The organism is Bacteroides sp. AF25-5LB (assembly GCF_003602965.1).
Lineage (GTDB): Bacteria > Bacteroidota > Bacteroidia > Bacteroidales > Bacteroidaceae > Bacteroides > Bacteroides uniformis.
Genome location: NZ_QTMC01000010.1, coordinates 118,297 through 173,314 on the forward strand (window position 1 = coordinate 118,297; position 55,018 = coordinate 173,314).

The window sequence follows — 55,018 nt, forward strand, 5'->3', positions numbered from 1 at the left end:
TATGTGATAGATGCCCGTATCAAGGGTGGCGAACGTCACATGATTATGTCCAACGAATACGACCGCGTATTTCCAATGGACATCTTCCCCGAATATCTGGTGAAAGCAATCATTGCAGGTGATATTGACCGTATGGAGGCTCTGGGTATCTACGAAGTAGCTCCTGAAGATTTCGCTCTCTGCGAATTCGTATGTTCTTCCAAAGTGGAAGTGCAGCGCATCGTACGTGCAGGACTCGATATGCTTCGTGCCGAAATGGCATAATCGGGGCGTATGGCAAATCGTAAATTGTAAATCGTAAAATCGTAAATATATTAATGAAAGCGTTAAGAAATTATCTCGACAAGATAAAGCCGAACTTTGAAGAAGGCGGCAAATTCCACGCATTTCGTTCGGTGTTCGACGGCTTCGAAACATTCTTGTTCGTGCCTAATGCCACTTCGAAATCGGGAACGCATATTCACGACTCCATTGACAGCAAACGCATCATGTCGATGGTGGTTATTGCGTTAGTACCGGCACTGCTGTTCGGTATGTATAACGTAGGTTACCAGCATTTCCATGCTACCGGTGCCACCGGCGGCTTCTGGGAAATGTTCATCTACGGTTTCTTGGCTGTATTGCCAAAAATCATTGTATCTTATGTAGTAGGTCTCGGCATTGAGTTCGTAGTGGCTCAGTGGAAGAAGGAGGAGATTCAGGAAGGCTTCCTGGTTTCCGGTATCTTGATTCCGATGATTGTTCCGGTAGACTGTCCGTTGTGGATTCTAGCGGTGGCTACTGCATTCTCTGTAATTTTTGCTAAGGAAGTATTCGGTGGTACGGGTATGAACGTGTTCAACGTAGCTTTGATTACCCGTGCATTCTTGTTCTTTGCTTATCCTACGAAGATGTCGGGTGATGCCGTTTGGGTATCGGGCGACAGCATCTTTGGTCTGGGGCAGTCGGTAGACGGACTGACGGTAGCTACTCCGCTGGGTGCAGCCGCTACCTCGGGCGCCGTTCCGGAATTCTCTTGGGACATGGTGACCGGCCTTATTCCGGGTTCTATCGGTGAGACAAGCGTAATTGCCATCGCTCTGGGTGCCATTTTGCTGTTGTGGACGGGCATTGCAAGCTGGAAGACGATGTTTTCCGTATTCGTAGGTGGCGCCTTCATGGCATGGGTATTCAATACAATCGGTCCCGACACCCCGATGGCACAGATGCCTTGGTACGAACACCTCGTGCTGGGTGGTTTCTGCTTCGGTGCCGTGTTCATGGCTACCGACCCCGTTACATCGGCACGTACAGAGACCGGTAAGTATATCTTCGGATTCCTGATTGGTGTCATGGCTATCATTATCCGTGTGCTCAACCCTGGTTATCCCGAAGGTATGATGCTTGCCATTCTGCTGATGAATATCTTCGCTCCGCTGATTGACTATTGTGTGGTACAGGGCAACATCAGCCGTCGCGAGAAACGTGCAATCAAGTCTAACAATTAATAAATACCGGAAAAGAAATGAATACCAATAGTAATAGTTATACTATCATTTATGCTTCGGTAATGGTTGTTATCGTTGCATTCCTGCTGGCATTTGTAAGTTCTTCCTTGCGCGAGACGCAGAACAAGAACGTGGAACTTGACACGAAGAAGCAGATTCTTGCTGCACTCAACATCAAGGACGTAAAGGATGCCGAAGCTGAATATAATAAATATGTAAAGGGCGATATGCTGATGAACGTTGACGGTACGCTGACTGAGAATACCGGTGCATTTGCTACCGCTTACGAGAAGGAAGCCAAAGAAAATAACCGTCTGCATGTATTCGTGGCAGAAGTTAAAGGCGAGAAGAAATATGTATTCCCCGTTTACGGTGCCGGTCTTTGGGGTGCTATCTGGGGATATGTTGCACTAAACAGCGACAAGGATACCGTTTACGGTGTTTACTTCTCCCATGCCAGTGAGACTCCGGGTCTGGGTGCCGAAATTGCAACTCCCCAGTTTCAGGGTGAATTCACTGGAAAGAAAACATTGGAGAACGGCGAGGTGGCCCTCGGTGTTGTGAAGAACGGCAAGGTAGAGAAACCTGACTATCAGGTTGACGGCATTTCCGGTGGTACCATCACTTCTGTTGGTGTGGATGCTATGTTGAAGGCTTGTCTGAGCAGCTACAAGAACTTTTTAACTAATAATAATGAGGAGGAATAAGAATATGGGACAATTGTTTTCAAAGAAGAATAAAGAAATATTCTCTACTCCGCTGGGACTGAACAATCCTGTTACCGTGCAGGTATTGGGTATCTGTTCTGCTTTGGCTGTTACTGCCAAGCTGGAGCCCGCCATTGTGATGGGGCTTTCAGTGACGGTGATTACGGCATTCTCCAATGTAGTGATTTCACTGCTGCGCAAGACGATACCCAACCGTATCCGTATCATCGTTCAGCTGGTGGTTGTTGCTGCGTTGGTAACTATTGTAAGTGAGATTCTGAAAGCTTTTGCTTACGACGTAAGTGTGCAGCTTTCTGTATATGTAGGTCTGATTATTACCAACTGTATCCTGATGGGACGCTTGGAAGCATTTGCCATGCAGAACGGTCCCTGGGAGTCTTTCCTTGACGGTGTGGGTAATGGTTTGGGATATGCCAAGATTCTGGTAATCGTAGCTTTCTTCCGCGAGCTTCTGGGTTCGGGAACGTTGCTCGGTTTCAACATCTTGAACTATGAACCTCTGCAGAAGTTGGGCTATGTGAACAACGGCTTGATGCTGATGCCGCCAATGGCATTGATTCTTTGCGCTTGCATCATCTGGTATCAGCGTGCACGTCACAAAGAATTGCAGGAAAAGCAGTAATAAATAAATGAAGAATGAAAAATGAAAGAATGAAAAATGGGCTGCTCTGCTGCAGTACAAGTTCTCATTGCTTTAATTCTTTAATTCTTTAATTCTTAATTTATCGAAGAGATATGGAACATTTAATAAGTTTATTCGTCCGCTCTATCTTTGTGGACAACATGATATTCGCGTTCTTCCTCGGTATGTGTTCTTACCTTGCCGTATCGAAGAATGTGAAGACTGCCGTAGGACTGGGTATCGCCGTAACTTTCGTGTTGGTAGTTACGCTTCCGGTCAACTATTTATTGCAGACAAAGGTGCTGGCTGCCAACGCAATCATTGAAGGCGTTGACCTCAGCTTCCTGAGCTTTATTCTTTTCATTGCTGTAATCGCAGCTATCGTTCAGTTGGTGGAAATGATTGTAGAGCGTTTCAGCCCTTCGCTGTATGCTTCACTCGGTATCTTCCTGCCGTTGATTGCTGTAAACTGTGCCATCATGGGTGCTTCTCTTTTCATGCAGCAGCGCATCACGCTGGGTGAGAGCGACCCGAAATTCATCGGTGGCATTGCTGATGCTGTCTCTTATGCGTTGGGCTCCGGTATCGGTTGGTTGCTGGCTATCGTAGGCTTGGCTGCCATCCGTGAAAAAATGGCCTATTCTGACGTTCCGGCTCCACTGAAAGGACTGGGCATCACGTTTATCACTGTAGGTCTGATGGCAATGGCATTTATGTGTTTCTCTGGTTTGAACATCTAAAAGAAAGGAATAAAACAATGGATATGAATATGATATTAGCAAGCATTGGAGTATTCCTCGTGGTTGTCATCCTGCTTGTTGTTATCCTGCTGGTTGCCAAGAATTTCTTGGTGCCTTCGGGTAATGTAAAACTGACTATCAATGGTGATAAGGAACTGGACGTAGCTTCCGGTTCTACATTGCTGAATACGCTGTCTGTAAACGGTGTGTTCCTTTCCTCCGCTTGTGGTGGTAAAGGTTCCTGCGGACAGTGCAAATGCCAGGTAATGGAAGGTGGGGGTGAAATCTTGCCTTCTGAGACTCCGCACTTCAGCCGTAAGCAAATACAAGATCACTGGCGTCTGGGTTGCCAGGTGAAGGTAAAAGGCGATATGGCTATCAAGGTTCCCGAAAGCGTACTGGGCGTGAAAGAGTGGGAGTGCGAGGTTATCTCCAACAAGAATGTGGCTACGTTCATCAAAGAGTTCATCGTTGCTTTGCCCAAAGGCGAGCACATGGATTTCGTTCCGGGTTCTTATGCGCAGATTAAGATTCCTAAATATTCGATGGATTATGATAAGGACATCGATAAGGAACTTATCGGTAAGGAATACTTGCCTGCATGGGAGAAATTCGGTCTGTTGGGCTTGAAGTGCCGCAATGACGAAGAAACCATCCGTGCTTACTCCATGGCCAACTATCCTGCTGAAGGCGACCGCATCATGCTGACGGTACGTATCGCTACGCCTCCGTTTAAGCCGAAAGACCAGGGACCGGGCTTCATGGATGTAATGCCGGGTATCGCTTCTTCTTATATCTTTACCCTGAAACCGGGTGATAAGGTGACTATGAGTGGTCCTTACGGAGACTTCCATCCGATATTCGACTCTAAGAAGGAGATGATGTGGATCGGTGGTGGTGCCGGTATGGCTCCGTTGCGTGCACAGATTATGCATATGACGAAGACACTGCACACTACAGATCGCGTGATGAATTACTTCTACGGTGCACGTGCATTGAATGAAGTGTTCTATCTGGAAGACTTCCTGCAGATTGAAAAGGATTTCCCCAACTTCAAGTTCCATCTTGCACTGGACCGTCCCGATCCGGCAGCCGATGCAGCGGGCGTGAAGTATACTCCGGGCTTCGTACACAACGTAATTTACGAGACTTACTTGAAAGACCACGAAGCTCCCGAAGACATCGAATACTACATGTGTGGTCCCGGCCCGATGTCGAAGGCTGTTGAGAAGATGCTCGACGACCTCGGCGTTCCGGCTCAGAACCTGATGTTCGACAACTTCGGCGGATAATCTTCCTTGTCCGTCTTGAGATAAAAAAACTCCGGCATGGCCTTCAGGGCTTTGCCGGAGTTTTTGGTTCGAGGCATTCCTCTCTAATGAAGATTCTTCGTAGCTTTTTCTTTATTCCTTGATATGAATCAGTGCATTGGCCAGAATGGCTGTTACTCCTCCGGTGGTAATTCCCGAAGAGAAGATATTTCTTAATGTTTCGGGAAGTTGGCATAATATTTCCGGAACAAGTTCTACGCTTAGTCCCAAAGAGAAACTGATAGCCATGACTAATGTTGCCTTACGGTTGATTTCTTGTGCAGCGATAATGCGTATGCCTGCCGCTGCCACTGTTCCGAACATAAGCAGGGTAGCGCCGCCCAATACCGGTTCCGGCATCAATGAAAATACCAGGCCTACGGCGGGGAAAAGCCCGAGTATTACCAGGAATCCTGCTATATAGTAACCTACATAACGGCTTGCCACTCCCGTCAGTTGTATCATCCCGTTGTTTTGGGCAAATACGGAGTTGGGAAAAGAGTTGAGCATACCTGCCAGCATGGAGTTGAAGCCGTCGGCAAGGATACCGCCCGAAGCGCGTTTTACGAATGTTTCTCCTTCCACCGGTTCGCCGGATATGAGCGAATTGGCTGTGATGTCACCGTATGCTTCGATAGCGGTAATCATGAAAATAAGTCCTAAGGCAATGATGGTTGAGATGCTGAAGTCCAATCCGTAACGGAACGGCATCGGGAGATTGAAACCGCCATAGCTTTGTATGGATGTAAAATCTACTATCCCCATGAACCATGCCACGATATAGCCTATAACCAATCCGATGACAATGGAACTCATCCTCATATACCGGTTGGAACTACGGTTGAAGGCAATGATGAGTAGCAACACCAGGGCCGCCAGTCCCACATGGCGCAGACTGCCGAAACTGCCGTCCGCTTGCGCTGCCGCACCGCCTCCGCAAGCAGTAATTCCCACTTTTATCAGACTCATTCCAATGAGAGTGACAACGATTCCCGAAATGAGGGGCGTAATGATTCTCTTGGTATATTTCAAAATCCGGCTGATGAACATTTCCACGGTAGATGCTGCGATGCAGGAACCGAAGATAAGCGGAAGCCCGCCCATCGTTCCGGCAGCAATAATGGGTCCGATAAAGGAAAAACTGGTTCCCTGGATGCAGAGTAACCCCGTACCCAATCCTCCGAACCTGCGGCACTGGATGAACGTTGAAATGCCCGAAGCGAACAATGCCATGGATACCAGATAACCGGTGGTTTCGGCATCGAGTTTCAGTGCTCCGGCAATAATGAGGGGAGGGGTGATGATGGCAACGAATATGGCAAGCAGGTGTTGCAGGGCGGCAAAGAATGCTTCCTTGAAAGGCGGCTTGTCATTCAGTCCGTATATCAGCCCGTTTTTTAACTTTTCTCCTTCTTGATTGTCCTCCATGTGTGCAGCGGTTTATCTGATTTTGATTTCACAATTATCCAGACTCTCGATGATGGCAAGTGATTCCACATGGATGCCTTGTTCGCGCAATTCGTCGCCACCATGCTGGAATGCCTTCTCGATGATGAATCCCATACCGGCCAGTTCGGCACCTGCCTGCTTCACAAGGTCAATCATGCCTTTGGCTGCATTGCCATTGGCCAGAAAGTCGTCAATGAACAGTACCTTGTCACCCGGACAAAGGAAGTCCTTGCTGACACAGACCTCGTACGAACGGTTCTTGGTGAAGGAAAATACGGTGGTGGTCAGCATGTTTTCCATGGTACTCGGTTTCTTCTTCTTGGCAAATACTACGGGCAGTTCCAGCAGATAACCTACCATGATGGCAGGGGCAATTCCGCTCGCCTCTACTGTAATGACCTTGTTGATGGAGGTGGAAGCGAACCGTCTGACAAATTCCACGCCGATGGATTTCATCAGGATGGGGTCCATTTGGTGATTAATGAAGTTGTCTACTTTCAGAATGCCTCCGGGGAAGCATTTTCCGTCTTTGAGAATGCGGTCTTTCAGAGTTTTCATGTTGGATGATGTTTTATTGAATGTTATCGTTTTCCTCTTCTGTTTCTTCTTGAATGGTGTCTTTGGGCAGCAATCTTGGAGAAATGCGTTTCTTGGGAGTGAGGCTCATACCTTTCAGCATTTCGGCCTGGCGCACTACGCTGCCGTTACCGTCCGAGAGCTGGTTGAAGGCTTTGTCGTAATCCCTTTGCAGGCTGGCCAGTCGGTCGCCGATACCGAGGAAGGTGTCGGTAAAGCCTGCAATCTTTTCATATAAGATGGTGCCGCGCTTGATGATGGCCTGCACATTCTTTACCTGGTTCTCCTTCTTCCAAAGGTCGAGCGAGAGGCGCAGGGCGCTAATCAGGTTGGTGGGGCTCATCAGTACCACCTTTTTGTTGTAGGCATATTCCCAGAGGTGGGCATCGCTTTGGATGGCGAGGAGGTAGGCACCTTCGGTGGGGATGAACATCATGACGAAATCCGGCGATTGGGCGTCATAATGCGAGTAGTCTTTATGGCTGAGCTCGTCGATGTGGGCGCGGACGGATTGCAGGTGTGCTTTCAGGAAGTGTGCCTGCTCCTCCTTGTTTTCGGCAGAGGTGTAGGCAGCATAGGCAGTCAGCGACACTTTGGAGTCGATAATCATTTCCCGTTCGTCGGGGTACTTCACGATGATGTCGGGCTGCATCTTCTGCCCGCTCTCCTCGTTGATGATGGCTTCGCCCCGTTCGTCTTTTAGAAACTCCTGGCGGAAGTAGTGTTCGCCTTCAATCAGTCCGGAGGCTTGCAACAGACGTTCCAGAATCATTTCGCCCCAGTTGCCTTGCATTTTGGAGTCTCCTTTCAGGGCACGGGTCAAGTTGTTGGCATCTTCGCTGAGGCGGTTGTTCAGCTCCACCAGTTCCTTGATGCGTTCTCCCAGCGAGAAACGTTCTTTGGCTTCGGTGCTGTATACTTGTTCCACCTTTTGGCGGAAGTCCTTCAGGTTATCACCCAGCGGACGGAGCAGATTGCCCAGGTGTTCGGCATTCAGCTTGGTAAAGTCTTCGGCTTTGCTTTGGAAGATACGGTTGGAGAGATTCTCGAACTCGATATTCATGCGCTTGTGCAATGCTTCGGCTTCTTCCTTCTGCAACTTCAATAATTCTATTTCCTTCTTTGTCCCGCTGATTTCGGCCTTCAATGCGGCAGACTTGCGCTCTGCCGCCAGATAGCCGACTACGGTTCCAATGATTATCCCTATAATCAGTAATAATATTTCCATAGATGTTTTGAAGTGTCCGCCTTATTGTGTCAATATTTCGTTTCCGTCTTCAGTAATCAGGATTTGGCTTTCCCATTGGGCAGAAGGCAGTCCGTCGTCTGTGCAGACGGTCCATCCGTCGGCTTCGTCGATAAAGACTTCGTAGCTTCCCATGTTAATCATCGGCTCGATGGTGAACGTCATGCCGGGTACTATCAGCATGCCCGTACCACGTTTACCGAAGTGTTCCACATCCGGTTCTTCGTGGAACTTGACGCCGCAGCCGTGTCCGCAGAGGTCGCGTACCACGCTGTATCCGTTCTTTTCCGCATGCTCCTGGATGGCGGCGCCTACGTCACCAAGGCGTGCCCAGGGCTGTGCGGTCCGTATGCCTATGTCACGGCATTCTTTGGTGACCTGTACCAGCCTCTGCATGTCGGGGCTGACTTCGCCAATCATGAACATGCGTGATGCGTCGGCAAAGTAACCTTTGTAAATGGTGGATACATCTACATTTACAATGTCACCGCTTTTCAAGAATTCCCTGGTGCTGGGAATGCCGTGGCACACTACATCGTTGATGCTGGTGCACACACTTTTGGGGAAGCCTTCGTACATGAAGGGGGCGGGGATGGCGTCGTGGTCTGTGGTGAAGCAATACACCATATGGTCAATTTCGGCTGTGGACATGCCTTCGCGAATGTTCTCGGAGAGATAGTCCAGCAGGGCTGTGTTGATTTTGGCGCTTGCGCGGATACCGGCCAACTGTTCCTCGGTACGGAGTGCGCTTCGCATCGGCAGTTTATATCCTTCTTTCTTATAATGTTGAATTTTGGCTTCTACTTCGTCGGAATAGTTTTTAGGAGTAAACCGGACTCCTTTCATGAACTTTTTCATTGTCTTTTCTTTTTTATGAGACTGCAAAAATACACAATAATGCAGGTGCTTGTACTATCAAGAGCCGAAAAAACATTCGTTTTCTTTATCCCGATACCGGCTTAGAGGGTATTCACCACTTCTATTTCGCTTCTTGAACTGTCTATTCTCCGTACTTGTATCTGGGTCTTTATGCGCTCTTTCAGTCCTTCCACGTGACTGATGATGCCTACCTTCTTGCCACCCATCCGGTGCAGTTTTTCCAATGTGTCCATAACGGTGTTCAGGTAGTCGCTGCTCAGTGTGCCGAAACCTTCGTCGATGAACAGTGTGTCTACCGAGAGGCTTTGGCGGCTGAGGGAAGAAAGCCCGAGGGCAAGCGACAGAGATACCAGGAAGCTTTCGCCGCCCGATAAGGTGCATGCCGGACGTGCCGAGCCTCCTTGATGGAAGTCGCGCAGCAGGATGGTGAGCGAACCGGCCTGGCACTCCAGTTCGTAGCGGTCGGTCAAGCGTTGCAGATAGAAATTGGCGCCTGCCAGCAGTTCTTTCAAGACGAAGCTCTGGGCTATGTTGCGGAAGTTCTTTCCCCGTTCGTCACCGAAGTGACGGCAGAGGCGGTCCCACTTCAGATACTCTTCGCGCAGCCGGTCGGCACGTTCCTTTTCTTCCTTTATCCGGTCGATGTTGCGGGTGTTTTCTTCCAGGCGTAACTTCTGCTGACCGATGGATTGGTTGCCGGCGGTTATCTTTTCTTCGAGATTCGCGATGAGTGCATCCAGGGTTTCGAGGTTTTCGTTTTCTTCTATTTCGGGCTTCCGGTTGATGTGCTCTTCCACTTGTCCGGTGGCCAGATGAAAGGCGGTCGATGCAGCTACTTCTTCCTCTTTAAGTGTCTGCAATGAGGCACGCAATGCTTCTATCCGGGAGCCGGACCAAGCGGATAGGACGGTGATACGCTCCTCGTCGAGAGTGGGGTTGGCGGCATAGAACCCGGTTAAATCCTTTTGCAGCCTTGCCATCTGGTCTGCGGTGGAGGATATGCTTTGTTTCAGTCCGCTTGCTTGTGTATTCAGATTATTCCAGGCAATCCCTAGGTCCTTGATTTCCATTTCCTGTGTTGCTGCAGGTGCGTTGCGCCAGTCGGGGAATGCGGCATCGATGCTTTCCTTGTTGATGTTTATCCCTTCCAGCTCTTTGTGGATAAGGGCAATGGCGGATTTCAGTTCTCTTTGTTTTTCCTGCGCCAGCCGGTAGTTGCGCGTAGCTTGCGTCAGGCGGTCAATAAAGGAGAGGGGGGAGTTCTCCCATTCCGTGTTCCATCCTTCCCAGAGGATGTGGGGAGTGACGCGGTCCATGGTGGCACGTATGTTCTCCTTTTCGTTGGCGGTGAGCGACTCGTAATTGACGATGTTGTTTTTCAGCTCATTCAGCACTCTGTCGGCAGAGTTGAAGGCTTGGCGTGCAGCGTCCACATGTTTTTGGCATTCGTCCTTTTGCCGTTGCAGAGTTATGATTTGTGCGCTGAGCATTTGAACTTCAGTGAGCTTTTCGTTCAGTTTGTCTGCTTCCAGCTTGTTCTCTTCCAGTAGCTTCTTCAGGGTTTCGCCGGTGGTTGTGGAGAGGCCGATGCCGTTGCATTGGGCGCATTTGGCTTGTGCGTCAGTACGGGCAAGGTTGTAGCTCCGGAGCGCTCTTGCTGTGGACTGACGGGCATTCTCTGCCAGCGTTCCGTAGGTCTTAGATTCTGTCCGGTTGTTGTTCAATGCCTGCTCGGCTTCCTTGTATTCTTTCTCTTTTGTTTCCAGGGAGGTGCGTATGGGAGCAAGGACAGACTGGAAATCTTCATCTTTGCAAAGCGATTTTATTTCTTGTCCGCACACGGGGCAAGTATCTCCGACGGCAAGCCGGGAGCGTGCTTCCTTTGCCCACTCTTCTACGGCTTCCTTTTGCTTATCGTAGAGGGTGCGGATGTCATCATAACTTGTTTTCCTGCTGTCGAATGCCGTTTGCAGGAGGACGTATTGTTTTTGGCACGCCTCCACTTTGGCGTTCAAAGCCTTTTCGTTTACCTTTGCCTCGTTCAGTGTCCTTTCCGTTTCAGCCAGTAAAGACAGGGCGCTCAAGGCTTGCAGCAGGTTCTCCCGTCCGGCATCGAGTTTGTTTTTCTTGTCTTGCAGGGCAGGGCGGTCCATGGTTTCAAGCTGCTTATTCCGGAGGTTTATTTCGTTTTGCAATGCATGGTTCTCTTGTTCTTTCCGGGTGAGGGCAGCTTCCTTGTCGGTACGCTCCTTGACTTTTACGGGTTGTTGCGCGGCAAGTCTTTCAAGGTGCGCGTTGTAGGTGTCGATGCGTGTTTGGGCATCGAGTGCGGATTTTAGGCCGGTAATGATGGATTGGCTTTGCTCGAACATGGGCAGTAAGGGCGAATGCTCTTGCAAGTACTTCTCGGCACGATGCAGCTTGTCTTCTTGCTCTTTCAGGAAACCGCATAGCCACTTGCTTCCTCCGTCCAGCCGGGCAAAGGATGCTCTTAACATTCCGGCTTGTGCATAGTTCTGTTGTTGTTGCTGTTGCTGCTGTTTCAAGGTAGAGAGCCAGTTGCGGGCATCGGCGGTGGCGTTCCATTCCTTAATCAGCAGTTCTTTCTGTTTGAATTCGTCCGATTGCAGTTGCGCTTGTTTCCCTTCCCACATCTTCTTTTGCTGTTCACGGGTGAGGAGGAGTTCGGAGTATTTCTTCAGCCAGTCCCGTTTTGCGAGGGCGGTGGTTTTCTGCTCATTGGCTTCCTTGACTCCGGCATTTTGCGTGGCTATGGCTTCCTTGATTGTGGCGACTTCTTCTTCTGCCAGGATGTGGATGCCTTCCAGCTTCCGGTTCTGGTTTTCGTATTCCGTCCGTCTTTCCTTGGTGGCGGCATATATTTCGGCACCTATTTCGGAGTAGATACTTGTACCGGTCAGCTTTTCCAGAATATCCGATTTTTCGCTTTCCTTGCTTTGCAGGAACTTGGTGAAGTCGCCTTGCGCCAGCATGGTGGTGCGGCAGAATTGTTCGAAGGTCAACCCCACTGCAGCTTGTATTTCTGCCTTTATCTCGTTCTTTTTGTTGAGCTGTATGCCGCTTTTCTTGTTTTCCAGTGTCCAGCGCACATCCTGCACGGCTCCTGAAATCTTGCGGTGTGCCCGTGCCACGTACCATCGGGCGGTGTAGGGCGTTTCGTTCGAGCCGGTAAACTCCAGCTCCGTCCATGCTTCACTGGTGTTACGGCGCATCAGTTGCCGGCTGTCGTTGATGGCAACGTCTTCCTTTTTGGCAGAGAAAGTCTGGTTGAGGTCTTTGTATTTTTCGTTCTCGGCATGGTCCATGCGGGGCGTTTCGTTGTAGAGTGCCAGGCAGATGGCGTCGAGAATGGTTGTCTTCCCTGCACCCGTCTCGCCGCAGATAAGGAAAAGGGATTCCTCGCTTAGCGGTCCGTTCTCAAAGTCGATGACGGCATCTTCTATGGAGGCAAGGTTCTTTATGGTCAGTTTCTGGAGTTTCATGTTCCGGACAAATGATTAGGAGTTGTTCTTGCTTTTCACTTTTTGCACGACAGTCTCCATCAGCTGGCAAAGTTCTGGGTCCATCTCTTCTCCTTCGGTTTCGCGGTAGTAGAGTCTGGCTATTTCCAGGGGAGACATTTCCTGCATCTCTTGGATGGAGATATGCTTGCTCTCGTCCGTGTCGGCTTGTCGCTCTCGGGTAGTCTTGATGTAGCAATATTTGCATGCCTTGCCTTTGGCGGCATTCGAGGCTTTTTCGTTGCAGTCGGGGGGCAGATAGCCTTTTGTCAGCACATTCAGACGGAGGTAGGCAGGTTTCTCTTCCGGATATTCTTCCAGCAATTTCAGGGCGTCTTCGAAAGGCGTCGGGTCATGGGGAAGCGTGACGAGGGGAATCGGATTTTCAATTTCCCTTGTACTGATTTGTGGTTCCACCCCTTTCTCCAACTCGATGATGGAGACGGAGTGCGGATAGGTTTCGTCGAAGCTGACGGGGAGGGGAGTGCCGCAATAGCGTGCGTGGTGATGACTGCCTTTGATGTCTTGAGGGCAATGGATGTGTCCGAGTGCCAGATAGTCGTATCCTTCTCCCATAGCGCTGAGGGGAACATACTCTATGCCGCCGATACTTTCGTCGTGCCCGCTACGGTCGCTGCCTTCAATAGAGAGATGGGCCATGAGGACGACGGGAAGCTGTGCCGTATTCCGTTTCTTCACTTCGTCCAGCAGTGCCTGGAAGAAGCGTGCCTGCCGTTGGTCGCGCGGTGTTTCAGTGTCCAGCAGGGGGAAGTTTTGCGGATAGACGTGGGGCACGGCAATGACGTAGCCTATTGCCTTTTTTTCATTGTTTATCTCGATGATGTGCTTGTCCAGATTCACTTCCTCGGCTGTACGTTCGATGTTTCCCACAACGTTCAAGCCGAAGTGCTGCCAGAGGTTGCTGTCTATCTCCAATTTGGAGCTGCTGTCGTGGTTTCCGGCGGTGACTACGATGGCCATTCCGGGGCAGGCTTGATGGATGTTCAGCATGGCGTCGGTGTACATCTTCTGCGTGGCGGCAGCGGGAGAGGAGTAGTGGTAGATATCTCCGCTTACCACCATGGCGTCGGGCTGCTCTTCGGTTACTATGCGGGTGAGTTGCCGTAGGAAGGATTGCTGCTCGGCGGTGCGGTCGTAGTTGTAGAGGGTGTGTCCCAGATGCCAGTCGCTGGTATGTAGTATTTTCATTGTTTTTGTTACTTCAATGGATGTGGGTTATGGTTTCCTTAGAATATAAATCTTGTGTGTTCCTCGTCCTTTGTAGTCGATGCCCGATTCGGGATTGGCTATCCATTCGCGCAACTCGCGGGAGGCGGCAGACTTCAATAAGCCGGTCAGTTGGCAATAGTCGGCTTGGGTCATGAAGCTGTTCTTTTCCAGGTATTTTTTTGCCCGTTCCAGCCGTTCCTGCGGAGAAAACACTTGTGAGGAGCGTTGGAATTTGTCGGTGGAACGTTTCAGGTGGCAATGGCGAGCGGTACGGTACAGTAGTTCCTTGTCCACCTTGAAATGTATGTCCTTCAGGCAGATGCTGACGGCGTTTCGCTTGGTGTCTCCTTCTTCGCCCGTCTCCCGTTCACGGTCTTGCCGCAGACCGAGGGCAGGGGTGAATACTCCTAAGTTGTCAATCTTCACGGAGTAACCTTGCCCCATTTGGTAGGCTATTTCGTCGGTGATGGCTTGCATCAGTCCGATGATGTCTCCTCGTGTGAAGGATGAGGCGTATGCTATCTTTTCGGTGATGGTTTCCAAGTTCACCTGCCCGTATAGTTTCATTCGTGGGTAGAGGATGCGTTTGCCGTCTTCTCCCGGCAGGTTCAGTTCCTGCATGTTGTATTCTGCCATGATGGTAGCGTTGTTATGAGGTTCGTTTGTTTATTGGGGCTTACAGAGTTTGTCCCAAGGTTGCGGATGTGTATGCCAAGGTTGGGGATTTCTATCCCAAGGCTTGGGATAGACAAACCAAGGGCGAAGGTAATTCTTTATCTCTATACTTGCAAACTTTACTATTAGTAGTTAGGAAGTTTTTTATTGGTAGTCGGGAAGTTTTTTGTTATAGGTTTGAGAGAGGAATTGAAAAAAACGTTATCTTTGTTACATAAGAGAAGTGCATGAATGATGAACAAAACTAAAATTAAGCGATATATGAAACATTATCCGGACTTATTATTGTTGTTTACCTTATTGTCCGTTACCACAATGATTAAAGCACAAATATCGATAAGACCTTATAGCGAATGGGAAGCAACCCAGTTTGTTGCAGTGAACGGACATCAGCCCGAAGACTATGTAACGCCAGATAATAATTGGGAAATACTATACAATTTACGGACTCCACGTACTCAAGCCGAACTTCGTGAAATGGGTATTAAATGCTCTGATAGCCAATTATTGTTATTGGAAGTAGGTGGACTTGTCAGTAAAACAAAAGGGAAATGGGAAACTACTATACCCATTCTCGACAAAGAACAGACCAATTCTCTAAGAAGCTTAAGTAAGGAGATTGCTGAATCCATGTATGTCAAAACAAAGGCAGACTTTATATCATTGGCACAAACTATCAGTGAAATGGGATTCAAGAACAATGTACTCTCACTTGTTTTTTCATACCTTCTGGATGGAAAAATGTGGACAAAGTTAGTCTTGTTTGAGGATGTTGACAATTATACAAGCTGGAGTGGCTGTTACTGGGTATTATACGAATCAAGAAATGGCTTTGCATGCGGTACGAATGGTTTCGGAGAACAGAATTTGATTTTGACTTACATCAATAGCGGCATTGCTCCTGACAACGACATTATGGACCATTGTGCTGATGAAATAGCACAATTTGGAAAAGTAACAGATGCCAAACTCGTTTCTCAGTTAAAACCTTATGGGCTGGTAGATGATAATGGAGATGTATTATTTCCTATTATAAAGAAACGGCAAGACCGCTTTCATCAAATAACTGAAAAATTGGTAAACTCTATCAGTGCGGAACTAAAGAATAATTGTGGCTCCTTAGCAAGCCAATATGGTATTGACAATGAAAAAGTGGCAATGGTGATGCTGTACCATGAAGTCATGTGGGATTTGGTAGATAATCTGATTCAAGATAGGATAATCTTCACTCCAGCTATTTTTAAAGATGAAGAATCGAATAAAGAACGATTGAATGAAGTCGTTTTCTTCATAGAAGGAGGATTAATGCAATAATAATTCGATAGAGGAAAGGACATTTGACTTTGAAGAGTTTTCTGTAAATGTATTTCAAGTGCATAGAAAATAGCCAATTAAAAATAAAGAATTATGTACGAATGGGTCAATGAAATGAACTGTGCCGTAACTGTATGCGACACAAAGGGAATCATCCTATATATGAACGAGAAAGCATGCCGTACGTTTGCCAAACACGGTGACTTGATAGGCAAGAATCTCTTTGATTGCCACAACCCGCAATCGCAAGCCAAGATACGCGAACTGCTGGAAACGGGGGGAGTGAATGCCTACACCATTGAGAAGAACGGCGTTAAGAAAATGATTTATCAGACAGCATGGAAGCAGGACGGAGTGGTCGGTGGTCTGGTGGAGATTTCGATGGAAATACCCGGAGAGATGCCACACTATATGAGAAAATAACAAAATGATATATGATATGAAAACACTTTCTAATTCAGAACTGACAATTAAAGTCTCCCCGCATGGGGCCGAGTTATGCAGTATCTTGCGTGATGGAAAAGAATATCTTTGGCAGGCAGACCCTGCTTTCTGGAAACGGCATTCTCCGGTGCTTTTTCCCATTGTAGGCAGCGTTTGGGAGAATGAATACCGCCACGAAGGTGCTTCCTATGCATTGACGCAACACGGTTTTGCCCGCGATATGGATTTTGAATTGATATTTGAACAGGAAGATGAGGTACGCTATCGACTGGTTGACAGTGAGGAAACACGCAAGAAATATCCTTTCCCGTTTTGCCTTGAGATAGGCTATCGGATAGAGGGAAAGAAGATTGAGGTGCTTTGGAAAGTCATCAATACCGGAACATGCGAAATGCACTTCCAGATAGGAGCCCATCCGGCTTTCTATTACCCGGACTATGATACGGAGACAACGGACCGTGGATATTTCGGCTTTGATAAGACGGAAGGTTTGCACTATATCCTTATCTCCGAGAAAGGATGTGCCGCTCCGGATAAGGAATATTTGCTTGAGTTGACAGATGGCCTGCTGCCTTTGGACATCCACTCCTTTGATAAAGATGCCCTGATTCTGGAAAACAGTCAAGTGAAAGAAGTTACATTATATAACAAGGAGAAGAAACCCTATCTCAGTCTGTATTTCGACACTCCGGTGGTGGGGTTGTGGTCGCCTCCGGCCAAGAATGCTCCGTTTGTCTGCATCGAGCCGTGGTACGGGCGTTGTGACCGTGCCCATTATAAGGATGAATATAAGGATAAGGACTGGATGCAGCACTTGGCGCCGGGAGAAGTCTTTAATGGTGGGTATACAATTGATATAAGATAAAAAATGAAGAAGGATACTGAAAATAATTCGGTATCCTTTTTATTTGGAGAATGCAATGTCATTATCTTTGCGCCCGGTAAAAAATATAGGTTGTTTTTTAAGGTATGAAGAAGAGTCTTATTGCATTGGCGTTCGGTACATTGGGGCTGGGGATTGCCGAATTTACGATGATGGGTATTTTGCCCTATGTGGCTACTGATTTGGGAATCAGCATTCCCGTGGCCGGTCATTTCATTTCTGCGTATGCGTTGGGTGTTTGTTTTGGTGCGCCCATGCTGCTCCTGGCCCGTAAACGCCCGTTGAAGCAGATTCTGCTGGTCTTGATGGCATTAATGATTGTGGGTAATATTTGTGCGTCTATGGCACCCAATTATTGGGTCTTGCTGTTGGGACGTTTTGTTTCCGGGCTTCCTCATGGCGCTTATTTTGGAGTAGCTTCCATTGTTGCGGGAAAATTGGCTGATAAAGGGAGAAGCTCGGAGGCGGTTTCAATTATGATAGCGGGAATGACTGTGGCCAATCTGTTTGGGGTGCCGTTGGGTACTTCGTTGAGCCATACACTGTCTTGGCGTGCCACGTTTCTGCTGGTAGGTGCCTGGGGATTGATAACATTGTACTACATTTGGCGTTGGGTACCGCAGGTCGAAGGACTGAAAGACACGGGATTTAAAGGACAGTTCCGTTTTTTGAAGAAGCCGGCGCCGTGGCTCATATTGGGAGCTACGGCTTTGGGTAACGGTGGCGTATTCTGCTGGTATAGCTACATCACCCCGTTGCTGACCGAGGTTTCCGGTTTTAGTGCGGACAGCATTACGGCACTGATGGTACTGGCAGGATTCGGAATGGTTGTCGGTAATCTGGTTAGTGGGCGCATGTCCGACCGGTACACTCCGGGGAAGGTCGGTACGGTGGTGCAAGGGATGATATGTGTTATTTTATTATTGATATTTTTACTCTCGCCCCATCCGTGGTGTTCGGCAATATTGATGACACTCTGTACGGCAGGTTTGTTTGCCGTCTCCAGTCCGGAGCAGGTGTTGATGATTCGTGTGGCCCCTGGAGGAGAAATGTTGGGAGGCGCTTGTGTGCAGATGGCCTTCAATTTGGGGAATGCTATCGGAGCCTATATCGGAGGTCTTGCCTTGAGTGGAGGATACCGTTATCCCGCATTGGCAGGCGTACCGTTTGCACTGATGGGATTTATTTTATTCCTTGTCTTCTACAAGAAATTCCAGGCTAAGTATTAAGTGTTTCATTTTTTTTGTGTATGTTTGTCCACAAGTATTAACTAAACTCGATAACTTATGAAGACTTTGAATTATGTGAAGATATTGCTGTTGTGTGTATTTACGATTGGACTGGCGTCTTGTGGGGATGATGTGTATTATACTATGCAGAATAGTGACGACAAATTGTGTGGAAAGACGTGGATAGAAGAATATCAGACGGAAAACAAAGATGGAGTTGAAGTGTTATGCAGTCATCAGCTGAAGTTTGCCAAGGCTGATAATTCTGGACAGGAAATCTGGGAGTATTATCGCGGAGGCGAGTCCCGTCCCTATGAAACGACTTCACGTACTTTTACTTGGAAATGGATGGACAAGTCTATGGAGGGGTTGACGCTGAATTACGGTGCGGGTGAAATCAAGTACTTTGATAATGTATGGGTGCGCGAACATTATTTATCCGGTAAGCTGGATGGAGTAGTTGTAATGATGGTAGATGCTAATTATAAATAAAGTATGGCTTATGAATAATATGCTGAAATACACAAAATTGTTATTGTTGTTTGTCTTTGTATTAGGATTGACATCATGTGATAGTGAGGAAGAAACGGAATATAATCTGCCCGGTGAATGGTATACATCTGAAGAAATAGATTTCGGGGCATATACTTGGGGTAGGGGGACGATTATGACCTTTAACGCGCGCAACCAAGGTACTATTGGTTCATATGGCGACCCGAATTATTTGCTTTTCAGATGGAATTGGGTTAGTGGGGCTTACAATCTGATGGAATTGGAATTCTATGATGATGGCAGCATGGCTTACATTGAAGGAGCCATGGCTGATTCTTATTCTTTCAGTGGTACTTGGTATAATAGCTGGAGGGAATATCAAGATAATATTCACGGACAGCCTTTTCGTATGCGTCGGCAATGACGACATGCTTATCAATAAAAAACGGAGCAAATCAATTGCTCCGTTTTTTATTGTATGTCAGCTTTTTACTTATTCTTCAAAACCAGCTTCTTGAACTCTCCCGGATAAGGTGTTTCAAACCGCATCAGCTCTCCCGTGACGGGATGATAGAAACAGAGTTTGAAAGCATGCAGGGCCAAGCGTCCGATAGGATTTACGTCTTCCAGTCCATAGCGTCCGTCGCCGATAATGGGATGCCCCAAATCCTGCATGTGTACACGTATCTGGTTTTTTCGTCCCGTTTCCAGGTTCAGTTCAACGAGAGAGTATCCATTGGCTCGTTTGATGGTACGGTAATGCGTAATGGATTCTTGTCCCCCGTCATCTGTCGGACTTGAATATACATACAGCTTGCGGTCTGTCAACCAAGAAACTACGGTTCCCGCATCTTTTTCCATCTCGCCAACTACTACGGCTACGTATCGCCGGTCTGTTACAATGTCGTGCCAGTTATCGCGTAGTGTACGTTGGGTCTTCTCGTCTTTGGCAAACATCATCAAGCCGGAGGTGTCACGGTCCAGGCGGTGCACGATGTGTACACGGTGCTGCTTGCCCGAGCGTTGCACGTATTCATTCAAGATGGTATAGGCGGTACGTTCCTTTTGCCGGTCAGTGTTGACGGACAGCAAACCCTGCATCTTCTCTATCACGATGATATAGGCATCTTCGTATACAATCTTCATCAGTTTATGGTTGAACTCTTTACGTCCCTTCTCACGGCTGATTTGTACTTTCATACCCGGTTTCAGGGGAAAATTGTATTGTGTAGTGATAACGCTGTCCACATATATAATGCGTTTGCTCAGCAATGATTTCAGCTTGGTGCGGCTGGCATCCGGCATTTTAGCTGCCAGAAACTCCATGAGCTCCATCGGTTCCTTCACCATGTAGTCCGTATATTGTGCACGGGCCCTTGCTGTAATTTTTTCTTTTGCCACGACTGGTTTTTATTTACGATTAGACAATTTACAATTTAGGATTGAAAACGACTTGGACTTTCAATCTTTTAATTCCAATAATACTACGTTTTCCACATGGTGGGTGTGCGGAAACATATCTACCGGTTGAACGGCCTTTACTTTATATTTCGCATCGAGCAGTTGCAGGTCGCGCGCCTGCGTAGCCGGATTACAACTGACATATACGATGCGTTTGGGCTCGGCAAACAGAATGACATCCACTACATCCTGGTGCATTCCGGCACGGGGAGGGTCGGTGATGATGACATCGGGACGGCCGTATTGGTTGATGAAGTCTTGTGTCAGCATGTCTTTCATATCTCCGGCAAAGAACAATGTATTTTTAATTCCGTTAATCTCGGCATTGACCTTGGCGTCTTCAATGGCTTCGGGCACATATTCTATGCCGATTACCTGGCGTGCGTGCTTGGATACGAAATTGGCAATGGTACCCGTGCCGGTATAAAGGTCATAAACAAGCTCGTTACCGGTCAGTCCGGCAAAGTTGCGCACTACTTTGTAGAGGTTGTAGGCTTGTTCGGAGTTGGTCTGATAGAAAGATTTGGGACCTACCTTGAAGCGCAGTCCCTCCATTTCCTCGAAGATGTGGTCTTTTCCCTTGAAGGTGTGTACCTCGAGGTCGGTGATGGTATCGTTGCACTTATTATTAATAATGTATAGCAGGGAAGTGATTTCGGGGAATGTATCTGCTATGTATTGCAGCATTTGCTTGAACAGAGCCATTTCCTCCTCTTTCTCTATCTTGCAGATGAGGATTACCATCAGTTCGCCGGTGGTAGAGGTACGCACAATCATATTGCGTAGCATTCCTTCGTGCGTGCGCAGGTTGATAAAGGAATAGTTGTGCTGGTAGGCATAGTCGCGTACTGCATTGCGGATGCGGTTGGATATATCGTCCTGCAGCCAGCACTTCTCTATGGCAAGCACTTTATCGAAAGCATTGGGAATATGGAAGCCTACGGCATTCATCTGTTCGTACACTACATTCTGCTGAACCTCTTCTGTCGTCAGCCAACGTTTGTTGGAAAAAGTGTACTCCAGTTTATTCCGGTAGAACTGAGTTTTTTCTGAACCTAATATCGGAGAGATTTCCGGCAATTCGATTTTGCCGATGCGGGTGAGGTTGTCCGTTACTTGTTTTTGCTTATACTTGATTTGCTCGGAATAGGGGAGAACCTGCCATTTACAACCGCCGCATACACCATAATGTTGGCAGAATGGAACTGCCCGTACTGCCGAATATTCATGGAATTTCACAGCCTCGGCTTCAGCATAATGATGCTTTTTTCTCTTAATTTGCAGGTCAACTACATCGCCGGGGACGACATATGGTACGAAAATCACCAAATCATTGACTTTTGCGATGGCTTTTCCTTCGGCAGCCACATCCGTAATTGTCACCTTCTCCAGTAGGGGAAGTTCTTTTCTCTTTCTTGCCACTTTTACACCAATCTAATAAATTCTTCGGCAAAAATAGACATTTTTTCGGGATTTCTCTCTATGAAATGAAATATTAAAGATTGCAATGTCGAAATTGCATTTTAGCATAAAGTTTTTTCTGAAAAAGTTTTCTAGTCTGCGAAATATACTTAGATTTGCGAACAGAAAAGAGAAAATCACTATCAAAAACTTTAAATTTATATTATGGACAAAAAAAGAGTTTATACCTTTGGTAACGGCCAGGCAGAAGGAAAGGCCGATATGAGAAACCTTTTGGGTGGGAAAGGTGCCAACCTTGCAGAAATGAACCTTATAGGAGTTCCGGTTCCTCCGGGCTTTACAATAACGACAGAAGTTTGTACGGAATATTATGAAATGGGGCAGGATAAAGTCGTTGCTCTGTTGAAGAACGAAGTTGAACAAGCCATTGCCCATGTGGAGACGCTGATGCGTTCCAAATTCGGTGATGTGGAGAATCCGTTGCTGGTTTCCGTTCGTTCGGGTGCACGCGCTTCCATGCCGGGCATGATGGACACTATCCTGAATCTTGGCTTGAATGACGAAGTGGTGGAAGGCCTGACGCGCAAGACAGGCAATGCACGCTTTGCATGGGACTCTTACCGTCGTTTCGTGCAGATGTATGGCGACGTGGTGCTGGGTATGAAGCCGGTGAACAAGGAAGATGTAGACCCGTTCGAGGCTATTATAGAAGATGTGAAACAGGCTAAAGGCGTGAAGCTGGACAACGAGCTTGAGGTGGAAGACCTTAAGGAACTCGTGAAGAAGTTCAAGGCTGCCGTAAAAGAACAAACAGGGAAAGACTTCCCGACTTGTGCTTACGAGCAGTTGTGGGGTGCCGTTTGTGCCGTATTCAACTCTTGGATGAACGAACGCGCCATCTTGTATCGTAAGATGGAAGGAATTCCTGACGAATGGGGTACTGCCGTAAGCGTTCAGGCTATGGTATTCGGTAATATGGGCGAGAGCTCTGCCACGGGTGTTTGCTTTAGCCGAGATGCTGCTACCGGTGAAGACCTTTTCAACGGTGAGTATTTGATTAATGCACAAGGCGAAGACGTGGTTGCCGGTATCCGTACTCCGCAACAGATTACAAAAATCGGTTCTCAACGTTGGGCTGAATTGGCCGGTGTAAGCGAAGAAGAACGTGTCAGCAAATATCCTTCCATGGAGGAGGCTATGCCGGAAATCTATAAGGAGTTGGATGCTTTGCAGACGAAGCTCGAAAATCACTACCGTGATATGCAGGATATGGAGTTCACTGTACAAGAGGGTAAACTCTGGTTCCTCCAGACCCGTAACGGTAAGCGTACCGGAGCCGCTATGGTGAAGATTGCCATGGATTTGCTCCATCAAGGTATGATTGACGAAAAGACTGCATTGATGCGTTGTGAGCCCAATAAGTTGGACGAACTGCTCCACCCGGTATTTGACAAGACAGCTCTGAAGCAAGCCAAGGTATTGACCCGTGGTCTTCCCGCTTCTCCGGGTGCCGCTACGGGACAAATCGTATTCTTTGCCGATGATGCTGCCGAATGGCATGCTGCCGGCAAGCGTGTGGTGATGGTACGTATTGAGACTTCTCCGGAAGATTTGGCAGGTATGACAGTTGCCGAAGGTATCCTGACTGCCCGCGGCGGTATGACTTCTCATGCGGCAGTGGTTGCTCGTGGTATGGGTAAGTGCTGTGTATCCGGTGCCGGTGCCTTGAACATAGACTACAAGGCGCGTACAGTGGAAGTGGATGGTGTACTGTTGAAAGAAGGTGACTATATCTCCTTGAACGGAAGCACCGGTGAAGTATATAAAGACAAGGTGGAAACAAAAGCGGCTGAGCTGTCCGGTGACTTTGCGGAATTGATGGATTTGGCAGACAAATATACGAAGCTGCAGGTTCGTACCAATGCGGATACTCCTCACGATGCAGAAGTGGCACGCAATTTTGGTGCGGTGGGTATCGGCCTTTGCCGTACGGAACACATGTTCTTCGAAGGCGAGAAGATTAAAGCCATGCGCGAGATGATTCTGGCAGAAAACGCCGAAGGACGTCGCAAGGCTTTGGCTAAGATTCTACCTTACCAGCAAGCTGACTTCAAGGGTATCTTCAAGGCAATGGCTGGTTGTCCGGTGACTGTACGTCTGCTCGACCCTCCTTTGCATGAGTTTGTTCCCCATGACTTGAAGGGACAGCAGGAAATGGCAGATACGATGGGTGTAAGCCTCCAGTATATCCAGCAACGTGTTGAGGCGCTTTGTGAGCATAATCCGATGTTGGGGCATCGTGGTTGCCGTTTGGGAAATACATATCCTGAAATTACGCAGATGCAGACGCGTGCTATCCTGGGCGCTGCTTTGGAATTGAAGAAAGAAGGCGTTGAAACCCATCCTGAAATCATGGTGCCTCTGACCGGCATCTTGTATGAGTTCAAGCAGCAGGAAGAAGTGATTCGTGCTGAGGCTGCCCAGTTATTTGAAGAAGTGGGTGACAGCATCGACTTCAAAGTAGGTACAATGATTGAGATTCCGCGTGCCGCCTTGACTGCCGACCGCATTGCTTCCTCTGCCGAGTTCTTCTCATTCGGTACGAACGACTTGACTCAGATGACATTTGGTTATTCACGCGACGATATCGCTTCCTTCCTCCCGATTTATCTGGAGAAGAAGATTCTGAAAGTAGACCCGTTCCAGGTACTCGACCAGAATGGTGTAGGACAGTTGGTGCGTATGGCTACTGAAAAGGGACGTGCTATCCGTCCGGACTTGAAGTGCGGTATTTGCGGCGAGCATGGAGGTGAACCTTCTTCTGTGAAGTTCTGCCATAGAGTCGGCTTGAATTATGTCAGCTGTTCTCCGTTCCGTGTGCCCATTGCACGCCTGGCTGCGGCGCAAGCGGCTGTTGAGGAATAATTCCAAATTGGCTTAATTAAAATAATAGGCTGTAACTCATTGAAATACATGAGTTACAGCCTATGTTGTTCTTATACGGTTCGTACACTTGACAATGGAAACCGCGCCAAATGTACGTACTCGTTTACTCACTGCTTACACTAAAATTGATGTTGCTTACACCTGCTTACATCATCAAAAAAGCCTATGGCAGCGTAAAATTAAAAGCTTATGACAACTACATTAAAAGCAATCGTAAGGAAGCCGAGAACAGACGGCCTTTATGCAGTGTACATTCGCATCGTACACAACAGAAAACCGGGTTACATCAAGACCAACAAGATTGTTGATGCGAATCATATCTCTAAAGAGAATGAACCGACCGACCCTGTCGTTAATGAGTATTGCTCAATGCTCGTTCGACAATACACAGACCGACTGAACAGAACCAACACTGCCCATAGCACAGAACGTTAGAACTCTTTAAATGTTAATTTTCAGTGCTTTCAACTCATGGTTTTGGGAGATTTTGTTTCGTGAGAATGCGCTATATTCATTACGATTGGAGATGAATGTCTATTATTACATTTGTGAGCGAATGGGCTAAAAAACTCGCCTTGGTCTTGTGGGGTTCCACTTGACCAAGGCGAGTTACTTATGCTATTAAAGTTCATCTTCTGCCTGGATGCGCTGTTTCCAAAGTTTTAATTCATTACGCATTGCATTTCTAATCTCTTTCAAAGGTTTGTTTGGAAACTCATGAATGATAAGATTATGAAGAAAGAGAAATACGGATATGAAATATTTGCTCACCAACCAATCAGTAGCCGATGGATGTAAAATGCTTACTGCTGGAATGCCAAAAAATGTGCCAACTTCCCATTTCAAGTTATCAAAGACTTGAACAGATTGGATAGCATCTGACTCAGACTCATCCATATTCTTTCTGAGCGTATCAAAAGCATTTGTTTCCATGAAAACAATCCTTTTTGGTTTGAGTATGTTTATTAGCTCTATAGTGCTTTTAATACCTTCAGCCAACAGCTCTTTCTTCAAGTTACTTACACCTTTAGATGACTCAAACGGAGAAAGATTTGTCCATACCACCTTCTTGTCATCATCAATCTGGCTGTCCGGGTATTTGGAACCATACCCAAGGAACAATCGTCCGTTGGCAAGAAAACGGGAATCTTTCAATTCCTTGTCGAACCGCTTGCTCCACCATTCTTTGTTTCCCTCCAAGTAACCATCAACTGTATGGGTAGAGGTACATTTCCCGTTTCCTTTGGGATTTATTCCTACTACCATCAGTTCAATGTCAGTTTCAATTACGTTGAGAGGTGATTGGGTATAATACGGAGTGTTATACTTCTGTGAGAGTTCATTAAATTTCGGTATCCACAGTTCACTCCATTCTTTCAGTAATTCTTGTTTGGTCTTTTCCATTGTATCAAGTTTTTAATCGGTTTCGTACATTTTCCATAAGTCTTTTGTCCACTTGTGCATTGGGCGGTGGCATAAGTGCCAAGCAACCACCGATTCAGCGTTCCGTTCTTCAAACTCTCCGGATTGGCAATGTAATAGCGAAAGCTATCCTTCCAGTTGCATTCAATCAGCACTCCTAACGACATAAGGATGTTACCTTTCCACCGGTCAAAGGTCTGTCTGGGGATTGGTTTGCCATTACTGGATCTTCATTGAGGAGCCATTTCTCGTTGAGCTCCTTCAAAGAAAGTCCCTTCTCTCCAGCGTGGGAAAGCGTATTGACCACCCAAATGTATTTTTCCAGGAAAGTCATCTTCCTTCTGTTTTACGCAGTCCACTTCCGTATTTCGCTTCAAACTCAGTAACCAGTTTCTGGAAGTTTTCGGGCAGATAGGTCATCGCTTTTTCACACATGTTCGCAGGCACCCCATAAAGAGCTTCAGCAATGGAACCGGTGATGCAGCCGATGGTATCGGAATCGCCACCGATACTGATGGCATTACGGACAGCATCTTCAAAATCCGTAGCCTGCAGCGCACATTGAATGGCTTGCGGAACGCTGTCCTGACAGATGCCGCCATTGCCTTCCCCATCAACTCCATTCCAGGAATAACGTTTTTGCAGTTCGGCAATGGTGAGCGGGAAACGATAGCCGAATTCCTGCTCCATACATTGCTGAATCTCATCTTTCGATGCTCCCTTACGGGCCAGGAAGATACACATGGCTGTAGCCTGTGCACCCTTGATGCCCTCCGGATGGTTATGCGTTCCTTCCGCTGAAACCTTGGCGGCATTCATGGTGTCATTTTTCGTATCGAATGCCCAACCCACCGGACCTACACGCATGGCCGATCCGTTGCCGCAGCTGTTGTATGCCGGAGCATATCCGGTTCTTGTCTTCTGGATGACCCAATTCTGGAAACAGTTTCCATATCCTCCCATCGGAGAGGGATAAGCTTCCGCATACCGGACATAGTAATCCGCCACCAGTGAAAGGCGTCCGGCCAGAATCGCATCCGCTGTAGCCAACGTCAGGATGCTGTCGTCTGTGTATTCCACGTAGCGACCGAAGAACTCAAAGTCCTTGGTTCGTATGTTACTGAACTCGTAGATACTGCCTACGATGTCCCCAATGATACTTCCAATCATATTCTTCCTGTTTTAGTGATTCTACTTACTCAAAGCTGTTGCCACCAGTAATGTCCGTAAATATACTCATTTTGTATCTCATACAGAGCCAACCGATGGACTTTAATGCAAAGTTACCACGATACTCCCTCAAAAAGTGAGACACTCTCTATGTTTTAGGTCATAAGTACCATGATATTTGCTGTTGATACTTTTATACGGCCGCATTTCCATACGCTTCCACACTTCTTTTTCACCTCTGTTCTGAGTCCATACGCAGTAATGCCCTTTTGCCCTTGAAGTCATTGTCTATAGAACATTGAAGTATGTATAGCCTTTGCAACCTTGGAATATGGGGACGGATGAACCATTAGTTCAAGGCAATAGCCCAGCTTGGCAACAAGTGATTTCTATACAGACGTATGCCGTTCCAAAGATGCAGAAAACTACGGATAAAGAAATTTGGAACACTTGATAATCAGGCTAATATTACCGAATATTTTTCCCAAGAATGATGTTGTGAATTTTTGCGTTTCGCCGTTTTTTGTGCTTCTTTGAGGTCTCTAAAGCTACCGGGAAGACATCGAACTGCGTTGCAGGATTTGTCAAGCAAGTTGTACTCTTGTCATTACAAAACGGAGTTTTGTCCTCACAAGAGTCACTTGCCGATTACTGCCGCAACGGAGCGATAAATCGCTGTTTCGCTATGCGAAATAGGTGTCCGGAGAACCCAGCTAACAAGTAATCAAAGGAAGTATGAAACAGAAAACCAAAGTATTCCAGTTACGGCTTATCCCGAGGAAGCCCAACTGTTGAAGGAAAAATCAGGCTCATTCCACTCTGTGAGCCACTATATCCTGTCTGCAGTGCAGGAATTTTCCAATGTGGATGTGAAGGAACGCATCGAGTTGATCCGAGAACTCGGAGAATTTTACCGAAAGAATCAGAACGAACTGTCCTGGGCAGGCGGAAACCTAAATCAGGTGGTCAAACGAGCCAATGAGCTGGTGGTAGCCTGGTTACTCGCACCCAGCTATAGCCAAGAGATTGTGCTTCCAACCATTCGGGAAACACAGGAAACGATGAACCGCATCAAACGGGATTTGGAATTGATTACACTCAAGTGTATAAAAAACAAAACACTGAAGTAATGTTTGTGCGGTATATACTTTAACCGTTGAACCCAACTAATCCGAATATTCAGATGATTGCAACCATTTTACCCGGAAGTTCGAACTTCCATGCCGTAGATTATAATGAACGGAAGGTGGCGAAAGGTGTAGCCCGGTTACTGGAGATAAAAAACTTCGGAGCACTCGGTGAAGTGCGCAAGCCAACCCCTGAAGAGCTGGCTCAGTTTCTCATGGAATATTCCTCCATGAATCCCAGAATCCAGAAAGCCCAGTTCCATGCAGCCATCTCCTGCAAGGGCTACGAGATGTCAGAAGCCCAGTTGCTTGATTTCGCGCACCAGTATCTTCAAGAAATGGGCTATGCCGAACCCGGACAACCCTGGCTCATTTATTCCCACAACGATACAGACAATGCACACCTACACATTGTTACTTCGAGAGTGGCGCCCGACGGTCGCAAGATACAGCATAACCATGAATGCAGACGCTCATTGACAAGATACTCGGTATGGACCGGCAGCAGAAAACAGACAAGGACATCGAGGCCGTCAAACAGTACAGCTTTTCTTCCTTCACCCAGTTCAAGGCCGTGATAGGAACCATGGGCTATGAAGTCTTTCAGAAAGACGGGAACGTCTTCGTCAAGCAAGGAGACAAAATCCAAAAGAAAATTCCTCTGGCAGAGATTGAAGCCCTGTTCAAGAAAGGCTATCAGGATAAGGCACGCAATCGCCAGTTGAGAGCCTACCTGAAGAAATACCGGGATGTATGCGCCAACAAGGAAGAACTGCAGAAGGAAATAAAGAAGAACTTCGGAGTGGATGTGGTTTTCTTCGGCAAGAAAGACAAGCCCTACGGCTATATGCTGATAGACCATGCCAACAAGACCGTCATTCATGGTGCCCGGGTCCTTGCCGTAGAAGAACTGCTCGACTTTGCTACCCCGAACAACGCTTTGACCGGATAGAAGCATTCATAGACCAGTTGCTGACCCTCAATCCTAAGGCCACGCAGGGAGAAATCTTCCAGAAATTCAAGAAACAGCATGCCTATATAAAGAAAGGTGTCATCTACTACGATGGCCAGAGCAGACCCTTGCCGCCTTTCATGGCCAAGGCCATAGACCGTAATAATCGCATCAGTTTCATTGAGAAATTCCGCCTGCAGAACGAAGCCGAAGTGGAAATGCTGTGCAAGGCATTCAAGGTGGACCGTCCGGACCTGGTGGACATTTCTACAGAACGTCCTCCCAAGTATGCTGATGCTGTGGACAAATTGCGTGATATATTCCAGAATCCCGAAGTGAAGTCCCCCCCGCAGCGCTATGTATCAAGAAGGTTTTGATGTGGAACGGGTGAAGAAGAAGCCCAAGAAGAATACACTCAATCCAATCAAAAGTTTACAGCGGAAGTCCCATCAAGGATTGGGTAAACTCCGGAAAGAAGGAGTCGGCAGTCACAGTGCTAACCGCGAATGGGAAGTTGGCAAGAAAACGAACTACGACGAGGTGGACGACGGACGCTCGTTGAAGATTTAGTATTGATGTTTAATGATTTAAGTTACAACAGAAAGTCAAATGGGGACTTTTAGTTGTAACTTTTTGGGCTAATTTTTCTCAGATTCCCTTGTTCCGAAGTCCATTCACCCCCCGGTTTTAGCAACCGAAAGCACATTGATGTTGTACATTTAGGTTTTCCCTGTTCCAGCATTTACTTTTGCTTGCGAATTTAATAAACGGAAAACAACATGATACAGACCCCGGTCATAGTCACCTTTGCCAACTACTTAGTGGCAAAAGGCGTCCGGGTGGTTATCATCGACTGCGACTTCCAACACTTGATCATGAAATGCCGCAAGGCAGACATCAAGAAGTATGAGAGGAACAACTACCCTATGAAGTCTGGTCATACGAACCCAACAACAAAGTGGATAGGACCTCGCTGGTGGAGAAACTGCACAATGACCCAGAGATAGATGTGGTACTCATCGACTCACCTGAGGAGGATGTAGACATATCGGACGAAGCACAGTCCTTCCGACCTCATAAGGTGAGCAGGGAGGAACCGAAGAAGGAAGAGGAAAAGAAAGAGGAATCCGAAGCACAATCGGATGCCGATGCTTCACAGGAAGGGAAAGAAGAATCCGACGATGAAAAGGAGCAATCAGACAACTCAGAAGAAACATCCAATGAAACTGAATTGGACACCGAACAGGACGAAACTTCTTCTCAATCTTCGGATGATGAAACGACCGAGGAACCTGCTAAAGAAGCAGAGTCTGAAAAACCTTCTGATGAACAAGCATCCGAAGAAAGCAACGATGATGCCTATGATGAAGAACACTCTGAAAGTAACGACCACCCCTTCTGCTCACCGAGCTACCGCGAAGCCATCATGACGGACGGCATCCTGGTGGATGACATCTTCAAAGTCATCGACCAGTTGGCTGAAACCGGTGAATGTGACCTGGGCACCATAATCTATCACTGCGAAAGCATGCGATATGGAGGATGTAAATTAAACTGTGTCAGCAAAGAAAAGAAATAAAATATTAACTTTGCTAACACTGTTTTTTGTATGAAAGAAGAATTTGATTTTGAGAGTATCAAGAACAAGGCTATTGAACAGCTGAAAGCAGGTAAGCCTTTGTTAGGTAAAGACGGTGCTTTTGCCCCTTTATTGGAAAACATTCTGAATGCAGCTCTGGAGGGTGAGATGGATGCATATCTTACAGAAGAAGAACGTCAGATGGGTAACCGCCGTAACGGGAAAATGCAAAAGTAGGTCCAGACTCCATTGGGTGAGGTAACCGTATCCACTCCCCGTGACCGTAATTCAAGTTTTGATCCACAATTTATTAAGAAGCGTGAGACCATTCTGGCAGAAGACGTTGCTGACCGTATAATTGGCCTGTATGCTCTTGGCAACAGCACACGTGAGATTAGTGACTGGATGGAAGAGAATCTTGGTAATCGTGTATCGGCAGATACAATCAGTTCCATTACAGACCGTGTACTTCCGGACATAAAGGCATGGAAATCACGTATGCTTGATTCTGTCTATCCTATAGTCTGGATGGATGCCATCCATTATAAAGTAACGGATGAACGTGGTTGTGCTGTTACACGTGCAATCTATAATGTGCTGGGTATTGACAGAGAAGGACATAAGGAGCTGCTCGGAATGTATATATCAAGAAATGAGGGAGCAAACTTCTGGCTCAGTGTTCTGACAGACCTTCAGAACCGTGGAGTTGAAGATATTCTTATAGCCTGTATAGACGGCTTGAGAGGTTTTCCTGAAGCAATCCAAAGCGTTTATCCCAATGCAGCCGTACAGCTTTGTGCTGTACATCAGATTCGTAATTCCGTCAAACATGTAGGCTCCAAAAATCAAAAGGAATTCCTGAAGGATTTGAAATGCGTTTATCAGGCTGTAAATAAAGAATCGGCAGAAAATGAACTTCTTAAGCTGGAAGAAAAATGGGGTGAACAGTATCCTATCGTTATCGGGTCCTGGCAAGACAATTGGGATAAGCTGTCCGAATATTTCCAGTACACTCCGGCTATTCGTAAGCTCATATATACAACAAATACTGTTGAAGGGTATCACCGTCAGATCCGTAAGGTAACAAAAAACAAAGGCGTGTTCCCGTCGGATACAGCCCTTGAAAAACTGGTTTATCTTGCATACCGTAATATACGGAAGAAGTGAACTATGCCACTTGCCAATTGGGCTACAATCTCACAGCAACTGGCCATAAAGTTTGGAGAACGATTTAAATTATTGTAATTTTACGCTCGTCGGGACGGGTGGTCCCGCCCCTTGGTGCTGGCCGTTCCCCGACCGATGAGTTTTCTAATAGGAAATAATGCGTGACACAGTTTATTTTACACTACCCTTATTTCATCGTTACTATTGATTTTATCCATTCTCTGAAAAGTGCTCTCATCTACCTCGTACTAATGCACTAAGCGGCTATTGTTATTTATCTTTAAAAGGCCAATCATATAAAACCCATTGTTGGTATAGATTTGTGTATGTCTGATACCAATCAACGGTTTTATAATTGTAAATTCCGATAGCGGGTTACTTTTTACTTACTTCTATTGTAAGTGTATCTCCCTGCTTGAAATCGTTATACCTTTTTCGGAATTTTATAGGTGCCCCTTCTTCCATACAATTTATTATTTCATCCAAATTCTCTCCTTTAAATGTTGCTCTATATGTATATTGTTTTATATCAAGGTCTTTCATGACAAATCGGACCTTATAGACTTGTTCTAGTCGATCAAGAATAGTTTCTAAAGAATCATCTCTAAATGCGATGATCCCATCTTTCCAGGCTATATATTTAAATGTATCGGTGGAAGTTATTTCCATACGTTTGGTGTTTCGCTGGTAGGTTAATTGTTGACCAGGAAGTAGGTGTTTTGTTTCTTTGCCTTGTGAAACAGATACTTTCCCAGATATTAATGTGATTTTTTGCTCCATGCTATGTGTAAAACTAGCAACGTTAAAGGCCGTACCAGTGGCTGTAATTTCCAATTCATCAGCTTGAATGATGAAAGGGTTATTTTTATCAGCGTGTACTTCAAAGTATGCCTCGCCACTCATGCATACCCTTCGTGTGTTATTTATAAATTGCGAAGGGTATTCCAATGTACTACCAGCATCTAACCAAACCTTCGAGCTGTCCGGCAAAATAATTTCCGAAATAGAACCGTAAGGTGTACTCGCTTTATAATAGGTCAGCGACTCTTCTTTCTTATTCATCATTAGGGTGAACAAGGTTATCAGAATAGGAAAAAAGAGAATAGCAGCTATTCGTTGAAAATAGAGTACTATTTGTTTGGGTGTGGAAACATTCGTTTTTCCTGGTTCGATTCCTGCTTTGACTTTTGTTTTGAGTAATGCCGACTGTATGTCAATGTTCATTTGACTAGTGGAAGGATCTGTCATTTCCCAAATATTTCTCATTTTTTGAAAAAAAATTCTATTTTCTTCCGAAAGACTAATCCATTCTTTTAGTTCAGTTATTTCCTCTAGCGATGCCTTTGTTTCTAAATATCTCAGAATAAGTTCAGCTATTCTATATTGATTCTCTTCTCTCATATTTTAATCTCGTTTCAAATTATCAATATTTCGGTAAATTTTTACCGAAATATTAAAAGTTAAATAATAGAACCGGCAAGAGTCGGTTCGAAAACATTAAAGAGGTCATTGAAATGTTGTCAAAAACGAATGGTTAAGCATGAAGAAATGTGCTGAAAAAAGTGAGCTAACATGCTGATAACAAAGGTAAAAGTGCTGCATGATTTGTTGATTTTTTAGTAAATTAAAAGTTAACTATTCATCTGGTTATGGCTAAAGAAACACTCCTTATGCAATACCAATCCGAGTGCCTGTCGGCTCTCAAATCAGTCGTGAATATACACAAACCTTTTGAAAAAACGTTCATGGACACCATGAAATTATTCATGGCCATCCCGGATCGTATAAATTTCCTCCAATTGGGCAGGTATGGATGTTTTTCGGAACAGACATACCGTAACCTTTTTGGGAATGAAACTTTCGACCGGTTTGCGTTCAACGCCTCTATCATCAGCAAGCATCTCATAGGCAAAAGAAAAGCCATCACCATCGATCCTTCCTATATCCCCAAGTCCGGTCATAAGACACCTTGGATTGGTCTTCTGGTCAGGCTGTGCCGGGGATTATAAGCGAAGATTGGAAATCATGGGCATCGGTGTCATTGACATCGACAACCATGAATGCATGACTTTAGGTTCCATTCAGACGTCGGATTGTAAGACCTTGGATAATATGGGTAAGAACCTAGTTGACTGGTATAGCAACTATCTTATCAGTAGAAAAGACGAGCTACAGAGCATATTCAGAACGGTGGTTGCAGACGCATTCTTTTCCAAGGAAACGTTCATAACGCCTATGTGTGAGAGTGATTTCCATGTCATCAGCCGCTTCAGGAATGACGTAGTCCTGTACTATCCAACATTGGAAAAGAAAACAGGAAAACCTGGCCATCCCAAGTGGTTTGACGGCAGGATTGACTTTGCCAATCTAGATCTGACCCGGTGCAAGGAATACGAGGTGAACAAGGGAAAGCTGTACGGATTGAGTGTATATGCAAAAGCTCTCAAAAGGTATGTTTCCTTAGCCGTCTGATATCCGATGGACGGGAGGACAGACAAGTGGCAGCTTTATTTCTCTACAGACGATTCCATGGATGGACGCGAAGTCTTGGATTATTACAGAACCAGGTTCCAGTTGGAATTTTGCTTTAGAGATGGAAAGCAACATGCAGGAATCACCAACTGTCAGTTAACTGACTTCAGAAAGTTGAATTTTCACTTCAATGCATCGCTTGCAGCTGTCAACTTGGCCAAAGCGGCATGTAAGAGGCTCGGAATAGCCTATTCCATATCCTCTTGCAAGTCATTCATACACAATGCTTATATGCTTGAACGATTTATTTGCGTGTTTGGGATTAACCCAGACATGCAAGTTATTGACAAACTTTTCAAAGAACTCATTTTATTTACAGCCAGAGCCGCTTAAGCTTGGCGAATTCTTAACAAACTATTAATTATAAGACTGTTGTAAAAGAATATACCACCATTTTTTTATAAAAAAGAATATAAAATAAAGTTATAAAACCCTTTCATGTTCTTTCTTAAAACCTCTAACACCTTGCTGATTCGATTTTCTATTGTTCTCACTGATACATTTAATTCATTGGCAATTTCATGGTATTTCTTATTCTTAAATCGATGCATTTCAAATACTTCCCTCATTTCTTTAGGGAGTTTATTCAGTTCCTTTTGAAGTTGTTGATTTAATTCTGAGTATAAAATATAGTTTTCTACATCATAGTCAAATGGGTCATTGTGAGCAATTGCATAATCTTGATAGACCCTAATAACATTCTGATGTTTGAGTTCTTCTAAACTATTGTTTTTCACAGCAGTCATAAGATACGATTTTAAAGCACCTTTAATATCGAGATGTTCTCGATTTTCCCATAAGCGTGCAAAGATATCCTGTACCAAATCTTCACTATTTTCTTGGTCCTTTAGAAAAACGTTGCAAAAATAGACAAGGTCTTTATAATACTTATTAAATAGAAACTCAAAGGCTTTTATATTTCCTTGTTTAAGCTCTTTTATGTAAAAAGAATCTTCTGACGCACTTTTTGTCCTATTTGTTTGTTCATCTTCCATTGCGTGTTCTATAACTATTAGATTTATAATTGTTTGGTAAATATGTAAATAGATGACAAAAAATAAAGTTATAACTAACTAATTAATTAATAATTAAGTATTTAAGTTGATAATATCCTTAAATTCAGTAAGTTAAAGAAAAGTCCCCGCTTTTCACATGAAAAAACTGAACCATAGAACATGGTCAAAATTAGCCAAATCCTTTTAATTATGCAAGATTCTTTTGGAAAAATCTATCAATTGGATATGTGTTAAGGTATGCTCTATATGGCTCATTCCTTGTGTTCAGTTTGACATAGCTTTAGCATACATAACCTTTATTATTTAATAGTATATCTGTCTTCTTCATATTTATAATTATAGAATGATCTGGTAGATTGGCAGTTCTTTTTTTGAAGTAAGGTATGTAAATAGTTTGATATCTATATATAAAAAAGTGTTAATATACTGTGGTGATCACGTTGTTAACCGTCTTAAAAATGTTATGCGTGGAATACTATGGCCGCCTAAATCTTTTAATGGAGGAATTGAGTTCATGAGTCTATAAATCATGAATAGGTGGAAATTTATAGTGTGTGGTTACTTAACACATTATGCGTATTATTCTTTGTATTACAGATAGCATTACTATAAATATATTAATTAACCTTTTAACTATTAGTCTATGAGCAGATACTTTAATGGTTACACTTGCGCTGTGCGCCCGCCAATCTTTGCGTATCCGTTTATTTCTTTAAATGAAAATCCGAGTACAATTTACTAGAATGTGTTTAACTGAATAATTTAAAACAATGAAGAAAATCGTTTATGTATTATTGTTATGCTTGTTATATCCTGCTGGTATTCTTCAGGCATGGAATGGCAAAGTACTAATTTCTACTCCCCGTTCATCTATTTTATTGAATACGTGGGGAGAGGGTCAGCAATTGCAATTTGCTTATTTTGGTGACAGAATTAATGAGAATCAAATAGATCAGGTCTTTGATTCGTGGAATGGATTGAGCCGTCCAGCTTATCCGGTATTTGGTACTTCATCTTATGAAAGTTCAGCATTACAGGTGGTTCATGCTGATGGTAACTTAACATTGGATTTGATTGTAGACAAAGTGGAAACTTTGGATGAAAAAAGCGCAAAGCTTACAGTGATTCATTTAAAAGACAGAGTTTACCCTTTTTATGTAACGTTGAATTTTCGGGCTTTCAACAATTTGGATATTATTGAAACATGGACTGAATATTCTCATAACGAAAAGAAAGCGGTAGTACTTAAGCGCTTTGATTCAGGTCATTTTATGATTCGTAGAGGCGACGTGTGGATCTCTTCTCTATCCGGACATTGGGGTACTGAGACTCGGATTACTACAGAACCGTTGACTTCTGGGATGAAAGTTATAAAAAATATGGATGGAGTACGTAACGGATTGGGTGAACACTCAGAGGTTATGTTTTCATTGGATGGTAAACCTCAGGAAAATAGTGGACGTGTTATTGGAGCTGTTCTGTGTTGGGGTGGACGTACGAAAATTAGGATAGATTCTGATGATACGTATGGTAGTCATGTGCATCATGTTTTTGCCGGTATGAATGAAGAGGCTTCTGAATACAAACTTGAACCACGTGAAGTATTTACTACTCCTAAACTTGCTCTTACTTATTCTTGTGAAGGATTAGGTGAAGCTAGTAGGAACCTCCACCGATGGGCTCGTATGGGTATGGTATATAGCTGTGATAAGCCGAGAGATATTCTGTTGAACAGCTGGGAAGGGGTTTACCTTAATATCAAGGAACAAGAAATGGATCAGATGATGAAGGATTTCGCAGCCATGGGTGGTGAACTATTTGTAATGGACGACGGATGGTTCGGGAATAAATATCGTCGTATACAAGATAATTCATCATTGGGTGACTGGGTAGTAGACACTCAAAAACTCCCTCATGGTATTAAAGGACTTACAGATACTGCTAAAAAATATGGGATTAAGTTTGGTATTTGGATCGAACCGGAATTTACTAATACAAAAAGTGAGTTGGTTGAAAAGCACCCTGATTGGGTACTGCGTTCTATGAATAGAGAATTAATGTGTGGCCGTGGTGGTACACAAGTAGTACTGGACTTGTGTAATCCTAAGGTTCAGGATTTTGTTTTCAGTGTAGTAGATGGGCTATTGAGTAAGAATCCGGAAATTGCTTATATCAAATGGGATGCTAATGGAGAAATAATGAACTATGGCTCAAGCTACCTGCCAAAGGATAAACAATCACATATTTATATTGATTATCACCGTGGCTTAATAAATGTATTGGAAAGGATTCGCGCTAAATACCCTGATGTAGTTATGCAAGCTTGTGGTAGTGGTGGCGGACGTGCCAGCTACGGAGTGATGCCTTATTTCAACGAGTTTTGGGTTAGTGATAATACAGATGCTTTGCAGCGCCTCTTCATCCAATGGGGAACATCTTACTTTTATCCATCTATAGCAATGGCTCAGCATGTAAGTGCATCGTCCAATCATCAGACAGGCCGTCTTGTTCCATTGAAATTTCGTTTTGATGTTGCGATGACTGGTCGCTTAGGTATGGAAATTCAACCTAAGAATATGAATGCAGATGAAAAAGAATTTTCCAAAAAGGCCATTGACACTTATAAAGGGATTCGTACGGTTATTCAGTATGGAGACCAATATCGTCTGATTTCTCCGTATGAAAAGAAAGCGGTTGCGTCAATGATGTATGTTACTGAGAATAAAGACCGTGCAGTGTTCTTTGCTTTTAAAATGGAACACTATGTTAACCCACGATTACATCATGTGCGTCTGGATGGTTTGGATAAAAACAAGAAGTATCAAATAAGAGAATTAAATTTGGCTGCAGATGATAAACCTTGTTATTTACACAATCGGATTTTTTCCGGTGATCTTTTGATGAATGCCGGTTTTGCTCTTGATTTAAATAAGGAGTATGATAGCTGGGTGTTGGAGCTGACTGAGGTTAAGTAAGTCATAATACATCTTTAACTGTATGGATGCAGTGAATATGGCTGCATCCATACTTCGATTAATAGAGCTCATATGTTAAATATAAAGTGCAAATTATTAGTTTTTTATGTATTGTTAGGTGGGCAATTCTTTTCGTCGTGTTCACTGAACAATACGAAAGCTGTTCAAGAAAGTGGCAATCCGTTATTTGAAGGATGGTATGCCGATCCTGAAGGGGTAGTGTTTGACAACCGTTACTGGATTTTTCCTACTTATTCAGCTCCATTTGAGCAGCAACTATTTTTAGATGCTTTTTCTTCACCCGATCTTGTGACTTGGAAAAAGCACTCCAAAATTCTTTCGGTAGAAAATGTATCCTGGTTGGAAAAAGCTCTATGGGCACCCGCAATTATTTATGCTAATGAAAAGTATTATCTGTACTTTTCTGCTAATGATGTCCACGAAGGTGAAATTGGTGGTATCGGCGTAGCTGTTGCTGATAGTCCAGAAGGGCCGTTTAAGGATGCTTTGGGTAAGCCATTAATCAATGAGATAATAAACGGGGCACAACCTATCGATCAGTTTGTATTCAAGGATGATGATGGCAGTTATTACATGTATTATGGAGGTTGGGGGCATTGCAATATGGTGAAATTAAGTGATGATTTGTTGCATCTTGTTCCCTTTGAAGATGGCTCGCTTTGTAAGGAAGTAACTCCAGACAATTATGTTGAAGGGCCTTTTATGTTAAAGCATCAAGGGAAGTATTATTTTATGTGGTCAGAAGGTGATTGGACTGGTCCTGACTATTGTGTAGCTTACGCCATGGCAGATTCGCCATTCGGGCCTTTTAAGCGAGTCGGAAAAATATTGGAACAAGATGAGGAGGTTGCTACTGGAGCTGGACACCATTCTGTGATAAAGGGGTTGAAAGATGATGAATGGTATATAGTGTATCATCGCCATCCCTTAAATGAAACAGATGGGAATGCCCGTGTTGTTTGCATTGAACGGATGTTTTTTGATGATGAAGGTTATATAAAACCTGTAAAAATGACGTTTAAGGGGGTTACGCGCAGCTCTTTAACTTCTTTGAGATAAGTGGTAGCTTTCTTTCAATAATAGACTTTGTTACAATTCAAAAATGCTAAATATGAAAATTAAAACACTGAAAACTATTACATTTTGCGCTTTTGTGTTTTGTGGTATATCCGCTTCAGCGCAAACTCCAGTCTATTTGGATAAAAATCAACCAATAAAACAGCGTGTGGAGGATGCTCTTTCTCGTATGACTTTACAGGAAAAAATAAATATTATTCATGCGCAATCTAAATTCAGTGCTCCTGGTGTGCCCAGATTGGGTATTCCGGAATTATGGTGTACTAATGGTCCAATGGGCATACGTCCTGAGGTCATGTGGGATGAATGGGATCAGGCAGGTTGGACCAATGATTCTTGCATGGCTTTTCTTGCACTTTCTTGTCTGGCGGCTACATGGAATCCCGACATGGCTTTATTTTATAAAAGCATTGGAAAAGAGGCTCGTTTCCGCAACAAAAGTGTATTACTAGGTCCTAGGATAAATGTTTATAGAACTCCTCTTTGTGGACGTAATTTTGAGTATATGGGAGAAGATCCATACCTGATTAGTCGTATGGTGGTACCCTATGTTTAGGGCGTGCAAAGCAATGGGGTTTCTGCCTGCATGAAGCACTTTGCTTTAAATAATAATAAAATCAACCGTCACACTTCCAATCCGATAGTTGATGATCGTACGCTTTATGAAATATACCTTCCAGGTTTTAAGGCAGCTGCAGTAGAGGGTAAGGCTTGGTACTTTATGGGAGGCTATAATTTATTTCGAGGCGAACACGCTAGTTATAATCCAATACTGATGAATCAGATTTTGAAAGAAGAATGGTAGTGGGATGGTGCGGTCATATCAGATTGGGGAGCTGTTCATGATACACAAACTGCTATTATTGGAGGCTTGGATATGGAGTTCGGAAGCTGGACAGATGGGTTAACAGAGGGGGCTAGCAATGCCTATGATAACTATTGGTTGGCAAACCCATATTTGAAAGGTATAAAAGAAGGCATTTATACTGATAAAGAATTAAACGAAAAGGTGCGTCGAGTATTAAGACTAACGTTTCGTACTGCCATGAATAGTGATCGACCCTGGGGATCAATGGTCGCAGATGCACATAAAGATGCTTGCCGAAAAGTAGGAGCAGAAGGTATGGTACTTTTGCAAAACAATGAAAATTTACTTCCAATTGATTTATCAAAGGTAAGACGTATTACTGTTATTGGTGAAAATGCCATTAAAATGATGACTGTTGGAGGTGGCTCTTCCTCTTTGAAAGCCAAGTATGAAGTTACTCCTTTGGAAGGACTGAGAAAACGTATTGGTAAACAAGCTGAAATCATATATGCCCGTGGATACGTAGGTGATCCTACTGGGGGTAAAAACTGGGCAAAACTTGAAGGATGACCGTAGTCCAGAAGAAATCAGAGCAGAAGCTCTGCACGCAGCTGGTAATGCTGATATCGTTCTTTTTATAGGAGGACTAAATAAAAGTAACTATTAGGATTGTGAAGGTACGGACCGAACAACAATGGATTTGCCTTATAATCAAAATGGATTGATTATGGATTTACTGCAAGTTAATAAAAAACTGGTTGTAATCAACATCAGTGGAACAGGTGTAGCTATGCCTTGGAAGAATCAAGCTTGGTACCTGGGAAGTGAAACTGGCAATGTTTGGGCTTCTATACTCATGGGGGATGTTAGTCCTAGTGGTAAGCTTCCATATACTTATTATGCGGGTCTTGATCAGTGTGGTGCTCACAGGGTGGACGAATATCCAGGTCACAAAGGTGTCGATGCTTTAGGAAATGAGGTTTATGACATACCCTATAACGAAGGATTATTTGTTGGTTATCGCTTTATTGATAAAAACAAGTTAACACCCAATTTCCCTTTTGGTCATGGCTTAAGCTATACTACATTTGAGTATGGAAACCCCAAGGTAAGTAGCACGTCTATGGACAAGAGTGGGCAGTTATGTATTACTCTTCCAATTACAAATACAGGCAAACGTGTTGGGGCTGAAGTTATACAGCTATATATTAAAAGTCTGAAATTTTCTGTAATTTGGCTCATTAAAGAATTGAAGGGCTTTTGTAAAGTAGAACTTCAGCCAAATGAAACGAAAGAGGTTTTGTTTACTATTACAGCTGAAGAACTATCATACTTTGACGACAAACAGCATAAATGGGCTGCTGAGCCAGGAAAATATGAAGCTTTGATAGCTTCTTCATCTGCTGATATTCGTTCTAAAGTTTGTTTCGAACTGAAATAGTTTCATATTTGCCATATCATTAATATATAGTATTACAGATATTTACGATGATATTGGTAGGCTGACGAAAAAAACTAAAAATTTTTAGGTGTTTTTATGTGGGGTTTTCTTTCTAAACAGTCTTTAATATAAACGGGAAAGAATTGGCTAAAATTAGCAAAGCAATAAAGACAAAATATAATTATCAAATTTTTAAAACTATGAAAAATAAAAAGTATCCTTTTTTATTCTTTTTAATTGTGCTGTTATCTACTGGAATTGGTTGGGCACAGAACGAGAAAATAACGCTTCATTTGGATAATGTATCATTGGAGCATGTGTTAAGCAAGATCGAAGAGAAAACAGCGTATTCTTTTCAGTATAGTAAACAGGTGATTGATGTTCGTCAAAAGCGTACTATACATGTTGATAAACAAACAATACATAATGTATTGGAAACCTTGCTGAAAGGAACTTCTATTCAGTATCAAATCAAGAATAGACAGATTATACTGAGCGCAAAAAAAACGGTAAAGACCAATACAAAAATGTTGAAAGGTATAATCAAAGACCGTAAAACGGGGGAACCTATAATTGGGGCAAGTATCGCGGTGGAAAAGGAATCAATTGGCGCAATCAGCGATATTAATGGTAATTTTGCAATAAATGTTTCAGCAGATAAGAAAATTGTTGTTTCTTATATTGGATATGAGTCGCAAGTGCTTGATGTGCTGGATAAATCGTTTTTAGAAATTTATCTGAGTGAAGATATAAAACTCATTGATGAAGTTGTAGTTGTGGGTTATGGCTCTGTGTCGAAGAAAAATCTTACGACCGCTATTGCGCAAGTGAAAACTGATAAAATTTCACAAGCTGGTACCAGCCATGTCAACCAATTGTTGATGGGACGAGCTGCTGGGTTACAGGCAACAGTGAATAGTATGCAGCCAGATGGAAAGGTGAATATATCAATTCGTGGAGGAGGAAATCCTATCTATGTAATTGATGGTATCGTTATGCCGAATAACGCCCTTAGTGGTAATTGTGGCCAAGTGGGTCTTCCGAATAATATCGATCGTAATGGTATTGCCAATTTAAATCCGGCAGATGTGGAGTCTGTAGAAATTCTTAAAGATGCCTCTGCGGCTATCTATGGTATTGGAGCTGATAATGGAGTTATATTGATTACTACTAAGAAAGGAAAAGAAGGAGCACCTAATATTGTGTATGATGGCAGCTATTCTTTTGTACGTAACTATCCATATCTAGATGTTCTGAATTCAAAAGAGTACATGGAGTTAGCTAATGTTTTCAATAAGGAAAACTATTTGTATAATAACAAGCAATATCCTTATGGAACAACTCCTTATGATGGAAAATGGAAACCCCAGTTTACTGAAGCGGATATGCAAAATGCAACCGATACGGACTGGAAGGACTTGGTATTACGTAATGGTTTCCTTACCAAACATAATCTGACGATTAGCGGAGGACACTCTAAATTTAAGTATTATCTAGGAGGAAGCTACCTGAAGCAGCAAGGTACTGTATCAAGATCTGGCATGACTAAATATTCAGTTCATGGTAATTTAGGTTTGGATTTGTTCCCTTTCTTGAACTTGACATCGGTTTTTAACGCTAATCAGAATACATATGATAATGGTATAATTGGTACTGATACAGGAAATCAGGGTGATGTTGCTCCTAGTGTTTTGACATCAGCTCTTCTGTATCCATCTTATTTGCCGGTGAAGCAGGATGATGGGAGTTATACAATTTTCCGTAATATTCCTAATCCCAAAGCAATGGAGGATATTGTGGACTATAGTAAAGAGAATGGATATAGTTTAAATTTCTCTATCAACGCGAAGTTGTATAAAGACATTCTAGTATTTAAAGGGGTATATGGCATGAATCAAGAAAATGTCAGAAGATCAACATTCATTCCATCCGATGTGTATTTTGCCAGAATGTATAAGTCAAGAGGAAATATTTACTCACAGCGTAGACAGACACAAACCCTAGAAGCGATGTTGTCATTTTCGAAATATATGTTTAATTTCGTACAAGTGGATGCCATGGCTGGTATGGGAAAATATTTGGAAAGCAATGAAGGATACGGTATCTCTTACGAAGATACACACGACATGATTAATGAGCATGATATTAGTTCAGCAAAAGGAAAGATATATCCAACTTCTCATACATTGAAAAATGAAAAAAGATCTCAGTTCTTTAAATTAAGCTTCGATGTCTTGGATAGATATGTCATTTCAGCGACCCTTCGTCGAGATGGAACCGATAAGTTTTTTCCAGGGAAAAAATATGCTTTGTTCCCTTCTGTTTCAGCAGCGTGGAAAATTTCAAATGAAAAATTTCTTAAGGATGTTTTTTGGATTAATTTGTTAAAACTGAGAGCTAGTTATGGTAAAACAGGACAGGATAATTTAGGTAGTTCACTTTATGGTGTTTATGAGCCTAGCGGATTTAAGGTAGGCTTCAATGATAATGGCCTTTTTTATGTACCTTGTGTCTCAATGGGAACTAATTATCCTGACGTAAGTTGGCAAAAAACTATCATGAAGAATATCGGTTTGGATTTCTACTTGTTCAAAAACCGAGTAAGTGGTAGTATTGATGTATTCCGCAATGATGTGACCAGCTTATTGGGTTATGCATCAACATCACCTCTTGCCATTTACCCAACTCGTCCTATAAATGGAGGCCATTTCTATCGTCAAGGATGGGAAATTATGCTTGATACTAAAAATATGGTCGGAGATTTTAATTGGAACACGCAACTGACTTTCTCGAAAACGAATTCGTTCTGGAAAGAAAGAATGCCGAACTATGATTATCGTAGCTATCAAAAAAGAAACAAGGAACCTATGAATGCCTACTATTACTATAAGATGACTGGTATTATTAACGCTGACCGCAGCAATATGCCGGAGTCACAAAAAACATTGCAGGCAGAAGCCCAACTTCCAGGTTGTCCAATTATTGATGATAAGAACAATGATGGAAAAATTGATGAAAATGATATCTACCTAAAAGATAATACACCAGATATTTATATTGGTTTTGGCAATACATTCACTTATAAGAATTGGGAGTTCAGTTTCTTCATGTACGGACAATTTGGAATCCTTAAGTCTAATATTGCGTATAGAGCTGCATTACCTGGTCCGTTAGCGGTAGACTATCCGGAAAATACTAACAAATATGCTTACCTGCTTTGGAACTCTCAAACCAATCCCAATGGTACTCGTCCTGGACTGGCCGTGGATCGCATGGGTGCATTGCCTGGAGGTGCTGGCGTTAATATAGACATGGAAAATGCCTCGTTTGTGAGAATGAGAAATATAACTTTATCCTATAATTTCAGGGATAAAATCTTGGGTAAACTCAAAAAATATGTGAAAGGCATTAAAGTTTATGCAGATGTTCAAAATCCGTTTGTCATCAGTAAATTTAAGGGCTTTGACCCCGAAATATATACAGGTGGGGGTGGAGCAAACAATGCATCCAGAGGCGAATATCCTCAAGCTCGCACATTCACACTTGGAACAAACATTGTATTCTAATTAATATTAATAACTGTGATTATGAAAAATATAAAATCCTTCATATTGTTTTTTATTACATCATTAGCCTTATCTGGCTGTGAAGATAATTTCGATCCTAAACTTTTCGGAACATTGAATCCGGAAAACTATCCTAAAACAGAAAGTGAATATGAAGATTACACGATGACGTGCTATATTCCTTTTACAACAACATGGCAGTATCAAATAGGAAACGATCCGGGTCAGCATAGTTTCTATATCCCTGAAGGGGGTATACTGAGAGTTTTTGAGGCTCCGTCTGATAATATGGCCGCATGGAACTTAGGCTGGGGTTCATGGATGAAACTTTCTCAAGCAGATTACAGGGATTGTGTCTACGCAGAACGTTCATGGGTGGGTGAGCATAATATCAACCATATTCCTAAGTTAGCCCAGATTACTCGCTTTACTGAGATTATCTCTACTTTAGAGCAGGCAGACGATCAAATTTTCAAAACAATCAGCAAGGAAAGACTGTTAGGTGAAGCTCATTTGTGTAGAGGCCTGATGCTTTATTATCTCATGCATATTTATGGACCATTGCCTGCAATTGTGGATAAGGATAATATAAATAATGAAGCAGCTTTGACTAACCTAGTCAGACCTTCGTTGGACGAAATGAGTACCTGGATTTATAATGATTTTCAGTTTGCTGCGGATAATCTGCCTAATGAAGTAAAGGAACGCGGTCGTTATACTTCAGATTATGCTAAATTTTGTATGATGAAACATTGCCTTAATGAAGGAGAACATATGACAGGCTATTATGATAAAGCCATGCAGATGTATCAAGAATTGAGTAAAGATAATCGATATAGTTTGTTTAAGAAGGGGGATAATCCTTATGTTGATATGTTTAAGGCTGCGAATGATTTTAATTGTGAAATCATTATGGCTTTAAGTTGTGATCCTTCTGCCAATGGGGACGTTAGTAGCGGTAATTTCTTTCCATTGTCTATGCTTGCTACGCCTAACGATGCTTCTAAAGTTGATGACAAGGGAAATCCTACACCTTTTAACTATCAAGGAGGTGGATGGATGCAGGCATACAATGTTTCACCAAAACTGTATGATAGTTATGAACCAAATGATAAACGTCGGGCTGTGATATTGGATGAGTATTGGGTCAATAATCAAGGCACGGTTACTGGGAAGGTGACCAAAGAAGATTTGGGTCAGCGATGGAGTGGATATATTATTTATAAGTACCCCATTGAAACTAATACGACTTTCCAGGGTAACGATTTTCCATTGGCTCGTTGGGCTGATGTATTGCTGATGATGGCGGAGGTAGATGTTAGGCGATCTAATGCTGCGCCTTCTTCTCAAGCTGTAGATGCTGTTAATCAAGTGAGAAGAAGAAGTGGTTTAAGTGATTTGTCAGCTCAGCAAACTGCCACCAAGGAGGCTTTCCTAGATGTCATATTAGATGAAAGAGCAAAAGAGTTTCTCTATGAAGGACATCGAAAAATAGATTTAATCCGCTTTAATAAATATGCACAAGCATGTTTCAAGGCTAAAGAAATGCTTCCTACTCATCAGTACATGCCACTTCCAAATTATTTGGTGGAACAAGCTAAATCGTACGGAAAGGATTTGAGTCAAACTTATAGTCGTCCTCACTGGGAAGATGATATTGCATTGGCTAATTAAAATTTAGATACATGAAATTTAAGGACTTACTTATTAGCACTTTCTGTGTATGCCTTGTCAGCATTTACTTTTCGAATGTTCAGGGACAGTCTCATAATACGCAATTTCAGGGAGGGTACCTTTTTGCCCATATGCGACATGAAGACTATGGGCATATGTACTACTACATAAGTAGAGATGCACGCAAATGGACTAAACTGAATAATAATCAACGAGTAAATGCTGAATACAGAGGACATCCTGATATAATCAAAGGTCATGACAATAGGTATTATATGATCGGTGTTTCAGAGAAAAACCAGAAACCATTGCTTTGGACCTCAAGTGATCTTGTAGTCTGGAGTATTGAAAAGGAACTTCCAGTATCTCCTTTTATCCTTACTGATAATTATTATACTGAAAGAAATTGGTTCGGTGCACCTAAATTGTATTATGATGAGGATTCCAGACAGTATATTGTTACGTGGCATGCAGCTAAAAAAGGAGCCAAAGGAGATGATGAATGGAGAAGCATGCGTACATATTATGTGCTAACTGAAGATTTTAGCTCTTTTTCTTCTCCAAAACGTTTGTTTGATTTTTCAGACAAGGATGAATCTGAGATGGCCACTATTGATGTCATAATCCGCAAAATTGGTAAAAACTACTATGCGGTTATTAAGGACGAAAGGTGGCCGGAAGATGGTGTACCTACAGGGAAATCTATTCGATTGGCTAAGTCATCATGCTTGACCGGCTCTTATGCTTTGATAAATCCAAAGCACCCTGTCACTACTCCCAGTACTTATTTTGAAGCTCCTATTCTCATGCCAAAACCCGATGGTAAGGGATGGATGATTTTTTCAGAAAGATATCCATACGAGTATGTACGTTTTGATGCTGAGCATATAGAGGCAGAAAAATGGGTAGTTTGTGATTGTAAGATTCCCGACTCCCGGCATGGGGCTATGGTGCGGTTGAGTGAAAAGGAGTATAATCACGTTTTATCATCATTCTCACAAAAATAATAAAACATGTGTATGAAGAAATATTATCTGTTATTGTTAATAGGGCTACTTGCTACGGCAGTATATGGCAAGAAAAAAATGACTTTGTTTTCTCCTGAAAAGACTATAAAAGTGGAGTTTTGTTTATCAGATAAGATTTATTATGATATTTACTATAATGATGAAGTTTTATTAAAGGACAATTATCTTCGCTTATTATTAGATGATGAAATTTTGGGAGATAACCCAAAGTTGTTGCGACAGAAGCGTAATAGCTTCTCAAAAGAGTTGAAGCCTGTAGTTCCTCTTAAATTCTCTTCTATTACGAGTTGTTATAATGCTCTTACTCTTGATTTCAAAGGTTATTCCGTTGAATTCTTCGCTTTTGATGATGGGGTAGCTTATCGTTTTATTACTCGTAAGACCAATAAGGTTGAGGTACTTGGAGAAGATTTTGCTATTTCCTTTCCAGAAGAGTATCTGCTCCATTTACAACAGCCTTCAGGTTTTAAAACACCTTATGAAGAAGAGTATACACATGTTACCTGTCAAGAATGGAAGGGTACGGACAAGATGTCCGTACTTCCCATCTTGATTGATACTCGCAAGCAATATAAAATATTGGTGGGCGAATCCGATCGTTTTGATTATCCTTGTATGTTTTTAAAGGGAAATGGTTATAATGGATTTAATGCCGTTTTCCCCAAAGCACCTTTGGAGTTTGCAGAAGATGGAAATCTGAGTATGAAAATTACTAAAGAGGCTGATTATATAGCAAAAACTGAAGGAAATCGGAATTACCCATGGCGTTATTTTGTTATTAGTAGCGACGATTCCCAGCTCATTGAAAACACCATGAATTACAAATTGGCTACTAAAAGTGTTCTTGAAGACAATTCATGGATTAAGCCAGGGTTGGCTAGTTGGGAATGGTGGCATGATGCAGCTCTTTATGGTCCAGATGTTAATTTTGTGTCGGGATGCAATTATGATACTTATAAATATTACATAGATTTTGCTTCATCCTTTCATGTTCCATATATTGTAATGGATGCCGGATGGGCTGAAACTGTGCTTAATCCTAACAAGCCCAATTCACAAATGCGCTTACCGGAATTGATTCAGTATGGAAAAGACAAGAATGTAGGCATTATCTTATGGCTATCGTGGGTAGCTGTGGAACAAAATTTTGATTTGTTCAAGACTTACGAAGATTGGGGGATTAAAGGGGTTAAAATCGACTTTATGGATAGAAGTGACCAGTGGATGGTGAATTTCTATGAACGTGTAGCTAAAGAAGCTGCTAAGCATCATCTCCTAGTTGATTTTCATGGATCTTTTACTCCTGGAGGTTTAGAATATAAATATCCCAATGTCGTTTCCTATGAAGGAGTGAAAGGTCTGGAACATATGAGGGGATGTTATCCAGATAACACTGTATACCTTCCTTTTATGCGTAATGCGGTAGGCCCTATGGATTACACACCAGGACCCATGATAAGTATGCAACCTGAACTCTACAGTGCTTTACGTCCAAATTCGGCGGGTGTAGGAACACGGGCTTTTCAATTAGCTACATTCGTTCTTTTTGAGAGTGGATTGCAAATGTTGGCTGACAATCCGGTTAATTACAGAAAAAATGAGGATTGTGCTCGTTTTATTTCACAGGTCCCTGTAACTTGGGATCAGACCAAGGCGCTTAAGGCTAAGGTTGGGGAGTATGTAATTGTAGCCAAGCGCAAGGGGAAGAAGTGGTTTATTGGAGGTATAACCAACAATGCAGTACAGGAAAGGAAATTTGAAATTCCTCTTGATTTTCTGGAAGAAGGGCGCTCTTATCGAATGAGTAGTTTTGAAGATGGCATTAATGCTAATCGGCAAGCTATGGATTATAGACACAAGCAGACTCCCGTTACAAAGACTTCGTCTATTACTATTACCATGAAGAGAAACGGTGGTTTTGCTGCTGTTATAGAATAAAAACAATAATTGTTAATCTGAATATGAAAACATATTGGCATTTTCTTCTAGCATTCCTTGTTGCTATATTAGGAGAAGCATGTTCCTCTCCTCGAATTGATGTAGCTGATAATCAAATGGATAAGTGTGTCAGTGATTTGATGGATCGCATGACGTTGCGTGAAAAAATTGGTCAGTTGAATTTGCCTTCTGGGGGTGATATCACAACAGGAACTGTGAAAAATGGAGAACTGAGTGAAATGATTCGTAAGCAGGAGATAGGTGGCTTTTTTAATGTGAAAGGCATCGATAAAATTTACGAATTACAATGTTTGGCCGTGGAAGAAAGTAGGCTGAAAATTCCCTTGCTTGTTGGTGCAGATGTAGTTCATGGCTATGAAACAATTTTCCCTATTCCATTGGCTCTTTCGTGTAGTTGGGATACGTTAGCTGTCGAAAAAATGGCTCGCATATCTGCTATTGAAGCTAGTGCAGATGGTGTGAATTGGACATTCAGTCCGATGGTAGATATTTGTCGTGATGCACGTTGGGGGCGTATAGCAGAAGGAAGTGGAGAAGATCCTTATCTTGGTTCTTTAATGGCAAAGGCCTATGTACGGGGATATCAAGGAAACAATTTACAACGGAACGATGAAATTCTTTCCTGTGTAAAACATTTTGCTCTTTATGGAGCCTCAGAATCAGGACGTGATTACAATACGGTAGATATGAGCCGATTACGAATGTATAATGAATACCTTGCTCCTTATAAAGCAGCTGTAGATGCCGGGGTGGGTAGTGTTATGAGCTCATTCAATATTGTTGATGGAATTCCAGCCACTGCGAATAAATGGTTGATTTCTGACTTGCTCAGAAAAGAATGGGGATTCAAAGGGTTGTTGGTTACAGATTATAATTCCATTGCCGAAATGTCTTCGCACGGTATTGCTCCTCTGCAAGAAGCATCAGCACGTTCTCTACAGGCAGGAACGGATATGGATATGGTATCCTCTGGTTTTCTGAACACATTGAAAGAATCTCTTCAAAAGGGAGAAGTGACTGAAGAACAAATCAATATGGCTTGTCGTCGTGTATTGGAAGCTAAATATAAATTAGGGCTGTTTGACAATCCTTATAAATATAGTGATACCCTACGAGCATCGAAACAGCTTTATACTACTGAGCATCGTTCTATTGCTCGCAGCATTGCATCTGAAACATTTGTTCTGCTAAAAAATGAGAAGTCATTGCTTCCCCTTTCTACTAAAGGAAAAATAGCACTGATTGGTCCGATGGCTAATGCACGTAATAATATGTGTGGAACGTGGAGTATGATGTGTACTCCTTCTAAACATCGTACGTTACTCGAAGGGATTCGTGATGCGGTAGGTGATAAAGGAGAAGTCCTTTATGCTAAAGGAAGTAATGTTTTCTATGATGAAAATCTTGAAAAGGCAGCTGCGGGTATGCGTCCATTGGACCGTGGAAATAATCAGACTTTATTGAAAGAAGCATTGCAGATAGCTGCCCGAGCAGATGTTATTGTAGCTGCTTTGGGTGAATGTACTGAGATGAGTGGGGAGTCTGCTTCACGAACTATGCTGGAAATTCCAGATGCTCAGCGTGACTTGTTAAAAGCATTAGTCAAAACAGGAAAACCTGTTGTGTTGCTTCTCTTCACGGGGCGTCCTTTAGTGCTAGTTGAAGAATCAGCTATTGTTCCTTCCATTCTAAATGTTTGGTTTGCTGGTAGTGAAGCTGGAGATGCCATTGCTGACGTGTTGTTTGGAAAAGTGAGTCCCAGTGGAAAGCTTACGACTTCATTCCCACGTTCTGTAGGGCAACTTCCGTTGTATTACAATAGTCACAATACAGGTCGTCCTGATCCGGATAGATGTACGTTTAATCGTTATACAAGTAATTATTTAGAAGATAGCAATGACCCATTATACCCATTTGGTTATGGATTGAGTTATACCCATTTCCGATATGACGATATGGTATTAAGTTCTAATGTTTTAAAGAAAGGTGGAAAAATAATTGTTTCTGTTACTGTTAGAAACGAAGGAGGTTATGATGGTTATGAAGTCGTGCAATTGTATTTGCGTGATATCTATGCCGATGTTGTTCGTCCGGTAAAGGAACTGAGGAAATTCGAACGCATTTTCTTAAAGAAGGGGGAAAGCCGTGAAGTTAAGTTTGTAATTGCAGAGGAGGATTTAAAATTCTACAATTCGAAATTGCAATATGTTTATGAACCTGGAGATTTTGAAGTCATGGTAGGTACAAATAGTCGGGACGTACAGTCTAAAACATTTTTTGCAGAATAGCTTTTATCTGTCTTCTTTGTATCATATTCGCTTTTAGAACATTAGTATTAGATATAATATAGTTATGAAAAAAAATATACTGTTAGCTTTGATATGGATAGTGTGTGGATTTACTTTTGTTCATGCCCAAGATCTGTTTTGGAGTATAAAGACATCAGATTATCATAGCACCTATTATGGTACTGCCGTAGGAAATGGAGGAATTGGTATTTTACCTTGGAAAGAACCTTTCTCTGTCAAGCAGGTAGTACTGAATCATGTGTTTGATGCAGGTGTTCCACATGATGTTAGTAGGCTGATTTGTGGTATTAACCCGTTCTGTATAGATATGAAAGTGGATGGGGAAGTATTGGATGGAAAACTTTTATCCGATTGGGAACAATGTATCAATATGAAAGAAGCCATACACCAGACTCGATTTGTTTATGCCAATAAGTTGGAAGTATCTTATAGTATCTGCGCCTTGCGCAGTATGCCTTATGCAGGTTTGGTGAGAGTGAACGTAAAAGCTTTAGATCCTGTCGGCTTGTCGGTGGAAAATAGTGCTGATGTCCCCGATGATTTTTTGCAGCCTGTAGTGCACCGGAAGAGTATTAAGGATTTTGGACTCAATTTGAAACTTTTACGTACCTCCGCTTTGACTAGGCATAGAAAACTGCAGGTCTCTGCTACTTCGACTTTCATTTTTGAGCATGAAACGGAAGTTACAGAGACTGGTAATGGTCGAAACGTATTTACAAAGGATCTAAAGAAAGGAGAAACATTTTCTTTTGCTTTGTTAGGTGCTGTCTGTACGCATCGTGATTTTATAGATCCTTGCAATGAATCCGATCGAGAGGTTATTTATGGAGCTAAGGAAGGGGTTGATAGGCTGATGGATTTACATTTGAAACAATGGAATGAGTTATGGGAAGGGGATATTCAAATTGTAGGTGATGCCGAAGCGCAGCTTGCCGTGCGTTTTGCTCTTTTTCACTTATATTCAAGCGCTCGTTCAGGTAGTCGCTTGAGCATACCACCGTTCGGATTGACATCGCAAGGGTATAATGGACATATTTTTTGGGATACGGAGTTTTGGATGTTTCCTCCTATGCTTTTTCTCAATCAGGGAATAGCACGCTCAATGATGGATTATCGTACCGATCGGCTGAAACCAGCGTGTCAGCGGGCATTTAGCTATGGTTATGATGGTGCCATGTTCCCTTGGGAAAGTGACGATGCTGGTGAGGAATCATGTCCTACTTTTGCCTTGACAGGTCCTTTTGAACATCATATATCGGCAGATATTGCTATTGCTGCTTGGGATTATTATTGTATGAGCCGTGATATGCGTTGGTTGCGAGAAGAAGGATATCCTCTGATGGAAAAAGTGGCTGAATTCTTGTCAAGCCGTGTGGAGCAGAATGAAGACGGTTCTTACTCAATTTGCAATGTAGTTTGTGCCGATGAGTATGCTGAGGGGGTCAATGATAATGCATTTACCAATGCGGCTGCGATGTGCGCTCTGCAAGATGCTTCCAAAGCGGCAGTTCTTTGTGGTGTAGCACCCCCTGTTTCTTGGAACATTATTGCAGAGAGACTGCGAATACCCAGATTCTCAGATGGAGTGACTAGAGAATATGATGGATATGATGGTCAGGTTATTAAACAGGCAGATGCGAACTTGTTGGCATATCCGTTAAAAGTCATAACTCAACCAGAGGAAATAAAGAGAGATTTACTCTACTATGAGCCCAAAATCGATAAAACAGGGCCTGCCATGTCTTATTCTGTATTGGCTCTGCAGTATGCTCGGTTGGGTGATGGTGAGAAGGCCTACGAATTGTTCGTGCGTAGTTTCCGGCCAAATCAGTTGCCGCCTTTCGGGGTAATCTCTGAAGGTGCAGGAGGAACAAATCCTTATTTTACTACTGGGGCAGGCGGATTGCTTCAGATGGTGATTAATGGTTTTTGTGGTTTGGACTTGACCGATGAAGGTATTAAACAGTTGCCTTCAGCACTGCCTAGGCATTGGAAGAAAATCGTTGTAAAGGGAGTGGGAGCAAATCGCAGAACATATGTCCGTGAACAATAAATACTCTTCATGAAAATATAGTTTTTGATTTAGTGCATGATTAGCTTAAAGAGTTTCAATAGGAAAGGCCTTTAAAGATGTTTGCATTTTCTATGTTTAGTTTTAAAGAATCGGTTTCTTTTAACCGAAGTATTGATTGTATGAAGCGAATTCTTTTTTCCCAATTATATACTTTAATATACTAATTTTAATTCTATCTATTTATATCTTATTTCAATAGGGGAAATCTTTTAGGTTTCCCTATTTTTTATGCCCGTTTTCAAGTGAATCGAAAAGTTAGTTCTGTTAAACTTTGTTTCTAATATCATGGATAATAGTCGAAATTCGATAAAAAATCGGTTTTCTGATACTGAAAACCGATTTGTAAAGGTTAAATAATGCTCCTTTATGTAAATCAGCCAATTTTGGTAAAAAGTGGTAAATAAATACGAGGTTGTGTCAAAACGTTGGCACAACCTCTTTTATATTTTAAGTTCTGCTATATTTTC

37 protein-coding genes and 6 pseudogenes (1 of these 43 cut by a window edge) are annotated in these 55,018 nt (G+C 43.3%); 29 read left to right on the forward strand and 14 right to left on the reverse strand.

Going from position 1 to position 55,018, the window contains the following annotated elements:
• The 6 genes from DWY57_RS12490 to nqrF form a co-directional block, all read left to right on the forward strand.
• Positions 1–264 carry the final stretch of a Na(+)-translocating NADH-quinone reductase subunit A gene (locus DWY57_RS12490; protein ID WP_117600543.1) on the forward strand. It extends 1,086 nt beyond the left edge of the window, so 264 of the gene's 1,350 nt are visible here — the last part of the coding sequence; its start codon lies beyond the left edge, outside the window; the stop codon is at positions 262–264.
• A gap of 53 nt (positions 265–317) precedes the next feature.
• On the forward strand, positions 318–1,487 hold the full coding sequence (locus tag DWY57_RS12495; RefSeq protein WP_117600542.1) for an NADH:ubiquinone reductase (Na(+)-transporting) subunit B: 1,170 nt from the start codon (positions 318–320) through the stop codon (positions 1,485–1,487).
• A 17-nt stretch (positions 1,488–1,504) separates the two neighbouring features.
• Positions 1,505–2,194, forward strand: a complete 690-nt coding sequence (locus DWY57_RS12500) for a Na(+)-translocating NADH-quinone reductase subunit C (RefSeq protein ID WP_117600541.1) — start codon at positions 1,505–1,507, stop codon at positions 2,192–2,194.
• A 4-nt stretch (positions 2,195–2,198) separates the two neighbouring features.
• Positions 2,199–2,837: an NADH:ubiquinone reductase (Na(+)-transporting) subunit D gene (locus DWY57_RS12505; RefSeq protein ID WP_117600540.1), complete on the forward strand. Its 639-nt coding sequence runs from the start codon at positions 2,199–2,201 to the stop codon at positions 2,835–2,837.
• A 113-nt stretch (positions 2,838–2,950) separates the two neighbouring features.
• Positions 2,951–3,577: an NADH:ubiquinone reductase (Na(+)-transporting) subunit E gene (gene nqrE, locus DWY57_RS12510; RefSeq protein ID WP_005828321.1), complete on the forward strand. Its 627-nt coding sequence runs from the start codon at positions 2,951–2,953 to the stop codon at positions 3,575–3,577.
• A gap of 17 nt (positions 3,578–3,594) precedes the next feature.
• Positions 3,595–4,869 (forward strand): NADH:ubiquinone reductase (Na(+)-transporting) subunit F, encoded by a 1,275-nt coding sequence (gene nqrF / locus DWY57_RS12515; RefSeq protein ID WP_117600539.1) that lies wholly within the window; start codon positions 3,595–3,597, stop codon positions 4,867–4,869.
• 111 nt (positions 4,870–4,980) lie between these two features.
• On the opposite strand, the gene DWY57_RS12520 is transcribed toward nqrF, so the two are convergent.
• From DWY57_RS12520 to DWY57_RS12550, 7 genes are all read right to left on the reverse strand, one after another.
• Positions 4,981–6,315 carry a nucleobase:cation symporter-2 family protein gene (locus DWY57_RS12520; protein WP_087332544.1) on the reverse strand — a complete coding sequence of 445 codons (1,335 nt, stop codon included), beginning with the start codon at positions 6,313–6,315 and terminating at the stop codon, positions 4,981–4,983.
• 12 nt (positions 6,316–6,327) lie between these two features.
• Complete coding sequence (xpt, locus tag DWY57_RS12525; protein WP_117600538.1) at positions 6,328–6,894, reverse strand: xanthine phosphoribosyltransferase; 567 nt, start codon at positions 6,892–6,894, stop codon at positions 6,328–6,330.
• Between the two features lie 13 nt (positions 6,895–6,907).
• Positions 6,908–8,140 carry a DNA recombination protein RmuC gene (locus DWY57_RS12530; protein ID WP_119961872.1) on the reverse strand — a complete coding sequence of 411 codons (1,233 nt, stop codon included), beginning with the start codon at positions 8,138–8,140 and terminating at the stop codon, positions 6,908–6,910.
• A 21-nt stretch (positions 8,141–8,161) separates the two neighbouring features.
• Positions 8,162–9,016, reverse strand: coding sequence for a type I methionyl aminopeptidase (map, locus tag DWY57_RS12535; protein ID WP_087332541.1), 855 nt, complete (start codon positions 9,014–9,016; stop codon positions 8,162–8,164).
• Between the two features lie 101 nt (positions 9,017–9,117).
• Positions 9,118–12,540, reverse strand: coding sequence for an AAA family ATPase (locus DWY57_RS12540; RefSeq protein ID WP_119961873.1), 3,423 nt, complete (start codon positions 12,538–12,540; stop codon positions 9,118–9,120).
• Between the two features lie 15 nt (positions 12,541–12,555).
• Complete coding sequence (locus DWY57_RS12545; protein WP_119961874.1) at positions 12,556–13,767, reverse strand: exonuclease SbcCD subunit D C-terminal domain-containing protein; 1,212 nt, start codon at positions 13,765–13,767, stop codon at positions 12,556–12,558.
• A 27-nt stretch (positions 13,768–13,794) separates the two neighbouring features.
• Positions 13,795–14,424 (reverse strand): HU family DNA-binding protein, encoded by a 630-nt coding sequence (locus tag DWY57_RS12550; RefSeq protein ID WP_005828335.1) that lies wholly within the window; start codon positions 14,422–14,424, stop codon positions 13,795–13,797.
• 300 nt (positions 14,425–14,724) lie between these two features.
• On the opposite strand from DWY57_RS12550, the gene DWY57_RS12560 reads away from it, so the two are divergent.
• The 6 genes from DWY57_RS12560 (at position 14,725) to DWY57_RS12585 (ending at position 19,249) form a co-directional block, all read left to right on the forward strand.
• Positions 14,725–15,777, forward strand: a complete 1,053-nt coding sequence (locus tag DWY57_RS12560) for a hypothetical protein (protein ID WP_227203635.1) — start codon at positions 14,725–14,727, stop codon at positions 15,775–15,777.
• A 93-nt stretch (positions 15,778–15,870) separates the two neighbouring features.
• Positions 15,871–16,200 carry a PAS domain-containing protein gene (locus DWY57_RS12565; protein ID WP_119961875.1) on the forward strand — a complete coding sequence of 110 codons (330 nt, stop codon included), beginning with the start codon at positions 15,871–15,873 and terminating at the stop codon, positions 16,198–16,200.
• Positions 16,201–16,216: 16 nt separating this feature from the next.
• Complete coding sequence (locus DWY57_RS12570) at positions 16,217–17,086, forward strand: aldose 1-epimerase family protein (RefSeq protein WP_119961881.1); 870 nt, start codon at positions 16,217–16,219, stop codon at positions 17,084–17,086.
• 104 nt (positions 17,087–17,190) lie between these two features.
• Positions 17,191–18,333, forward strand: coding sequence for an MFS transporter AraJ (gene araJ / locus DWY57_RS12575; protein ID WP_119961876.1), 1,143 nt, complete (start codon positions 17,191–17,193; stop codon positions 18,331–18,333).
• A 57-nt stretch (positions 18,334–18,390) separates the two neighbouring features.
• Entirely contained in the window at positions 18,391–18,825 is a 435-nt protein-coding gene (locus DWY57_RS12580) for a hypothetical protein (RefSeq protein WP_005828348.1), read from the forward strand.
• 10 nt (positions 18,826–18,835) lie between these two features.
• Positions 18,836–19,249: a hypothetical protein gene (locus tag DWY57_RS12585; protein ID WP_119961882.1), complete on the forward strand. Its 414-nt coding sequence runs from the start codon at positions 18,836–18,838 to the stop codon at positions 19,247–19,249.
• 65 nt (positions 19,250–19,314) lie between these two features.
• Here DWY57_RS12585 and DWY57_RS12590 read toward each other — a convergent pair whose 3' ends face one another.
• Both DWY57_RS12590 and rlmD read right to left on the reverse strand, forming a co-directional pair.
• A complete protein-coding gene (locus tag DWY57_RS12590; protein WP_117600531.1) occupies positions 19,315–20,226 on the reverse strand; it encodes an RluA family pseudouridine synthase in 912 nt (303 codons plus the stop codon).
• Between the two features lie 60 nt (positions 20,227–20,286).
• Entirely contained in the window at positions 20,287–21,708 is a 1,422-nt protein-coding gene (gene rlmD / locus DWY57_RS12595; RefSeq protein WP_117600530.1) for a 23S rRNA (uracil(1939)-C(5))-methyltransferase RlmD, read from the reverse strand.
• A gap of 204 nt (positions 21,709–21,912) precedes the next feature.
• On the opposite strand from rlmD, the gene ppdK reads away from it, so the two are divergent.
• Positions 21,913–24,633 (forward strand): pyruvate, phosphate dikinase, encoded by a 2,721-nt coding sequence (gene ppdK, locus DWY57_RS12600; RefSeq protein ID WP_117600529.1) that lies wholly within the window; start codon positions 21,913–21,915, stop codon positions 24,631–24,633.
• A gap of 210 nt (positions 24,634–24,843) precedes the next feature.
• A complete protein-coding gene (locus DWY57_RS12605) occupies positions 24,844–25,089 on the forward strand; it encodes a hypothetical protein (RefSeq protein ID WP_242496978.1) in 246 nt (81 codons plus the stop codon).
• Between the two features lie 186 nt (positions 25,090–25,275).
• On the opposite strand, the gene DWY57_RS12610 is transcribed toward DWY57_RS12605, so the two are convergent.
• The 3 genes from DWY57_RS12610 to DWY57_RS12620 form a co-directional block, all read right to left on the reverse strand.
• On the reverse strand, positions 25,276–26,058 hold the full coding sequence (locus tag DWY57_RS12610) for a hypothetical protein (RefSeq protein ID WP_117600528.1): 783 nt from the start codon (positions 26,056–26,058) through the stop codon (positions 25,276–25,278).
• Entirely contained in the window at positions 26,031–26,243 is a 213-nt protein-coding gene (locus tag DWY57_RS20910) for a hypothetical protein (RefSeq protein WP_117600527.1), read from the reverse strand. Before DWY57_RS20910 ends, DWY57_RS12610 begins: the two co-directional genes overlap by 28 nt.
• A 163-nt stretch (positions 26,244–26,406) precedes the next feature.
• The gene (locus tag DWY57_RS12620) at positions 26,407–27,246 is read right to left on the reverse strand and encodes an ADP-ribosylglycohydrolase family protein (protein ID WP_117600526.1); all 840 of its coding nucleotides are present in this window, start codon (positions 27,244–27,246) and stop codon (positions 26,407–26,409) included.
• Positions 27,247–27,981: 735 nt separating this feature from the next.
• Between DWY57_RS12620 and DWY57_RS12625 the strand changes: the two are divergent.
• The 5 genes and pseudogenes from DWY57_RS12625 (at position 27,982) to DWY57_RS12640 (ending at position 32,149) form a co-directional block, all read left to right on the forward strand.
• Positions 27,982–28,376, forward strand: a pseudogene (locus DWY57_RS12625) (hypothetical protein).
• A 53-nt stretch (positions 28,377–28,429) separates the two neighbouring features.
• Positions 28,430–29,895: pseudogene (locus DWY57_RS12630) on the forward strand (relaxase/mobilization nuclease domain-containing protein).
• 209 nt (positions 29,896–30,104) lie between these two features.
• A pseudogene (locus tag DWY57_RS21315) lies at positions 30,105–30,355 on the forward strand (chromosome partitioning protein ParA); the annotation flags it as partial.
• Positions 30,335–30,904 (forward strand): hypothetical protein, encoded by a 570-nt coding sequence (locus tag DWY57_RS12635; protein ID WP_226791320.1) that lies wholly within the window; start codon positions 30,335–30,337, stop codon positions 30,902–30,904. The pseudogene DWY57_RS21315 and the gene DWY57_RS12635, both read left to right, overlap by 21 nt.
• 30 nt (positions 30,905–30,934) lie before the next feature.
• Positions 30,935–32,149 (forward strand): annotated as a pseudogene (locus DWY57_RS12640) (IS256 family transposase).
• A gap of 297 nt (positions 32,150–32,446) precedes the next feature.
• Here DWY57_RS12640 and DWY57_RS12645 read toward each other — a convergent pair.
• A complete protein-coding gene (locus DWY57_RS12645) occupies positions 32,447–33,472 on the reverse strand; it encodes a FecR family protein (RefSeq protein WP_117599458.1) in 1,026 nt (341 codons plus the stop codon).
• Between the two features lie 248 nt (positions 33,473–33,720).
• On the opposite strand from DWY57_RS12645, the pseudogene DWY57_RS21615 reads away from it, so the two are divergent.
• Positions 33,721–34,936, forward strand: a pseudogene (locus tag DWY57_RS21615) (transposase).
• Between the two features lie 65 nt (positions 34,937–35,001).
• On the opposite strand, the gene DWY57_RS12655 reads toward DWY57_RS21615, so the two are convergent.
• Positions 35,002–35,598, reverse strand: coding sequence for an RNA polymerase sigma-70 factor (locus tag DWY57_RS12655; protein ID WP_117599459.1), 597 nt, complete (start codon positions 35,596–35,598; stop codon positions 35,002–35,004).
• Positions 35,599–36,389: 791 nt separating this feature from the next.
• Here DWY57_RS12655 and DWY57_RS12660 point away from each other — a divergent pair.
• From DWY57_RS12660 to DWY57_RS12700, 9 genes and pseudogenes are all read left to right on the forward strand, one after another.
• Positions 36,390–38,594: an alpha-galactosidase gene (locus tag DWY57_RS12660; RefSeq protein ID WP_117599460.1), complete on the forward strand. Its 2,205-nt coding sequence runs from the start codon at positions 36,390–36,392 to the stop codon at positions 38,592–38,594.
• A gap of 72 nt (positions 38,595–38,666) precedes the next feature.
• Positions 38,667–39,674 carry a glycoside hydrolase family 43 protein gene (locus tag DWY57_RS12665; RefSeq protein ID WP_117599461.1) on the forward strand — a complete coding sequence of 336 codons (1,008 nt, stop codon included), beginning with the start codon at positions 38,667–38,669 and terminating at the stop codon, positions 39,672–39,674.
• Between the two features lie 187 nt (positions 39,675–39,861).
• Positions 39,862–41,941 (forward strand): annotated as a pseudogene (locus DWY57_RS12670) (glycoside hydrolase family 3 C-terminal domain-containing protein).
• Positions 41,942–42,084: 143 nt separating this feature from the next.
• Entirely contained in the window at positions 42,085–45,507 is a 3,423-nt protein-coding gene (locus tag DWY57_RS12675; RefSeq protein WP_117599462.1) for a SusC/RagA family TonB-linked outer membrane protein, read from the forward strand.
• Between the two features lie 21 nt (positions 45,508–45,528).
• Entirely contained in the window at positions 45,529–47,181 is a 1,653-nt protein-coding gene (locus DWY57_RS12680) for a RagB/SusD family nutrient uptake outer membrane protein (RefSeq protein ID WP_117599463.1), read from the forward strand.
• An 11-nt stretch (positions 47,182–47,192) separates the two neighbouring features.
• A complete protein-coding gene (locus tag DWY57_RS12685; RefSeq protein WP_227201746.1) occupies positions 47,193–48,188 on the forward strand; it encodes a hypothetical protein in 996 nt (331 codons plus the stop codon).
• A 12-nt stretch (positions 48,189–48,200) separates the two neighbouring features.
• Positions 48,201–50,147 (forward strand): glycoside hydrolase family 97 protein, encoded by a 1,947-nt coding sequence (locus DWY57_RS12690; protein ID WP_119961877.1) that lies wholly within the window; start codon positions 48,201–48,203, stop codon positions 50,145–50,147.
• A 23-nt stretch (positions 50,148–50,170) separates the two neighbouring features.
• Positions 50,171–52,456 carry a beta-glucosidase BglX gene (gene bglX, locus DWY57_RS12695; protein WP_117599465.1) on the forward strand — a complete coding sequence of 762 codons (2,286 nt, stop codon included), beginning with the start codon at positions 50,171–50,173 and terminating at the stop codon, positions 52,454–52,456.
• Positions 52,457–52,520: 64 nt separating this feature from the next.
• The gene (locus tag DWY57_RS12700; protein ID WP_117599466.1) at positions 52,521–54,530 is read left to right on the forward strand and encodes a glycoside hydrolase family 65 protein; all 2,010 of its coding nucleotides are present in this window, start codon (positions 52,521–52,523) and stop codon (positions 54,528–54,530) included.
• The last annotated feature ends 488 nt before the right edge of the window (positions 54,531–55,018 follow it).

What these genes read in the sequence shown, in the direction of transcription:
- DWY57_RS12685 (WP_227201746.1), top strand. Translation starts at nt 47,193, where the DNA reads ATGAAATTTAAGGACTTACTTATTAGCACTTTCTGTGTATGCCTTGTC.
- xpt (WP_117600538.1), bottom strand. Translation starts at nt 6,894, where the DNA reads ATGAAAACTCTGAAAGACCGCATTCTCAAAGACGGAAAATGCTTCCCC.
- DWY57_RS20910 (WP_117600527.1), bottom strand. Translation starts at nt 26,243, where the DNA reads ATGTCGTTAGGAGTGCTGATTGAATGCAACTGGAAGGATAGCTTTCGC.
- DWY57_RS12495 (WP_117600542.1), top strand. Translation starts at nt 318, where the DNA reads ATGAAAGCGTTAAGAAATTATCTCGACAAGATAAAGCCGAACTTTGAA.
- DWY57_RS12500 (WP_117600541.1), top strand. Translation starts at nt 1,505, where the DNA reads ATGAATACCAATAGTAATAGTTATACTATCATTTATGCTTCGGTAATG.
- DWY57_RS12655 (WP_117599459.1), bottom strand. Translation starts at nt 35,598, where the DNA reads ATGGAAGATGAACAAACAAATAGGACAAAAAGTGCGTCAGAAGATTCT.
- ppdK (WP_117600529.1), top strand. Translation starts at nt 21,913, where the DNA reads ATGGACAAAAAAAGAGTTTATACCTTTGGTAACGGCCAGGCAGAAGGA.
- DWY57_RS12585 (WP_119961882.1), top strand. Translation starts at nt 18,836, where the DNA reads ATGAATAATATGCTGAAATACACAAAATTGTTATTGTTGTTTGTCTTT.
- DWY57_RS12505 (WP_117600540.1), top strand. Translation starts at nt 2,199, where the DNA reads ATGGGACAATTGTTTTCAAAGAAGAATAAAGAAATATTCTCTACTCCG.
- DWY57_RS12690 (WP_119961877.1), top strand. Translation starts at nt 48,201, where the DNA reads ATGAAGAAATATTATCTGTTATTGTTAATAGGGCTACTTGCTACGGCA.
- map (WP_087332541.1), bottom strand. Translation starts at nt 9,016, where the DNA reads ATGAAAAAGTTCATGAAAGGAGTCCGGTTTACTCCTAAAAACTATTCC.
- DWY57_RS12620 (WP_117600526.1), bottom strand. Translation starts at nt 27,246, where the DNA reads ATGATTGGAAGTATCATTGGGGACATCGTAGGCAGTATCTACGAGTTC.
- nqrF (WP_117600539.1), top strand. Translation starts at nt 3,595, where the DNA reads ATGGATATGAATATGATATTAGCAAGCATTGGAGTATTCCTCGTGGTT.
- DWY57_RS12560 (WP_227203635.1), top strand. Translation starts at nt 14,725, where the DNA reads ATGAAACATTATCCGGACTTATTATTGTTGTTTACCTTATTGTCCGTT.
- DWY57_RS12550 (WP_005828335.1), bottom strand. Translation starts at nt 14,424, where the DNA reads ATGGCAGAATACAACATGCAGGAACTGAACCTGCCGGGAGAAGACGGC.
- DWY57_RS12665 (WP_117599461.1), top strand. Translation starts at nt 38,667, where the DNA reads ATGTTAAATATAAAGTGCAAATTATTAGTTTTTTATGTATTGTTAGGT.
- bglX (WP_117599465.1), top strand. Translation starts at nt 50,171, where the DNA reads ATGAAAACATATTGGCATTTTCTTCTAGCATTCCTTGTTGCTATATTA.
- DWY57_RS12545 (WP_119961874.1), bottom strand. Translation starts at nt 13,767, where the DNA reads ATGAAAATACTACATACCAGCGACTGGCATCTGGGACACACCCTCTAC.
- DWY57_RS12565 (WP_119961875.1), top strand. Translation starts at nt 15,871, where the DNA reads ATGTACGAATGGGTCAATGAAATGAACTGTGCCGTAACTGTATGCGAC.
- DWY57_RS12530 (WP_119961872.1), bottom strand. Translation starts at nt 8,140, where the DNA reads ATGGAAATATTATTACTGATTATAGGGATAATCATTGGAACCGTAGTC.
- DWY57_RS12580 (WP_005828348.1), top strand. Translation starts at nt 18,391, where the DNA reads ATGAAGACTTTGAATTATGTGAAGATATTGCTGTTGTGTGTATTTACG.
- DWY57_RS12605 (WP_242496978.1), top strand. Translation starts at nt 24,844, where the DNA reads ATGACAACTACATTAAAAGCAATCGTAAGGAAGCCGAGAACAGACGGC.
- DWY57_RS12540 (WP_119961873.1), bottom strand. Translation starts at nt 12,540, where the DNA reads ATGAAACTCCAGAAACTGACCATAAAGAACCTTGCCTCCATAGAAGAT.
- DWY57_RS12645 (WP_117599458.1), bottom strand. Translation starts at nt 33,472, where the DNA reads ATGAGAGAAGAGAATCAATATAGAATAGCTGAACTTATTCTGAGATAT.
- DWY57_RS12700 (WP_117599466.1), top strand. Translation starts at nt 52,521, where the DNA reads ATGAAAAAAAATATACTGTTAGCTTTGATATGGATAGTGTGTGGATTT.
- DWY57_RS12610 (WP_117600528.1), bottom strand. Translation starts at nt 26,058, where the DNA reads ATGGAAAAGACCAAACAAGAATTACTGAAAGAATGGAGTGAACTGTGG.
- DWY57_RS12520 (WP_087332544.1), bottom strand. Translation starts at nt 6,315, where the DNA reads ATGGAGGACAATCAAGAAGGAGAAAAGTTAAAAAACGGGCTGATATAC.
- araJ (WP_119961876.1), top strand. Translation starts at nt 17,191, where the DNA reads ATGAAGAAGAGTCTTATTGCATTGGCGTTCGGTACATTGGGGCTGGGG.
- nqrE (WP_005828321.1), top strand. Translation starts at nt 2,951, where the DNA reads ATGGAACATTTAATAAGTTTATTCGTCCGCTCTATCTTTGTGGACAAC.
- DWY57_RS12680 (WP_117599463.1), top strand. Translation starts at nt 45,529, where the DNA reads ATGAAAAATATAAAATCCTTCATATTGTTTTTTATTACATCATTAGCC.
- DWY57_RS12660 (WP_117599460.1), top strand. Translation starts at nt 36,390, where the DNA reads ATGAAGAAAATCGTTTATGTATTATTGTTATGCTTGTTATATCCTGCT.
- DWY57_RS12570 (WP_119961881.1), top strand. Translation starts at nt 16,217, where the DNA reads ATGAAAACACTTTCTAATTCAGAACTGACAATTAAAGTCTCCCCGCAT.